Here is a 57,671-nt window from a genome sequence, read left to right on the forward strand (position 1 = left end):
CCCCGCCCAGGCGCTTTACGATCTGGTCAACGATGTGGCCAGCTACCCTGAGTTTCTGCCGTGGTGCTCGGCCTCGACGGTAATGGAAGCCAGCGAAACGCATATGCGCGCCAAGCTCGAAGTGGCCAAGGGGGGCATGAGCCAGCACTTCGTCACGCGTAACGTGCTGGTACCGGGGCAGTCGATCGAGATGAACCTCGAAGAAGGGCCGTTCACCCAGCTGCATGGTGTGTGGGTGTTCAAGCCGCTCGGTGAAAAGGCCTGCAAGATCAGCCTCGACCTGTCCTTCGACTATGCCGGGCCGATTGTGCGCGCCACGTTGGGCCCACTGTTCAACCAGGCGGCCAACACGTTGGTTGATGCTTTCTGCCAGCGCGCCAAGCAACTGAATGCCTGATTGAAACGGGCGAAAACAAAAAGCCCGGAACACGTCCGGGCTTTTTTGTGCCTGCTGTCCCTAATTAGCGGGTTTCCAGCGGTGCAGGGGTCGGTACCGGGGTGGTCTCGATGGTGTCGATTTCGCGCTGGATGGATTCTTCGGTCGAGCCAGGCTTGGCTGGTTTTTCCACAGGTTGCGCGGCTGGCTGTTCGGCCTGGCCTGGCTCGGTGGCCGGGCTGACCGTGGTGTCGCTGCTGCCGCCGAGAATTTCCTGGTCGCGGCTGACGCCTGGCATGAAGTCGCCAGACAGGCTGACCAGCTGGTCGCTTTCGTTGAAGAACACACTCATGCGTTCTTGCTGACGCTTACCGCCACCTGGCTGCAGGCTGTACAGGTAGTCCCAACGGTTGGTGTTGAAGGTGTCCTGAATCAGCGGGTTGCCCATGATAAACCTTACTTGCCGTCGGGTCATTCCGGGGCGTAATTGGTCTATCATGTCTTGCGTGACGACATTGCCCTGCTGGATGTCGATTTTGTAAACCCCGGGAAACGAGCAACCGGCGAGTGCGAGCAGTCCCGCGAGGGCGAGGCTGTTTAGCAAGAGCTTGGTGTTTTGCATCGGTGGGCGACTTCCACTATCTTGGCTGGACAACGTAAACCCCGATCATACCCGTATTAAGAGAAGCTGCGAAGCAGCATCGGCGAGAAAGCTGACCATGGTTGAAAATAGCGAATTGCGCAAAGCCGGTCTCAAGGTGACCCTGCCTCGAGTCAAGATCCTTCAGATGCTCGATTCCACCGAGCAGCGTCACATGAGCGCCGAAGATGTCTACAAGGCGCTGATGGAGGCAGGCGAGGACGTAGGCCTGGCCACCGTCTATCGCGTACTGACCCAGTTCGAAGCGGCTGGCCTGGTGGTTCGCCACAACTTCGACGGCGGCCACGCCGTGTTCGAGTTGGCCGATGGCGGTCACCACGACCACATGGTGAACGTGGATACCAGTGAAGTCATCGAGTTCATGGACGCCGAAATCGAGAAGCGCCAGCGCGAAATCGTGGCCGAGCATGGCTACGAGCTGGTGGACCACAATCTGGTCCTGTATGTGCGTAAGAAGAAGTAACGATTTTTTATCGTTATGAATGGCAAAGGCGACCCTAGGGTCGCCTTTGTGCTTTCTGGCTTGGGCAGAACCATGTTTTGCCTGCCGGCGATAGGGCCAGCGCGGGTAGCATTAAGCCTTGCCGGAAACGACCATCTTGCGCGCATGCGCCAGGGATTCCTTGGTCAGGTCGATGCCGCCTAGCATTCGCGCCACTTCCTCGACCCGCTCACGCTTGCCCAGGCTGGCCACGGCCGTGTGGGTGGTATCGTTGTTGCGCACCTTGTGCACGAACAGGTGGTGATGCCCTTGCGCGGCCACCTGAGGCAGGTGGGTCACGGTCAGTACTTGCCCGCGCTCGCCCAGGCGGCGCAGCAGTTGCCCGACGATTTCTGCAGTGGGGCCGCCGATGCCCACGTCGACTTCGTCGAACACCAAGGTGGGGATCCGCGAGGTCTGCGCGGTAATCACCTGGATCGCCAGGCTGATACGCGACAGTTCGCCGCCTGAGGCTACCTTTGCCAGCCCTTTGAGCGGTTGACCGGGGTTGGCGCTGACCAGCAGCTCGATCTGCTCCAAACCGTGGGGCGACAAATCTGCGCCTTCGTTGGGCGTCAGTTCGATGCAGAAGCGCCCACCAGGCATGCCCAGGCGTTGGATTTCCTGCTCCACCGCGCCTGCCAGCTGCTGCGCCGCTTGCTGGCGCAGGCTGCTGAGTTCACGAGCCTTCTCTTTATAGTGCTGGGCGAAGGCGGCAAGCTCTTCGCCCAATCGCTCGATTGACTCGTCGCTGGCGTTCAGGCCTTCGATCTCTTCCATCAACTGCTGCTGCAGGTGAGGCAGCTCGGTGGGGTGCACGCGATGTTTGCGCGCCAGCGTATAGATGGTGTCGAGGCGCTCTTCCAAGGCTTGCAGGCGCATAGGGTCGGCGTCGAAGTTGTCGAGGAAGCGGTTGAGCTCGCCCACGGCTTCTTCTACCTGGATCTGCGCGCTGGCAATCAGGTTGGCCGCTTCAACCAGGGCTTTGGGTGAGTGGGTGGCTGCACCCAGCCGGTTGAGGCTGGAGGTGAGGGCGCTCAGCACGTTGCCCGAATCGCTTTCGCTGCACTGATCGATAACCTGGCGGCAGATGCCGAACAGCGCTTCGGCGCTGGTCAGGTTCTTGTGCTCCTGCTCCAGATGTTCCAGTTCGTGTTCACCCAGGCCAAGGTTGTCCAGCTCTTCCAGTTGATAGCTCAGCAACTGGTGGCGGGCGCGCTGCTCATCGCCGGAGTTGGACAGCCGTTCCAGCTCCAGGCGCGTCTGGTTCCAGCGCTTGGCCGCCAGTTGCACCTGGCGGGCCAGGTCGACGGCACCAGCGTACTCGTCGAGCAGACGGCGGTGAGTATCGGTCTTGAGCAGCGACTGGTGTTCGTGCTGGCTGTGGATATCGATCAGCAGTTCGCCCAGCGCCTTGAGGTCGCCGAGCGGGCAGGGTGTGCCGTTGATGTAACCGCGGCTGCGGCCTTCGGCGGTGATGACCCGACGCAGGATGCACAGGCCGTCGTTGTCCAGGTCGCGTTCGGCCAGCCAGGCATGGGCCTCGGGAATGTCCACCAGGTCGAAGGTGGCGAGGATATCTGCCTTGTCGGTGCCGGGGCGCACCACGCCGCTGTCGGCCCGGTCGCCCAAGGCAAGGCCGAGGGCGTCGAGCATGATCGATTTGCCCGCACCGGTCTCGCCGGTGATGACGGACATGCCGCGGGCAATTTCGAGGTCGAGGTGCTCGACGATGGCGTAGTTGTGAATGGACAGGTGCACCAGCATGGGGGCGGCTCCCGAAAGTCAGGTCTGGTTATTTATACAGTACTTTTTTCAGGCCTGCCAATGCTCCTTGGCAGATTCTGTTGCTGCCCGGAAAACCACCTTGCCCCTTGAAGCTGGTTTTTCCGACCCCATATAGCCGACATCCAAGGCGAGCCTGGCTCGCAGTCCACAAAATTGCGCAGGAGAGACCCCATGGCTGACGAACAGCTGAACGAAAAAGACCTTAACGTTGAAGAAACCGGTGCAGAAACCACTGCGGACGCCCGTGTTCTGGAACTCGAGGAGCAGCTGGCCGCCGCCAAGGATCAGTCGCTGCGCGCTGTAGCCGACTTGCAGAACGTGCGCCGTCGCGCCGAGCAGGATGTGGAAAAAGCCCACAAGTTTGCCCTGGAGAAGTTCTCCAACGACCTGCTGCCGGTAATTGACAGCCTGGAGCTGGCCCTGGCGCACTCCAATGACGAAGACGAGCAAGTCAAAGCCATTCGCGAAGGCGTCAAGCTGACCCTCAAGATGTTCCAGGACACCCTCAAGCGCTACAACCTCGAAGTTGTGGACCCGCACGGTGAGCCGTTCAACCCGGAGCACCACCAGGCCATGGCTATGCAGGAAAGCGCTGAGGTCGAGCCGAACAGTGTGCTGAACGTGTTCCAGAAGGGTTACCTGCTGAACGGCCGCCTGCTGCGCCCCGCCATGGTGGTGGTCAGCAAGGCGCCGAGCGCGGCGCAACCCTCGATCAATGAAAAGGCTTGAAATCCATCGGGGCATCCCCATTTAGGTGTCAAGCCTTCAAGTATTACCGCAGTTGGCAAAAGTAGTCGCTGCTACCAAATTCAAGTTTCGGGAGAGTTAACATGGGCAAAATCATCGGTATCGACCTGGGGACCACCAACTCGTGCGTCTCCGTTCTGGAAAACGGTAACGTCAAGGTCATCGAAAACGCCGAGGGTGCGCGTACCACCCCTTCGATCGTGGCCTACGCCAACGACGGCGAAATCCTGGTTGGCCAGTCGGCCAAGCGCCAGGCCGTCACCAACCCGCACAACACCCTGTTCGCAGTGAAGCGCCTGATCGGCCGCCGCTTCGAAGAAGACGTCGTGCAGAAAGACATCAAGCTGGTGCCGTACAAGATCGTCAAGGCCAACAACGGCGACGCTTGGGTGCAGGCCAGCGGCAAGGACATGGCACCGCCGCAGATCAGCGCCGAAGTCCTGAAAAAAATGAAGAAAACCGCCGAAGACTACCTCGGCGAGCCAGTCACCGAAGCGGTCATCACCGTTCCGGCCTACTTCAACGACAGCCAGCGTCAGGCCACCAAAGACGCCGGCCGTATCGCTGGTCTGGACGTAAAACGTATCATCAACGAGCCGACCGCCGCTGCGCTGGCCTACGGCATGGACAAGGCCAAGGGCGACCACACCGTTATCGTTTATGACCTGGGTGGCGGTACCTTCGACGTGTCGGTCATCGAGATCGCCGAAGTCGACGGTGAGCACCAGTTCGAAGTACTGGCCACCAACGGTGACACCTTCCTGGGTGGTGAAGACTTCGACATGCGCCTGATCGACTACCTCGTCGACGAGTTCAAGAAAGAGTCCGGCATGGACCTGAAGAACGATCCGCTGGCCCTGCAGCGCCTGAAAGAAGCTGCTGAAAAGGCCAAGATCGAGTTGTCGTCCGCCCAGTCGACCGACGTCAACCTGCCGTACATCACTGCAGACGCCACCGGTCCGAAGCACCTGAACGTGAAGATCTCCCGCGCCAAGCTGGAGTCGCTGGTCGAAGACCTGGTCAACCGTACCATCGAGCCTTGCCGCATCGCCCTGAAAGACGCTGGCATCGATGCCAGCAAGATCGACGACGTGATCCTGGTCGGTGGCCAGACCCGTATGCCGCTGGTGCAGAAAGCCGTTGCTGACTTCTTCGGTAAAGAAGCGCGCAAGGACGTCAACCCGGACGAAGCCGTTGCCATGGGTGCTGCCATCCAGGGCGCCGTTCTGGCCGGTGACGTGAAAGACGTACTGCTGCTGGACGTCAGCCCGCTGACCCTGGGCATCGAGACCATGGGTGGCGTGATGACTTCGCTGATCGAGAAGAACACCACCATCCCGACCAAGAAGTCGCAGGTGTTCTCGACTGCCGACGACAACCAGGGCGCCGTGACCATTCACGTGCTGCAAGGCGAGCGTAAGCAGGCTGCGCAGAACAAGTCGCTGGGCAAGTTCGACCTGGCTGACATTCCGCCAGCTCCGCGTGGCGTGCCGCAAATCGAAGTTACCTTCGACATCGACGCCAACGGCATCCTGCATGTCAGCGCCAAAGACAAGGCCACCGGCAAGTCGCAGTCGATCGTGATCAAGGCCAACTCCGGCCTGTCGGACGAAGAAATCGAGCGCATGGTGCGTGACGCCGAGGCTAACGCCGAGGAAGACCGCAAGTTCGAAGAGCTGGCCGCTGCCCGTAACCAGGGTGATGCGCTGGTTCACTCGACCCGCAAGATGGTCGCTGACGCAGGTGACAAGGTTACCGCTGAAGAGAAAACCGCCATCGAGGCCGCCGTTGTTGCCCTGGAAGCCGCTGTCAAAGGCGACGACAAGGCCGCAATCGATGCCAAGGTTGAAGAGCTGTCCAAGGTCTCTGCCCCGGTTGCCCAGAAGATGTATGCCGAGCAGTCGGCTGAACAGCCTCAGGGTGGCGCGCAGCAGGCCGAGCCGGAAGCCAAGCACGATGACGTGGTTGACGCCGAGTTCGAGGAAGTGAAAGACAACAACAAGCAGTAATCCCTGCATGTTGTCGGCCAGTTCACCGCCGTTTGGCGGTGAGCTGGTAGGATGTCGCCGCGCGGGGGCTTGCTCCCGCGTTGGCGTATCTGGAATTCGAGAATTTTTACAGTATCTGTCAGCGCTCCTGGTGGGGCGGCAGGTGCTGATGGCGCGGCGCAGATGCCAGACGCCCAACAAGGTGCAAATGACCTATGTCCAAGCGTGATTACTATGAGGTTCTGGGTGTCGAGCGCGGCGCCAGTGAAGCTGACCTCAAAAAGGCTTACCGCCGACTGGCGATGAAGTACCATCCGGACCGCAACCCGGGCGATAAAGAGTCGGAAGACAAGTTCAAAGAGGCCAACGAGGCCTACGAAGTACTGTCTGATGCCAGCAAGCGTGCGGCATTCGACCAGTACGGCCATGCAGGCGTGGACCCAAGCATGGGCGGCGGCGGTGCTGGCTTCGGTGGCGCCAACTTCTCCGACATCTTCGGCGATGTATTCAGCGACTTCTTCGGTGGCGGCCGTGGTGGTGGTGGTCGTGGCGGTGCCCAGCGTGGCAGCGACCTGCGTTACACCCTGGAGCTGAACCTGGAAGAAGCGGTGCGTGGCACCACGGTCAGCATCCGCGTACCTACCCTGGTCAACTGTCAGCCTTGCGATGGCTCTGGCGCCAAAAAGGGCTCGACTCCATCGACTTGCCCGACTTGCGGTGGCATCGGTCAGGTGCGCATGCAGCAAGGTTTCTTCTCGGTACAGCAGACCTGCCCGCGCTGTCATGGCCAGGGCAAGATCATCACCGACCCATGCACCTCGTGCCACGGCGAAGGCCGGGTTGAGGAATACAAGACGCTGTCGGTCAAGGTGCCGGCGGGCGTCGATACTGGCGACCGCATCCGCCTGTCTGGCGAGGGCGAGGCGGGTACCCATGGTGGCCCGACCGGCGACCTGTATGTGGTGATCAGCGTGCGTGAGCACGAGATCTTCCAGCGTGATGGCAAGCACCTGTATTGCGAAGTGCCGATCAGCTACACCGATGCTGCCTTGGGTGGTGAGCTGGAAGTGCCGACCCTGGATGGCCGCGTGAAGCTGAAAATTCCGGAAGGTACACAGACCGGCAAGCAGTTCCGCCTGCGTGGCAAGGGTGTGGCGCCGGTGCGTGGCGGTGGTGCGGGCGACCTGCTGTGCCGTGTGGCGGTGGAAACCCCGGTCAACCTCAGCCGTCGCCAGCGCGAGCTGCTGGAAGAACTGCGTGACTCGCTGGAAGGCGACAGCTCCCACTCGCCCAAGGCCAGTGGCTGGTTCGATGGCGTGAAGCGCTTCTTCGGCGATCTCTGACAAGGAAAAGGCTATGCGACGTATTGCAGTGATGGGCGCGGCGGGGCGGATGGGCAAGACCCTTATCGAGGCCGTGCAACAAACGCCGGGTGCAGGGCTGACGGCGGCGATCGATCGCCCTGACAGCTCGCTCGTCGGGGCTGACGCCGGCGAGTTGGCGGCTCTTGGCCGGATTGGTGTGTTGTTGTCTGACGATCTGGCCAAGGTCGCCGACGAATTCGACGTGCTGATCGACTTCACCCACCCATCGGTGACCCTGAAAAACCTCGCATTCTGTCGCAAGCACGGTAAGGCGATGATCATCGGCACCACCGGTTTTACGGTTGAAGAAAAGCAGCTGCTGGCTGAAGCTGGCAAGGATATTCCAATTGTGTTCGCTGCCAACTTCAGCGTGGGTGTGAACCTTAGTCTGAAGCTGCTTGATCTGGCTGCCCGGGTGTTGGGCGATGATGTCGATATCGAGATCATCGAGGCGCATCACCGGCACAAGGTCGATGCACCGTCGGGTACTGCGCTGCGCATGGGTGAAGTGGTTGCCAATGCGCTGGGCCGCGATCTGCAGGAAGTGGCCGTGTATGGCCGTGAAGGGCAGACTGGCGCGCGTGATCGCAAGACGATCGGCTTCGCCACCGTACGCGCCGGCGATGTGGTGGGTGATCACACCGTTCTGTTCGCAGCTGAAGGCGAGCGCCTGGAAATTACCCACAAGGCCTCCAGCCGCATGACGTTTGCCAAGGGGGCCGTGCGTGCGGCGCTGTGGCTGGATGGGCGTGAGCCTGGCCTGTACGATATGCAGGATGTGCTCGAACTGCACTGAGCCTTGCAAGGGGCTGGCCCGCGATTGGGGTGCGATGCACCCCTTTGTCGCAATCTTGTGTTTTAGAGGCACATCCGCGGTAGACCAAAAACGCACTTTTCTGTAAGCTACAGCTTTAGTGTGTCCACTAAAAGCGCGCAGCGAATTGAATTCAGCACATGAAAGCGGGGTGACGTGTCCATACGTCACTCCGCTTTTTTGCAACCTGCGATCGCCCTTTCATGCTTGATTTACGGGAGGTCTTCTTGACAAAGCCAGCCATACTCGCCCTTGCCGACGGCAGTATTTTCCGCGGTGAAGCTATCGGTGCCGACGGTCAGACCGTTGGTGAGGTGGTATTCAACACCGCTATGACCGGCTACCAGGAAATCCTTACAGACCCTTCCTACGCGCAGCAAATCGTTACCCTGACCTACCCGCACATCGGCAACACCGGCACCACGCCGGAAGATGCCGAGTCGAACCGCGTCTGGTCCGCAGGCCTGGTCATCCGTGATCTGCCGCTGCTGGCCAGCAACTGGCGTAACACCCAGTCGCTGCCTGAGTACCTCAAGGCCAACAACGTCGTTGCCATCGCTGGCATCGACACCCGTCGCCTGACCCGAATCCTGCGTGAAAAGGGTGCCCAGAACGGTTGCATCCTCGCCGGTGACAACATCAGCGAAGAAGCCGCCATCGCCGCCGCCCGCGGCTTCCCGGGCCTGAAGGGCATGGACCTGGCCAAGGTCGTTTCCACCAAGGAACGCTACGAGTGGCGCTCCAGCGTGTGGGAGCTGAAGACCGACAGCCACCCGACCATCGACGCGGCCGACCTGCCGTACCACGTGGTTGCCTTCGACTACGGCGTCAAGCTGAACATCCTGCGCATGCTGGTGGCCCGTGGCTGCCGCGTGACCGTGGTGCCGGCCCAGACTCCGGCCAGCGAAGTGCTGGCACTCAACCCGGACGGCGTGTTCCTGTCCAACGGCCCTGGTGACCCTGAGCCTTGCGACTACGCGATCCAGGCGATCAAGGAAATCCTCGAAACCGAGATCCCGGTATTCGGCATCTGCCTCGGCCACCAGTTGCTGGCCCTGGCTTCCGGCGCCAAGACCGTGAAAATGGGCCACGGCCACCACGGTGCCAACCACCCGGTCCAGGACCTGGACACCGGAGTGGTCATGATCACAAGCCAGAACCACGGTTTTGCCGTTGACGAGGCCACCCTGCCGGGCAACGTCCGCGCCATTCACAAGTCGCTGTTCGACGGCACCCTGCAGGGTATCGAGCGCACCGACAAGAGCGCGTTCAGCTTCCAGGGCCACCCTGAAGCGAGCCCAGGCCCGACCGATGTCGCGCCACTGTTCGATCGTTTCACCGATGCCATGGCCAAGCGCCGCTGAGCATCCTGCTTCAAGGCCCCGGGCCGGCTCGCGCCGCGCCCGGAAGCGCCTGACCCAGATTGTTCAAAGCGGCTTGCCGACTGACCCCGGATTTGAGTGACAACCATGCCAAAACGTACAGACATCAAAAGCATCCTGATTCTCGGCGCTGGCCCGATCGTGATCGGCCAGGCCTGCGAATTCGACTACTCCGGCGCCCAGGCTTGCAAAGCCCTGCGTGAAGAAGGTTTCCGCGTCATCCTGGTGAACTCCAACCCAGCCACCATCATGACCGACCCGGCCATGGCCGACGCCACCTACATCGAGCCGATCAAATGGCAGTCGGTGGCCAAGATCATCGAGAAAGAGCGCCCGGACGCCGTCCTGCCGACCATGGGTGGCCAGACCGCACTGAACTGCGCCCTGGACCTGGAGCGCCACGGCGTTCTGGAGAAGTTCGGCGTAGAGATGATTGGTGCCAACGCCGACACCATCGACAAGGCCGAAGACCGTTCGCGCTTCGACAAGGCCATGAAGGACATCGGCCTGGAGTGCCCGCGCTCCGGTATCGCCCACAGCATGGAAGAGGCCAATGCGGTCCTCGAGAAGCTGGGCTTCCCATGCATCATCCGCCCATCGTTCACCATGGGCGGTACGGGTGGTGGTATCGCCTACAACCGTGAAGAGTTCGAAGAAATCTGCACCCGTGGTCTGGACCTGTCGCCGACCAAAGAGCTGCTGATCGACGAATCGCTGATCGGCTGGAAAGAGTACGAGATGGAAGTGGTCCGTGACAAAAAGGACAACTGCATCATCGTCTGCTCGATCGAGAACTTCGACCCGATGGGCGTGCACACCGGTGACTCGATCACCGTTGCTCCGGCACAGACCCTGACCGACAAGGAATACCAGATCATGCGCAACGCCTCGCTGGCGGTGCTGCGTGAAATCGGTGTTGAGACCGGCGGTTCCAACGTGCAGTTCGGTATCTGCCCGAACACCGGCCGCATGGTCGTGATCGAGATGAACCCGCGTGTGTCGCGTTCCTCGGCACTGGCCTCCAAGGCTACCGGCTTCCCGATCGCCAAGATCGCTGCCAAGCTGGCCATTGGTTACACCCTCGACGAACTGCAGAACGACATCACCGGCGGCCGCACCCCGGCGTCCTTCGAGCCGTCGATCGACTACGTCGTCACCAAGCTGCCACGCTTCGCCTTCGAGAAATTCCCGAAAGCCGACGCCCGCCTGACCACCCAGATGAAGTCTGTGGGTGAAGTCATGGCCATCGGCCGTACCTTCCAGGAATCCCTGCAGAAAGCCCTGCGCGGCCTGGAAGTCGGTGCCTGCGGCCTCGACCCGAAAGTCGACCTGGCCAGCCCGGAAGCTGCCAGCATCCTCAAACGCGAGCTGACTGTGCCGGGTGCCGAGCGTATCTGGTACGTGGCTGACGCCATGCGTTCCGGCATGACCATCGAGGAAATCTTCGAGCTGACCGGCATCGACCTGTGGTTCCTGGTGCAGATGGAAGACCTCATCAAGGAAGAAGAGAAGGTCAAGACCCTGGCGCTGTCGGCGATCGACAAGGACTACATGCTGCGCCTCAAGCGCAAGGGCTTCTCGGACCAGCGTCTGGCCAAGCTGCTGGGCATCACCGACAAGAACCTGCGCCGTCACCGCCACAAGCTGGAAGTGTTCCCGGTGTACAAGCGCGTCGACACCTGCGCCGCCGAGTTCGCCACCGACACCGCCTACCTGTACTCCACCTACGAGGAAGAGTGCGAGGCCAACCCGTCGACCCGCGACAAGATCATGATCCTGGGTGGTGGCCCGAACCGTATCGGTCAAGGTATCGAGTTCGACTACTGCTGCGTACACGCTGCACTGGCGCTGCGTGAAGACGGTTACGAGACCATCATGGTCAACTGCAACCCGGAAACCGTCTCCACCGACTACGATACCTCCGACCGCCTGTACTTCGAGCCGCTGACCCTGGAAGACGTGCTGGAAGTTTGCCGCGTCGAGAAGCCGAAAGGCGTGATCGTGCACTACGGCGGCCAGACGCCGCTGAAACTGGCTCGTGCCCTGGAAGAAGCCGGCGTACCGATCATCGGTACCAGCCCGGACGCCATCGACCGCGCCGAAGACCGTGAGCGCTTCCAGCAGATGGTTCAGCGCCTGAACCTGCTGCAGCCGCCAAACGCCACCGTGCGCAGCGAAGAAGAAGCCATCAGCGCTGCTGGCAGCATCGGTTACCCGCTGGTGGTGCGCCCGTCGTACGTACTGGGTGGCCGCGCCATGGAAATCGTCTACGAACTGGACGAGCTCAAGCGCTACCTGCGTGAAGCCGTACAGGTGTCCAACGACAGCCCGGTACTGCTCGACCACTTCCTCAACTGCGCCATCGAGATGGACGTGGACGCCGTGTGCGACGGTACCGATGTGGTGATCGGCGCAATCATGCAGCACATCGAGCAGGCCGGCGTTCACTCCGGTGACTCGGCGTGCTCGCTGCCACCTTACTCGCTGAGCAAGGAAGTGCAGGACGAAGTTCGCGTACAGGTCAAGAAAATGGCCCTGGAGCTGGGCGTCGTCGGCCTGATGAACGTGCAGCTGGCCCTGCAAGGCGACAAGATCTACGTGATCGAAGTCAACCCGCGCGCCTCGCGTACCGTGCCGTTCGTGTCCAAGTGCATCGGCACTTCCCTGGCCATGATCGCCGCCCGCGTGATGGCTGGCAAAACCCTGAAAGAGCTGGGCTTCACCCAGGAAATCATCCCGAACTTCTACAGCGTCAAGGAAGCCGTCTTCCCGTTCGCCAAGTTCCCAGGGGTTGACCCGATCCTCGGCCCTGAGATGAAATCGACCGGTGAAGTCATGGGCGTGGGTGACAGCTTCGGTGAAGCCTTCGCCAAGGCCCAGATGGGTGCCAGCGAAGTGCTGCCGACCGGCGGTACCGCGTTCATCAGCGTGCGTGACGACGACAAGCCACAAGTGGCTGGCGTTGCCCGCGACCTGATCGCCTTGGGCTTCGAAGTGGTTGCAACTGCTGGCACCGCCAAGGTTATCGAAGCGGCTGGCCTGAAAGTGCGCCGTGTGAACAAGGTGACCGAAGGTCGCCCGCACGTGGTCGACATGATCAAGAACGACGAAGTGTCGCTGATCATCAACACCACCGAAGGCCGCCAGTCGATCGCCGATTCCTACTCGATTCGTCGCAATGCGCTGCAGCACAAGATTTACTGCACCACTACCATTGCGGCCGGTGAAGCCATCTGCGAAGCGCTGAAGTTTGGTCCGGAAAAGACCGTTCGTCGCTTGCAAGATCTGCATGCAGGACTGAAAGCATGAGCATTACCAAGTACCCGATGACCGTCCAGGGCGCTCGCGCCCTGGAAGAGGAGCACCTGTTCCTGAGCAAGACCGAGCGCCCGCGCCTGAGCCAGGCAATCGGCGAAGCGCGCGAACTGGGTGACCTCAAGGAAAACGCCGAATACCATGCAGCCCGCGAAGAGCAGGGCATGGTCGAAGCGCGTATCCGCGATATCGAAGGCCGCCTGCAGAACTCGGTGGTGATCGACGTGACCACCATCCCCCACACCGGCAAGGTCATCTTCGGCACCACCGTAGATCTGGAAAACACCGAGACCGGTGACCAGGTGACCTACCAGATCGTTGGCGAGGACGAAGCCGACATCAAGAAGGGCAAGCTCTCGGCCGGCGCGCCGATTGCCCGTGCCATCATCGGCAAGGAAGAAGGTGATATTGTCGTCGTCAAGACGCCTAGTGGCACGGTCGAGTACGAGATTGTCGAAGTCAAGCACATCTGACCGGCGCCTGCGGGCGCCATCCCTCGAGGGGATCCTCTGGCAGCTGGCCCAGGTTTTCTGGGTCGGCGGCCTTTGGGTGTTTCACGTGGGGCTGGTGCCTGCGCTGAAGGTCAGTGGCCTGGCGCCGCTGCTGGTGCAGGATATCGCCGGGCAGATCGACCGCTGGTTGATCGGCGTGGCGTTGCTTGGCTTGTTGACCCAGCTGGCAGTGCTGGCAAGGGTGGACGGCCTGGCGGCCTGGTGGCGGCAGTTCCGTGGCCAGATGCTGTTGCTCGGCTTCGGCGCCTGCGTGGGGTACTACACCTTGCGCTACGGTATTTCCGTGGGCGAGCGCTGGCAGATGTTCTGCTTCCTGGTACTGGGCTTTTCCGGCATCGTGCTGGTGGCCCAGCCGGTGCCGGTCAGGGCGCGTTCGCCGCGCCACTGACCGGAGCCACCGCTACTTGTAGCGGTGGATGTTGGACAGCTGCTTGTTCGGCTGTGGATTCTTGCGGTAGATCAGGGCCTTCTTGCCAATGGTCTGCACCAGCTCGGCACGGCCAGCCTTGCACAGCTCGGCAATGGTTTCGGCGCGTTCTTCGCGGTCTTCCGAGCGAATCTCGACCTTGATCAGTTCATGGTCGACCAGCGCGCGTTCCAGTTCGGCGATGACGCCTTCATTCAAACCGTTGCCAGCAACGATCAGGACCGGCTTCAGGTCATGACCAATGGACTTGTATTGCTTCTTCTGCTCGTTATTGAGCGGCATAATCTGACCCTTTCCGTCTGATTCTGTAAAATTGACGGGCATTTTACCCGAGGGCCACCGGCTCCGCCCAGTCAATCACGACGCATATCATCGAGGTGCCCCGTGGTACAACGTTCCAAAAGCAGCGCAAACTGGCTGCGAGAGCATTTCAACGATCCTTTTGTGAAGCAGGCGCAGAAGGATGGCTACCGCTCGCGTGCGAGCTACAAACTGCTTGAGATCCAGGAAAAGGACCGCCTGATCCGCCCAGGCATGAGCGTAATCGACCTCGGTGCGGCCCCGGGGGGCTGGTCGCAGGTGACCAGTCGTCTGATTGGTGGTCAGGGCCGGCTGATCGCGTCCGACATCCTGGAAATGGACTCGATCGCCGACGTGACCTTCATCCAGGGCGATTTCACCCACGACGAAGTCCTGCAGCGCATTCTCGAAGCGGTCGGTGATTCGCACGTAGACCTTGTGATTTCCGACATGGCCCCCAATATGAGTGGTACGCCTGCGGTGGACATACCGCGCGCCATGTTCCTCTGCGAGCTGGCCCTCGATCTGGCGACCCGCGTGCTCAAGCCCGGCGGCGACTTCCTGATCAAGATTTTCCAGGGCGAAGGTTTTGACGTGTACCTGAAGGACGTGCGCAGCAAGTTCGACAAGGTGCAGATGCGCAAGCCGTCGTCGTCGCGGGACCGTTCCCGTGAGCAGTACCTGTTGGGCAGGGGCTTCAAAGGGGCGTGAAAGGTGTGAAGCGGGGTGGCCGATAGTTAATTCCAATCGGCCACTGCGTCAGGATTGTCCGAACTTCGTGTAGTCTAGCTTTCACAAAGGGTTACAGACGGTGCCTGCGGCTGCGTGGGTAATGTAGTAAGTTAGGGCGATGAATATCATGCGAGGCACGGCTGCGTCGTGCGCCGGCCTCAGAGGGTAGCGAATTGAACGACATGGCAAAGAATCTGATCCTGTGGTTGATCATCGCAGCTGTCCTGGTGACAGTGATGAACAACTTCTCCAGCCCTAACGAGCCGCAGACCCTCAACTACTCCGACTTCATCCAGCAGGTCAAGGATGGCAAGGTCGAGCGTGTGACCGTCGACGGCTACATCATTACCGGCAAGCGCGCCGACGGCGACAACTTCAAGACCGTGCGCCCGGCCATTACCGACAATGGTCTGATCGGTGACCTGGTCGATAACCACGTCATCATCGAAGGCAAGCAGCCTGAGCAGCAGAGCATCTGGACGCAATTGCTGGTGGCGAGCTTCCCGATCCTGGTCATCATTGCCGTGTTCATGTTCTTCATGCGCCAGATGCAAGGCGGTGCGGGCGGCAAGGGTGGGCCGATGAGCTTTGGCAAGAGCAAGGCGCGCCTGCTGTCCGAAGACCAGGTCAAGACTACGCTGGCCGATGTTGCCGGCTGCGACGAGGCCAAGGAAGAGGTTGGCGAGCTGGTCGAGTTCCTGCGTGATCCGGGCAAATTCCAGCGTCTGGGTGGCCGCATCCCGCGCGGTGTGCTGATGGTTGGTCCGCCAGGTACCGGTAAGACCCTGCTGGCCAAGGCAATTGCCGGCGAAGCGAAAGTACCGTTCTTCACAATTTCCGGTTCGGACTTCGTGGAAATGTTCGTAGGTGTCGGTGCCAGCCGTGTGCGCGACATGTTCGAGCAAGCCAAGAAGCATGCTCCGTGCATTATCTTCATCGACGAGATCGACGCTGTGGGTCGCCACCGTGGCGCCGGCATGGGCGGTGGTCACGACGAGCGTGAACAAACCCTCAACCAGCTGCTGGTAGAGATGGACGGCTTCGAGATGAACGATGGCATCATCGTCATCGCTGCTACCAACCGACCGGACGTACTCGACCCGGCGCTGCTTCGTCCTGGCCGTTTCGACCGCCAGGTGGTGGTAGGTCTGCCAGACATCCGCGGTCGCGAACAGATCCTCAAGGTGCACATGCGCAAGGTGCCGGTCGGCGAAAACGTCAACCCGGCGGTCATTGCCCGTGGTACCCCCGGTTTCTCCGGTGCCGACCTGGCCAACCTGGTCAACGAAGCCTCGCTGTTTGCCGCACGCTCCAACAAGCGCCTGGTCGAAATGAAAGAGTTCGAGCTGGCCAAGGACAAGATCATGATGGGCGCCGAGCGCAAGACCATGGTCATGTCCGAGAAAGAAAAGCGCAACACGGCCTACCATGAGGCTGGCCACGCCATTGTTGGTCGCCTGGTGCCTGAGCACGACCCGGTCTACAAGGTTTCCATCATTCCGCGCGGTCGCGCCCTGGGTGTGACCATGTTCCTGCCGGAAGAGGACCGCTACAGCCTGTCCAAGCGTGCGCTGATCAGCCAGATCTGCTCGCTGTACGGTGGCCGTATCGCCGAAGAGATGACCCTGGGCTTCGATGGCGTCACGACCGGCGCGTCCAACGACATCATGCGTGCCAGCCAGATCGCGCGTAACATGGTCACCAAATGGGGCCTGTCCGAGAAGCTCGGGCCGCTGATGTACGCGGAAGAAGAGGGTGAGGTGTTCCTCGGTCGTAGCGCCGGCAGCCAGCACGCCAGTGTTTCTGGCGAGACTGCCAAGCTGATCGACTCCGAGGTGCGCAGCATCATCGATCAGTGCTATGCCACAGCCAAGCAGCTGCTGGTCGACAACCGCGACAAGCTCGAAGCGATGACCGAAGCGCTGATGAAGTATGAGACCATCGATGCCGATCAGATCGACGACATCATGGCTGGGCGTACGCCGCGCGAACCGCGTGACTGGGACGATGACAAGGATTCGGGTACGCCTGCGGCCCAGAATGACCGTCCGGAATCGCCAATCGGCGGCCCAGCAGCTCAACACTAAGGGCATCTATGAGCTCAGTGCAGTACCCGACCCGGTTGCCTTGCGGCAACCGGGTTCTTGATTTGTCGCGTACCCATGTCATGGGTATTCTCAATATCACCCCCGATTCCTTTTCCGATGGCGGACGCTTCAGTCAGCGTGACGAGGCTCTGCGCCATGCGGAGGCAATGGTCGCCGCCGGCGCCACGCTGATCGACATCGGTGGCGAGTCCACGCGCCCTGGTGCGCGGGCGGTATCGGTCACTGAGGAGTTGGAGCGTGTCGCGCCGATGGTCGAGGCAATCAACAGCCGCCTCGATGTGGTCATCTCGGTCGACACCTCTACGCCTGCCGTCATCCGTGAATCGGCCCGTCTCGGTGCCGGGCTCATCAATGACGTGCGCGCCCTGGAGCGCGATGGGGCTCTGGACGCTGCGGCGGATACCGGCCTGCCGGTGTGCCTCATGCACATGCGTGGCGAGCCGGGTAACATGCAGGACGACCCGCATTACGATGATGTGACCGCTGACGTTACGCGCTATCTTGAGCAGCGGATGGCCGCCTGTGCGGCGGTGGGCATCGACGCAAACAGAATCATCCTTGACCCGGGCTTTGGTTTCGCCAAGACACTGGCGCACAACCTGAGCCTGTTCAAGCACATGGAAGCGCTCTATCGCCTTGGGCGCCCGCTGCTGGTGGGCGTTTCACGAAAGAGCATGATCGGCCTGACGCTGGAACGTCCGGTCGGCGAGCGGTTGTACGGCAGCCTTGCGCTGGCGGCGTTGGCCATGACCAAGGGGGCGAGCATCCTTCGTGTCCATGACGTGGCTGAAACTGTCGATGTGGTGCGCATGATTGCTGCGGTACAAAACGCCGAATAAGAACATTGGAGTCCCTATGAGCAGAAAATACTTTGGTACCGACGGCATTCGTGGCCGCGTCGGCGAATACCCGATCACGCCTGACTTCATGCTGAAGCTGGGTTGGGCGGCCGGCATGGCCTTCCGCAAGCAAGGCCATTGCCGGGTGCTGGTGGGCAAGGACACGCGTATCTCCGGCTACATGTTCGAGTCTGCACTCGAAGCCGGTCTGGCCGCGGCAGGTGCCGACGTCATGCTGCTGGGGCCAATGCCTACGCCGGCCATCGCCTATCTGACGCGCACGTTCCATGCCCAGGCTGGCATTGTCATCAGTGCCTCGCACAACCCGCACGAAGACAACGGCATCAAGTTCTTCTCGGGCCAGGGCACCAAGCTGCCAGACGAAGTCGAGCTGATGATCGAAGAGCTGCTCGACCAGCCGATGACCGTGGTCGACTCGGGCAAGTTGGGCAAGGTTTCGCGCATCAACGACGCTGCCGGCCGTTATATCGAGTTCTGCAAGAGCAGCGTACCCACGGGTACTGGCTTTGAAGGCCTCAAGCTGGTGGTCGATTGCGCCCACGGTGCCACCTACAAGGTTGCGCCGAGCGTGTTCCGTGAGTTGGGTGCCGACGTGACCGTGCTGCATGCGCAGCCGGATGGCCTTAACATCAACGAAGGTTGCGGCTCGACGCACATCGAATCGCTGCAGGCCGCCGTGCTGGTGGGGCATGCCGACCTCGGTATCGCCTTCGACGGAGACGGCGATCGCGTGTTGATGGTCGACCACACCGGCGCCATCGTCGATGGTGACGAGTTGCTGTTCATCATCGCCCGGGATCTGCGCGACCGCGGCAAGCTGCAGGGCGGGGTAGTGGGCACGCTGATGAGCAACCTGGGCCTGGAGCTGGCGCTGAAGGACCTGGATATCCCGTTCGTGCGGGCCAAGGTCGGTGACCGTTACGTCATGGCCGAGCTGCTTGAGCGTGAGTGGCTGGTCGGTGGTGAAAACTCCGGCCACGTCGTGTGCTGCAACCACACCACTACCGGTGATGCGATCATCGCCGCGCTGCAGGTGCTGATGGCGCTCAAGCGCCGTGGCGAAACCCTTGCCCAGGCCCGCCAGGCCCTGCGCAAGTGCCCACAGGTGCTGATCAACGTGCGCTTCGGCGCCAGCAAGGTCGACCCGCTGGAGCACCCGGCTGTCAAGGAAGCCAGTGCCAAGGTGACCGAGGCGTTGGCTGGCCGTGGTCGTGTGCTGTTGCGCAAATCCGGTACCGAGCCGCTGGTTCGGGTCATGGTCGAGGGCGAGGACGAAAACCAGGTGCGGATGCACGCTGAAGCGCTGGCCAAACTGGTCGGCGAAGTTTGTGTCTGAAGGCGCTTGCCAGCGCAGATCTGGTTGGGTAAGATCTGCGCCCACTTTGACCGACGAGGTAAAGCATGCGTCGCCCTATGGTAGCTGGTAACTGGAAGATGCACGGTACCCGCGCTAGCGTCGCTGAGCTGACCAAAGGCTTGAGTAATCTCGCCTTGCCGAGCGGAGTGGAAGTCGCGGTATTTCCGCCGGCCTTGTTCATCAATCAAGTGATTGATGGCCTGGCAGGTAAAGAAATTACTGTTGGCGCACAGAATTCTGCTGTACAACCCGAACAGGGTGCGCTGACCGGGGAAGTTGCTCCCGAGCAGCTGGTTGAAGCGGGTTGCAAGTTGGTGTTGATTGGTCATTCGGAGCGTCGCCAGATCATTGGTGAAACCGACGAAGTGCTCAATCGCAAGTTTGCAGCAGCGCAGGCCAAAGGTTTGAAACCAGTGCTTTGCATCGGGGAAACCCTTGAAGAGCGCGAGGCTGGCAAGACGCTTGAAGTTGTCGGGCGTCAACTAAGCAGCATCATCGAAGCATTCGGTGTTAAGGCTTTTGCCAATGCAGTAATTGCCTATGAGCCTGTATGGGCCATCGGCACTGGCCTGACGGCCACGCCTCAGCAGGCCCAGGATGTGCATGCCGCCATCCGCGGCCAGCTGGCGGCAGAAGATGCTGAAGTGGCTGCGAAGGTGCAGTTGCTCTACGGCGGCAGCGTGAAGGCGGCCAATGCGGCCGAACTGTTCGGCATGCCGGATATCGATGGGGGTCTCATTGGTGGGGCTTCCCTGAACGCAGACGAATTCGGTGCAATTTGTCGCGCCGCAGGAAACTGAACAAATGCTGGAAACAGTCATCGTTGTTTTTCATCTGTTGGCAGCGCTGTCGCTAGTAGTGCTGGTTCTGTTGCAACAGGGTAAGGGTGCTGAAGCAGGTGCATCTTTCGGCGCGGGTGCCTCAAACACCGTGTTCGGAAGCCAGGGCTCTGCAACGTTCCTAAGTAAATTAACTGCTATACTCGCTGCCACTTTCTTTTTGACAGCACTTGGGTTAGGATACTTCGCGAAGCAACAAGCTCACCAGCTTAGCCAAGCAGGTCTTCCAGATCCAGCAGTGCTAGAAGTGAAAGAGCCGCAAAAACCGGCAGTTAATGATGATGTACCGGTGCTCCAGCAGCAGAAGAGTGAAACCACCAGCAACTCGGGTGATGTACCTCCTCCGGCACAAGAGCAGAAGTAACGGGTTTCAAGTAGTAGTATTGCCGAGGTGGTGGAATTGGTAGACACGCAACCTTGAGGTGGTTGTGCCCATAGGGTGTAGGGGTTCGAGTCCCCTTCTCGGTACCAATTAAAGCTTGAGAGCCCGCTTTAGCGGGCTTTCTTGCAGGTGAAGGTTCTGATTTGACCCTCAACAGGGTTCGGTCTTATACTTTTGCCCCAGCTTTGTCGCGGGGTGGAGCAGCTTGGTAGCTCGTCGGGCTCATAACCCGAAGGTCGTTGGTTCAAATCCAGCCCCCGCAACCAGCTTCAGCGGAGCCCCTTTTCAGGGGCTTTTTGCTAACCGAACAGTTTTCGGCGTCGTTGTCCAACGGCGCTTTCAGGGATGGGCGCTTTGCCCATTTTTTATTTGCACAGCATGCACGAGGGGGTTCAGGTGTCGAGCAAGCTAGAACAGTTGCAGGCCTTGTTGGCCCCGGTTGTCGAGGGTCTGGGCTATCAGTGCTGGGGGATCGAGTTCGTTTCCCAGGGTAAGCATTCGGTACTGCGCATCTACATCGACAAGGAAGGTGGCATCCTGGTGGACGACTGCGAAGCGGTCAGCCGTCAGGCCAGCGCAATCCTCGATGTGGAAGATCCAATCAGCAGTGAGTACACCCTCGAGGTGTCTTCTCCAGGCATGGATCGCCCACTGTTCACTCTGGAACAGTTTGCCTCGCATGCCGGCGAACAAGTGAAGATCAAGCTGCGCTCACCCTTCGAGGGTCGTCGTAACTTCCAGGGCCTTCTCCGCGGTGTGGAGGAGCAGGATGTGGTGGTCCAGGTGGACAACCAGGAGTTCCTGTTGCCGATCGACTCGATCGACAAGGCCAATATTATTCCCAGTTTTGACTGAGACGTGCCGGGCCCGGTGAACTGTCCGGTCCCAATGGCTTGCGCAAGGCGAGGCGTACGATGAGCAAAGAAGTACTGCTGGTTGTTGAATCGGTATCCAACGAAAAAGGTGTACCGCCCGGCGTCATTTTCGAAGCGCTGGAAGTGGCCCTGGCCACTGCAACCAAAAAACGTTTTGAAGACGAAGTCGACCTGCGTGTGGAAATCAACCGCCACACCGGTAGCTACGAGACTTTCCGTCGCTGGACCGTGGTCGACGAAGCTGATCTTGATGATCCGGCAATCGAGACCTGGCTGGACAAGATCAAGGACACCCACCCTGAAGCCAAGGTCGGTGACGTGATCGAGGAGAAGATCGAGTCCATCGAGTTCGGTCGTATCGCCGCCCAGACCGCCAAGCAGGTCATCGTGCAGAAGGTACGTGAGGCCGAGCGTGCGCAGGTGGTCGATGCTTACCGTGAGCGCGTGGGCGAGATCATCTCCGGCACCGTCAAAAAGGTTACCCGCGACAACGTGATCGTTGACCTGGGCAACAACGCCGAGGCCCTGCTGGCCCGCGAAGACATCATTCCGCGCGAAACCTTCCGTGTTGGTGTGCGCCTGCGTGCGCTGCTCAAGGAAATTCGCACCGAAAACCGTGGCCCACAGCTGATCCTGTCGCGCACCGCGCCGCAGATGCTGATCGAGCTTTTCCGCATTGAAGTGCCGGAAATTGCCGAGGGCCTGATCGAAGTCATGGCTGCTTCCCGTGATCCGGGTTCGCGAGCCAAGATCGCCGTCCGCTCCAAGGACAAGCGCATCGACCCGCAAGGCGCCTGCATCGGCATGCGTGGTTCGCGCGTCCAGGCCGTATCCGGGGAGCTGGGTGGTGAGCGTGTGGATATCGTCCTGTGGGACGATAACCCGGCGCAGTTCGTCATCAACGCCATGTCGCCGGCTGAAGTCGCGGCGATCATCGTTGATGAAGATGCCCATGCCATGGACATCGCCGTCGCCGAGGACAACCTGGCTCAGGCCATTGGCCGTGGTGGTCAGAACGTTCGCCTGGCCAGTCAGCTGACCGGCTGGACCCTGAACGTGATGACCGAGAAGGACATCCAGGCCAAGCAGCAGGCCGAAACCGGTGACATCCTGCGCAATTTCATCGATGAGCTGGAAGTCGACGAGGAGCTGGCCCAAGTGCTGGTCGACGAAGGCTTCACCAGCCTCGAAGAAATTGCCTACGTACCGTTGGAAGAAATGCTCAACATCGATGGCTTTGACGAAGATATCGTCAATGAGCTCCGCGCTCGAGCCAAGGACCGTTTGTTGACCAAGGCCATCGCTACCGAAGAAAAACTGGCAGACGCCCACCCGGCCGAAGACCTGCTCTCCCTTGAGGGCATGGACAAGGACCTGGCGGCTGAACTGGCGGTGCGCGGCGTGGTTAACCGCGAAGACCTGGCCGAGCAGTCGATCGACGATCTGCTCGACATCGACGGCATCGACGAAGAGCGTGCCGGCAAGTTGATCATGGCCGCCCGAGCCCATTGGTTCGAGTAATTAGGCGCGGCCTGAGGAGAGAAGTGCATGACGCAAGTCACGGTGAAAGAACTGGCCCAAGAGGTCGAGGCACCGGTAGAGCGCCTGCTGCAGCAGATGCGTGAGGCAGGTCTGCCGCACACCGACGCCGGTCAGGTAGTGACCGACAATGAGAAGCAGACCCTGCTGACTCATTTGAAGAGCAGCCACAAAAGCAAGGCGGAAGAACCGCGCAAGATTACCTTGCAGCGCAAAACCACCAGTACGCTGCGTGTCGCCGGTAGCAAGAGCATCAGCGTAGAAGTACGCAAGAAGAAAGTATTCGTGCAGCGCAGCCCTGAAGAAATTCAGGCTGAGCAGAAGCGTGAGCTGGATGAGCGCCGCGCGGCTGAAAATGCCGCTCGCGACAAGGTCGAGGCCGAAGTTCGCCAGCGCAACGAAGAGCAGGCTCGCCGTCAGGCCGCCGAAGGTGCTGTATCCGCACCTGCGCCAGCCGCCAAGCCTGAGCCGGCGCCTGCCGCTGCTCCGGCCCCGGTAGTCGCCGACGCCCCGGCGTCCGAAGACGCCGCAGCCCGTGCTGCCGAGCGCAAGAAGGACGAAGCCCGTCGCAACGAAGGCCGTACCCGTGACGAAGACCGTCGTGGCGGCGAGCGTCGTGGCGAAGCCCCGCGCGTGTCGATCAAGGTCAAGGTCAAGGAGAAGGAAAAGGCTCCGACTCCACGTGCCGCACCGCGCACCACCGATGAAGAAAGCGATGGCGTACGCCGTGGCCGCGGTGGCAAGAGCAAACTGAAGAAGCGCAATCAGCATGGCTTCCAGAACCCGACTGGCCCCATCATCCGTGATGTGACCATCGGCGAGACCATCACGGTCTCTGAACTGGCCAACCAGATGTCCGTCAAGGGCGCTGAAGTCGTCAAGTTCATGTTCAAGCTGGGCACCCCGGTTACCATCAACCAGGTGCTCGACCAGGAAACTGCTCAGCTGATCGCAGAAGAGCTGGGCCACAAGGTCACCCTGGTCAGCGATACCGCACTGGAAGACTCCCTGGCCGAATCGCTCAAGTTCGAAGGCCAGACCGAGTCGCGTGCACCGGTCGTTACTGTGATGGGTCACGTTGACCACGGTAAGACCTCGCTGCTCGACTACATCCGTCGTGCCAAGGTGGCTGCTGGCGAAGCCGGTGGTATTACCCAGCACATCGGTGCGTACCACGTGGAAACCGACCGTGGCATGGTCACCTTCCTCGACACCCCTGGCCACGCCGCGTTTACCGCCATGCGTGCCCGTGGTGCCAAGGCCACCGACATCGTCATCCTGGTGGTGGCGGCGGACGACGGCGTGATGCCGCAAACCCGCGAAGCGGTTCAGCATGCCAAGGCAGCTGGCGTTCCGCTGGTGGTTGCAGTGAACAAGATCGACAAGCCGGGTGCCGACCTCGATCGCATCCGCAACGAGCTGGCCGTCGAAGGCGTTACCTCCGAGGACTGGGGTGGTGACACGCCGTTCGTCAAGGTCTCGGCGAAGATGGGTACCGGTGTCGACGAACTGCTCGAAGCCGTCCTGCTGCAGGCCGAGATTCTCGAACTGACCGCTACCCCGACCGCTCCAGGTCGTGGCGTGGTCGTTGAATCGCGCCTGGACAAGGGTCGCGGCCCGGTGGCGACCATCCTGGTTCAGGACGGTACCCTGCGTCAGGGCGACATGGTCCTGTGTGGTTCCAACTATGGCCGCGTGCGCGCCATGCTCGACGAGAACGGCAAGCCTGTGAAGGAAGCCGGCCCGTCGATCCCGGTCGAAATCCTCGGCCTGGACGGTACTCCGGAAGCCGGTGACGAGCTGTCCGTGGTTGCCGACGAGAAGAAAGCCCGCGAAGTTGCCCTGTTCCGTCAAGGCAAGTACCGCGAGGTCAAGCTGGCCCGTGCTCACGCCGGCAAGTTGGAAAACATCTTCGAGACCATGGGTCAGGAAGAGAAGAAGACCCTCAACATCGTCCTCAAGACCGACGTGCGTGGTTCCCTGGAAGCACTGCAGGGCTCGCTCGGCAGCCTGGGCAACGACGAAGTTCAGGTGCGCGTGATTGGTGGCGGCGTCGGTGGTATCACCGAAAGCGATGCCAACCTGGCGCTGGCTTCGAATGCAGTACTGTTCGGCTTCAACGTGCGTGCCGATGCCGGCGCGCGCAAGATCGTCGAGCAGGAAGGTCTGGATATGCGTTACTACAACGTGATCTACGACATCATCGAAGACGTCAAGAAGGCCCTGACCGGTATGCTGGGCAGCGATGTTCGCGAGAACATCCTGGGCGTTGCCGAAGTACGTGACGTGTTCCGTTCGCCGAAGTTCGGCGCCATCGCTGGCTGTATGGTCATCGAGGGTACCGTGTACCGCAACCGTCCGATCCGCGTACTGCGCGAAGACGTTGTGATCTTCGAAGGCGAGCTGGAATCGCTGCGTCGCTTCAAGGACGATGCCGCCGAAGTGCGTAACGGCATGGAGTGCGGTATTGGCGTCAAGAGCTACAACGACGTCAAGGTCGGCGACAAGATCGAAGTCTTCGAGAAAGTCCAGGTTGCTCGTACCCTCTAAGGGTGAGCTGGCTGCAAACCGCTTCTCTACGCGGCGGTTTTCAGCACCTCTACAGGTAGCGCCCGGTCAGGCATTGGTCTGACCGGGCGTTTGCCGCTTTAAGTTACAGGTAACAAGAATGGCCAAAGAATATAGCCGTACCCAACGTATTGGCGATCAGATGCAGCGTGAGCTGGCCGAGCTGATCCGTCGCGAAGTCAAAGACCCGCGTGTTGGCCTGGTGACCATCACCGCCGTGGACGTCAGCCGTGACCTGGGCCATGCCAAGGTGTTCATCACCGTCATGGGCGAGGAAACGCCAGATGCCGTGCAGCAGTCGCTGAAGGCGTTGAACAGTGCTGCCAGCTTCCTGCGTTTGCACCTGGGCCGCTCGATGCAGCTGCGCAGCGTGCCGCAACTGCACTTCCACTTCGATGAAAGCGTCAGCCGCGGTGTCCACCTGTCGGCGCTGATCGAACGTGCAGTGGCCGAAGACCGCATGCACAAGGAAGCCGACGAGCCGGACACCAAGGAGTAAGCGGTGGCCCAGGTCAAACGTATCCGCCGCAACGTCAGCGGCATCATCCTGCTCGACAAGCCGCTGGGTTTCACCTCCAATGCCGCCCTGCAAAAGGTGCGCTGGCTGCTCAATGCGGAAAAGGCCGGCCACACCGGTAGCCTCGACCCGCTGGCAACCGGCGTGCTGCCGCTGTGCTTCGGTGAAGCGACCAAGTTTTCGCAGTACCTGCTCGATTCCGACAAGGGCTACGAAACCGTCATGCAGATGGGGCAGACTACCAACACCGGCGATGCCGAAGGTGAGGTACTGCAGACCCGCGACGTGACCGTTGGTCGCGCCGACATCGAGGCGCTGTTGCCGCGTTTTCGTGGCCAGATCAGCCAGATACCGCCGATGTACTCGGCGCTCAAGCGTGACGGCCAGCCACTGTATAAGCTGGCTCGTGCAGGAGAGGTAGTGGAGCGCGAGGCGCGTTCTGTTACTATTAACCGCTTGGAGTTGCTCGAGTGCGAAGGCACCCGTGCACGGTTGAGCGTAGGATGCAGCAAAGGCACCTATATCCGCACCCTGGTGGAGGATATTGGCGAGGCCCTTGGCTGTGGCGCCTATGTTGCCGAGCTGCGCAGGACCCAGGCCGGGCCTTTCGCGCTGGCACAGACGGTCACCCTCGAGGCGCTCGAACAGGCCCACGCCGAAGGTGGCAACGAAGCGCTCGATCGCTTCCTGATGCCATCGGACAGCGGCCTGCAGGACTGGCCTTTGGTGTGCCTGTCCGAACACAGTGCGTTCTACTGGCTGCATGGGCAGGCGGTACGCGCACCGGACGCGCCACAATTTGGCATGGTCCGGGTACAGGATCACAATGCGCGCTTCATCGGTATCGGTGAAGTGAGCGAAGACGGGCGCATTGCGCCGCGTCGGCTGATTCGGTCGGAATGACCGAAACCGGGGGGCCAGGCAGTAGCCGAACCCCACGGCATCAAGGGTGGCTGTCAGTAGGCACGGTCACACCTTTTTTATTAATACAGGGATTTGTCCCTGGCCTATTGGACCCCGCTTGCGGGATCCGTTATCAGGAGAAGCCAAATGGCCCTCAGCGTTGAAGAAAAAGCTCAGATCGTTGCCGAATACCAGCAAGCCGCCGGCGATACCGGTAGCCCGGAAGTGCAGGTTGCTCTGCTGACCGCCAACATCAACAAGCTGCAAGGCCACTTCAAGGCCAACGATAAAGACCACCACTCCCGTCGTGGTCTGATCCGTATGGTTAACCAGCGTCGTAAGCTGCTGGACTACCTGAAGGGCAAAGACACCACTCGTTACAGCGCCCTGATCGGTCGCCTGGGCCTGCGTCGCTAATAGCGGCCTGGTCAGTGGTGTGCATGGCGTGTCGCAGGCTTCGGCAGGGCTGTTTTGCAGCGCTGACGTTGGACACGCCACGCGTATCTCCGAGGTTGGCAGCCTGGCAATGCTGAGCGGTTTTTCCGCTTGGTGCCAGGCTCCCAGCCTCGTGTTGTATCTGGACGGTCAATGGGGCCGATTCCCCGTTCTGCCCAAGAATTCGCAAGAAACCAGTTCCCCCAAGAGCCACTGAAAAAGGTAGGAAACCGTGAACCCGGTAATCAAGACTTTCCAGTTCGGTCAATCGACCGTTACTCTCGAAACGGGCCGTATTGCCCGTCAGGCAACCGGCGCCGTGCTGGTTACCGTCGACAACGACGTCACCGTGCTGGTGACTGTGGTAGGCGCCAAACAGGCTGATCCAGGCAAGGGCTTCTTCCCGCTGTCGGTTCACTACCAGGAAAAGACCTACGCCGCCGGCAAGATCCCGGGTGGCTTCTTCAAGCGTGAAGGCCGTCCTTCCGAGAAAGAGACCCTGACCTCGCGCCTGATCGACCGTCCGATCCGTCCGCTGTTCCCGGAAGGCTTCATGAACGAAGTGCAGGTCGTCTGCACCGTGGTTTCCACCAGCAAGAAGACCGACCCGGACATCGCCGCGATGATCGGTACCTCGGCTGCCCTGGCCATCTCCGGCATTCCGTTCGAAGGCCCGATCGGCGCCGCTCGCGTTGCCTTCCACGAAAGCACCGGCTACCTGCTGAACCCGACTTACGAGCAACTGGCTGCTTCGAGCCTGGACATGGTCGTAGCCGGTACTTCCGACGCCGTACTGATGGTTGAATCGGAAGCTCAAGAGCTGACCGAAGACCAGATGCTGGGTGCCGTACTGTTCGCCCACGACGAATTCCAGGCCGTTATCCAGGCTGTCAAGGAACTGGCTGCCGAAGCTGGCAAGCCGACCTGGGACTGGAAACCAGCCGTTGCCAACACCGAGCTGTTCAACGCCATCCGCGCCGAGTTCGGCGAAGCGGTTTCGCAGGGCTACACCATCACCGTCAAGGCTGACCGCTACGCGCGCCTGGGTGAGCTGCGTGACCAGGCCGTTGCCAAGTTCTCGGGTGAAGAAGGCCAGCCTACGGCCTCCGAAGTAAAAGAAATCTTCGGCGAAATCGAATACCGCACCGTTCGCGAAAACATCGTAAACGGCAAGCCACGTATCGACGGCCGCGACACCAAGACTGTTCGCCCGCTGAACATCGAAGTAGGCGTGCTGCCGAAAACTCACGGTTCGGCACTGTTCACCCGTGGCGAAACTCAGGCTCTGGTCGTTGCGACCCTGGGTACTGCCCGCGACGCCCAGCTGCTGGACACCCTCGAAGGCGAGAAGAAAGACCCCTTCATGCTGCACTACAACTTCCCACCGTTCTCGGTAGGTGAGTGTGGGCGCATGGGCGGTGCTGGCCGTCGCGAAATCGGCCACGGCCGTCTGGCCCGTCGTTCGGTCCAGGCCATGCTGCCGGCCGCCGACGTGTTCCCGTACACCATCCGCGTGGTGTCGGAAATCACCGAATCCAACGGTTCCAGCTCCATGGCTTCGGTCTGCGGTGCTTCCCTGGCCCTGATGGACGCTGGTGTGCCGATGAAGGCGCCAGTTGCCGGTATCGCCATGGGCCTGGTCAAGGAAGGCGACAAGTTCGCGGTCCTGACCGACATCCTCGGTGACGAAGACCACCTGGGCGACATGGACTTCAAGGTAGCCGGTACCGCCAAAGGCGTTACTGCGCTGCAGATGGACATCAAGATCAACGGCATCACCGAAGAGATCATGGAAATCGCCCTGGGCCAGGCCCTGGAAGCGCGCCTGAACATCCTCGGCCAGATGAACCAGATCATTGGCCAGTCGCGTACCGAGCTGTCGGCCAACGCCCCGACCATGATCGCGATGAAGATCGACACCGACAAGATCCGTGACGTCATCGGTAAAGGCGGCGCCACCATTCGCGCCATCTGCGAAGAGACCAAGGCTTCGATCGATATCGAAGACGATGGCTCGATCAAGATCTTCGGCGAAACCAAGGAAGCTGCAGATGCTGCCAAGCAGCGCATCCTGGGCATCACCGCCGAGGCCGAAATCGGCAAGATCTACGTCGGCAAGGTTGAGCGCATCGTCGACTTCGGCGCCTTCGTCAACATCCTGCCTGGCAAGGACGGCCTGGTGCACATCTCCATGCTGAGCGATGCTCGCGTCGAGAAAGTCACCGACATCCTGAAAGAAGGCCAGGAAGTTGAAGTACTGGTACTGGACGTGGACAACCGCGGCCGTATCAAGCTGTCGATCAAGGACGTAGCCGCGGCTAAGGCCTCGGGCGTCTAAGCGACAGCCATGCAACAGGAAAAGGGCCCTTCGGGGCCCTTTTTTCATGGGCTGCGGGAACCTTTTGCGGACTTGCATCTTGCATGCAGGTTTACCGTGCAGGTTGCAAAATGCACGACACTGGAAATGATGTCTTTTTGCTAACCAATTGATTTAAAAGGGTTAAGTGGTGGCGATAAAGCTGGCACAGCACATGCACCTACCTTCATACCTGCCGCCAGGACATACGGCGCAGACCTTTCGATAAACAGGAGTGACCCACATGAAGAAGTTCGCCATTGCTGCCGCTACTGCTACCGCTCTGACCCTGACCATGGCTAACGCGGCATTCGCCCAACAGTCCACCCAGGCCCCCATGACGCTGGCGGCCGGTGAGGTGACCAAAGCCAAGGAAGCTACCTCCGATACCTGGATCACCACCAAGGTCAAAGCTGACCTGATGACCGAGAAAGGCGTGCCAGGCAGTGACATCAAAGTCGAGACCAATAAAGGTGTCGTGTCGCTGTCGTCCGACGTGGCCATTACCGATGCACAGAAAGAGATGGCAGTCGCCATCGCCAAGAAGATCAAAGGCGTCCAGGCCGTTTCGGCTGATGGCCTGAAGTCCGAATAAGGGATGTCCCGTCGGCCAAACGGATTTGGCCACCTTCTACCGAAGCCCTGGCCTGTGCCGGGGCTTTGCTTTTGCGCTCAGTAGCCCGGGTTGAGGGCGATTACATCGCTTTCGAAGCATTCCTGCTCGACGATCAGCGGCTCCACCACTGGCCGGCTGTCGCGAAAGTGCGCGGTCTGGGTATGCGCTTCATAGGCTGCATCATCGCGGTAGATTTCGTACAGGTAGATTACCTCCGGATCGAGTCGGTCCTGCGACACATCGAATACCAGGCAGCCTGGCTCGTGGGCGACAGAAGCCGCGGCATTGATCTTGATCGCTGTCAGGAAATCCTGGGCGCAACCGGGCTTCACACGGGTCTTGATAAACAGGCTATACACAAGTCGCTCCTTTTGTTTTAAATTCATAAATGAATTGTATACAAAAATGGAGTCTCGCCGATGTCCGAATTGCCTGCACGCCCCGGCCGCCTGAATGGCTTGCGCCATATCGCCTTGCTGGTACCCAACCTGGAAGAGTGCGAACGCTTTTATGTCGATGTGCTGGGTATGGAGGTGTTGAACCGTGCCAACGAAGATCTGGTGTACCTCACCTGTGGCAACGACAACCTTTCGCTGGGGCGTGGGGCAGGGGCGGCCAACGGGCTGCAGACGCTGGACCATTACGGGTTCATTGTGGACAGCGTGGAGGAGCTGGAGGCGTGGTACCAGTACTTCAAGGCCCACGGTGTGACGCTGCTGGACCGGCCATTCAACCACGGTGACGGGGCGCGTAGCTTCCATCTGCTGGACCCGGCGGGGAACAAGGTGCAGCCGCTGTATCACCCGGCGGTGTCGGGGCAGCGATTGGTCTGATGCCTGTGCCGGCCCATTCGCGGGCACGCCCGCGAAGAGGCCAGACCTGCTGTCAGAGGTTATTCAGCATCCAGATGCATTGGCGTCACCACCCGCCCATCGCTCTCAGGCTGCCCAAGGCTGGTATCGATGAAATACACCCGGTCATCTTCCAGCTTGCCCTTGTCCACCAGGTAATCCTTGATACTGCTGGCCCGCTCCTGGCCCAGCGTGCGCAGCAAGGCGGTACTCTCGGCCCACGACTTGATCACTGCCTCGCGCAGCTTGGTGGTGCGTTCGTCGCGGCCCAGTTGCTCCCATTCGGCAGGTGGCTGCTGCTTCAGACGAGTGCGGTAAATGCCTTCGAGCATTGCCGGTTTATCGCTGTCGTCCACCACCAGCATCGAGGCATTGGCCGGCACCTTGTCGCCCCGGCGCTGCAGGATCTTGTACCAGGTGGCCTGGTACTCACGCTCCAGGCGCTGCTGGGCGATCAGCGGGCCATCGCTGGCCTGGGCGCTGGTGCCTTCGATTTCCAGGCGCAGTTCCGGGCGTTCTTTCAGCGCGGATGCCAGCTTGTCCAGGGACGACTGGGCATCGCCACTGAGCTCGCTGGACCCTGGGGCGAAAGCCACGTTGCCCAGGTCTTCCGAGCCACCGCCGGTAATCAGCCCGCCAATGAACTTGAACGGCGCCTGTGCCGCACGCAGTACCAGGTTGCGCAGGGTTTGCCAGACGATCGGCATCACACTGAATTGCGGGTTGTTGAGGTCGCCAGACACGGGCAGCTCGATCGAAATCTTGCCCTCGGTATCTTTCAGCAACGCCACCGCAAGGCGGATCGGCAGGTCGACTGCGTCTGGGCTGTCGACTTTTTCACCCAGTTGCAGTTGCTCCACCACCACCTTGTTCTCGGCCTTGAGCTGGCCGTTGGTAATCAGGTAGTGCAGGTCGAGGTTGAGCCGGCCTTTGCGAATGCGGAAGCCCGCGAACTTGCCGGAGTAGGGCGTGAGGGTGGTCAGTTCGACGCGCTTGAAGCTGGTGGCGATATCCAGGCTGGCCAGCGGGTTGAACGGGTTGAGTGCGCCCTTGATGGTGACCGGTGCGTAGCGGTCGACCTTGCCCTTCACGTCGACCTTGGCCGGCACCGGCTTGCGGTTGTCGATGGTGCCGATCTGGCCATTGAGCTGCTGAATGGCCGTGGCGAAGTTGGGGGTGAGGGAGAGGTCGGCGAAGTTGGCCGAGCCGTCGTTGATGTCGATCTGGCCGATGTGGATACCCAGCGGCTTGTCGCTGCTGGCTGCGGCCGGCTTGGCCTGGCTTTTCGCCGGGGTTCCAGCCGGTTGCGGGATCAGCAGGTCGTTGACGTTGGTGGTGCGGTCTTCGTTGATGATGAAGCGTGCATAGGGTTGCAGCAGGGTTACCTTGTCAATCGACAACGCATCGCCGTGTACATAAGACAAGCCATCGACGTTCACCTGCTGCCATTTGACGAAGTCGCGGCTCTTGATGGTGTCGAGGGTGTGCAGTTGGTTCACCTGGGCCTTGCCTGTGATATTGAAGGCCAGTGGTGCGGTGTTCTTCAGGTCGACCTTGAGGTCGCTGGAGAGCATGCCACTGCGCAGTTCCAGCAGGATGAACGGGTTGATATAGGCCTGTGCTACGCGCAGGTCGATATCGCGGGTGCTTACGTCCAGCTTGGCCCATACCGGCGCCAGGTTGACCTGGCCGGCCGCCTGCAGCTTGCCTTGCTTGCCTACGCCCGTATCGAGCTTGAGCGTGAAGGGCGACTGGTTGAGGCTGTCGAAGCCTTGCAGGTCGGCGTTGAGCGGGCCGATGTCCAAGGCTACCGGTTCTTTCTGGCTGCGGTCTGCCAGGTGCACCAGGTAGTTGCGCAATTGCACGTCCTTGAGCAGCACTTGCCAAGGCTTGCTCGGCTCTTTGGCGGCTTGCTGCTCAGGTGTCGGCTCGGCGGCTGCCGGCTCTGCCTTTTCCTTCGGCGTGGCTTTGGCAGGCTGGCTGGCAAACAGCTTTTGCCAATCGAGCTGGCCGTCTTTTTCCAGCGCAGCCCAGGTTTCGAGTTTCTCGCTGCGGATTTTGCCTACGGTGACCTGTTGCTTGACCAGGTCAACGGAGGTTTCGCTCACCTCCAGGCTGGCCAGGCGTGCCAAGGGGCGGCCATCCGGCGCCTTGATGGCGAACGGTGCAATGCGCACGGAGGCGTTTTCCAGCAACAGCTCCGTCTGTTTGGCGAGGTTGAGCTTGTAGTGCGTGTCGAGGCTGACCACGCCGTCTTCCAGCACCAGTGGCACCGCATCACGCACGTACGGCCAGAATGCCTTCATCTTGCCTTCAGTGATCTTCAGCGTGCCTTCAGAGGCGATCGGTGACAGGCTCAGTGTCCCGTTCCAATCAATGCGCCCGCCATTGGGGCCGTTGGCCACCAAGGTCATGTCGGCACTGTCGTCGGGCAAGGTGCTGAGGTTTTTCAGCTCCAGGTTCATGTTGTCGTAGAGGAACTCGATCGGCTCGCTGGGGCGCAAATCCTCGAAATGCAGGTAGCCGTCGATGAGCTTGATACTACCGATGCGCAGCGGAAACGGATCGCTGGGGGGCTCGTCTGGTTTGGCTTCGTTGGCGGGCAGCTTGAACAGGCCGGTCAGGTTAAGGCTACCGTCCTTGGCAAACAGCACCTCGTTACGCGGTTTGTCGAGCTCGACGGCTTCCAGGTGCAGCGCTTTGGTCCACAGGCTGTCGAGCGAAAGGTTGGCGTACAGCCGCTCGAACCCGACCTGTTCCTTGCCGGTCTCGCCGATCTGCAGGCCCCACAATGTCAGCTCCAGGCTGAAGGGGTTGAGTTCGATCCGTTCGAGGTGGGCCGGCACCGTCGCGTACTGGGCCAACTGCTGGTTGGCGATGCGCAGTGCCACACCGGGAAGAATGAGAAAGCCGAGCAGGCTGTAGAGGGCCACCAGGGCCAAGATTGCGCCAGCGGCGCGAGTCAATCCTTTGTACATGTGTCGCTTCGTCTGTCTAAGCAGGAGTGCTTGGAGTATGGCACGTTAAATCAGTTCCGCAGGGGCGACCATTTGACCTTATTCGATGCCCATGCGCCGTTTGGCCCGGTGCGCCGAACCGTCTCGCATGGCCCAGCGCAATACCGGTGCGGTGCGTCGCAGGCCCAGGCGTATCATGCGCTGCTGCAAGGGCCCGTGCTCCAGGCCGAGCAGGGTCTGGGCCCAATCCGGCAACAGGTCGATACCGGCGTGCAGCATCAGTTTGCCCACCGGCTGTGCCAGGCGGCTGGGGGCCGGGGCATCGAGCAGAATCCCGACTACCTCGTGGCTGCGGCTGTCGCAGCGCAACTGCGCACGCATGCGCAGCAGGTAGTCTTCGATCTGCTGGCACGAACGTGGCACGTCACGGGCGCCAAGGCGCTCGGCAATCAGGGCGATTTCGGCGTAGTAGGCATCTTGCTCGGCGCGCGACAGCTGCGGGTTGCGGTAGCGCAAGTGGGCAGCGAGGAAGCTGCTGACCTCTGCCACATGAACCCAGGTCAGCAGGTCGGGGTCGCTGGCCGCATAAGGGCGGCCATCCGGCGCAGTGCCGGTGACCTGTAGGTGAATGGTGCGCACTTTGTCGATCAGCCATTCGGCATCGCGCGTGGAACCGAAGGTGGTGCCGGAAATAAACTGGCTGGTACGGCGCAAGCGGCCGATCAGGTCCTCACGGAAATTGGAGTGGTCCCACACACCGGCCAGGGCCAGCGGGTGCAGTAACTGCAGCATGAGTGCACTGATGCCGCCGACAAGCATGCTCGGGAAGTCGCCATGCACTTGCCAACTGATGCTGTGAGGGCCGAACAGGCCGGGGTCGCCCTTGGGCGTTTCCAGGTCGAGCTGGCCTAGGGCCAGCCCGGTGAGGCTCATGACCTGGGTTTCGATACGGCGACGAAGGGCTTCCATGGCGACCTGCGGTGCAGGGCGGCCATGAGCAGCGGCCGCCGGTTACTGGTTGAGGCGTTTGTCGATCAGGCCTTGGACTACGCTGGGGTCGGCCAGGGTAGAGGTGTCACCCAGGTTGTCCAGCTCGTTGCAGGCGATTTTGCGCAGTATACGCCGCATGATCTTGCCTGAGCGTGTCTTGGGCAGAGCCGGGGCCCACTGGATCAGCTCGGGCTTGGCAAAACTGCCGATTTCCTTGCTGACGAGGGCCAGCAGTTCGACCTTCAGCGTGTCGTCTGGCGTCACGCCATTCATAGGCGTGACGAAGGCGTAGACGCCTTGGCCTTTGAGGTCGTGGGGGTATCCGACCACTGCCGCTTCGGCGACGCTGTCATGCAGCACCAGTGCGCTTTCCACTTCGGCGGTGCCGATGCGGTGGCCCGAGACATTGATCACATCGTCGATGCGGCCGGTAATCCAGTAGTCGCCGTCGGCATCGCGGCGGGCACCGTCGCCGGTGAAGTAATAGCCGGGCATGGGCTTGAAGTAGGTATCCACCATGCGCTGGTGGTCGCCATACACGCTGCGAATCTGCCCAGGCCAGCTGGCCTTGATCACCAGCAGGCCGGCGCCGGGGCCTTCGATCAGCTTGCCCTTTTCGTCCAGCAGTACCGGTTGCACGCCGAACATGGGCTGGGTCGCGCAGCCGGGCTTGAGTGACTGGGAGCCGGGAAGCGGGGTAAGCATGATGCCGCCGGTTTCGGTCTGCCACCAGGTGTCGACGATGGGGCAGCGCTTTTGCCCGACTTCCTCGAAATACCATTCCCAGGCTTCGGGGTTGATCGGCTCGCCGACGCTGCCCAGCAGGCGCAAGCTTTTGCGCGAAGTGCTCTGCAGTGGCGCCGAGCCCTCGCGCATCAGTGCGCGCAGGGCGGTCGGGGCGGTGTAGAAGATGTTCACCTGATGCTTGTCCACCACCTGCCAGAAGCGTGAGGTGTCCGGGTAGTTGGGCACGCCTTCGAACATCAGCGAAATCGCGCCATTGGCCAGTGGGCCGTAGACGATGTAGCTGTGGCCGGTGACCCAGCCGACGTCGGCGGTGCACCAGAACACCTCGCCGTCACGGTAGTCGAACACCACCTTGAAGGTCATCGTCGCCTGTAGCAGGTAACCAGCGGTGGTGTGCAGCACGCCCTTGGGTTTGCCGGTGCTGCCAGAGGTGTAGAGGATGAACAGCGGGTCTTCGGCATCCATCGGCTCGGGAGCGCAGTCGTTGCCGGCATTTTCTGTTGCCTCGTGGTACCAAAGGTCACGGCCCTCGACCCAGGCAATATCGCCACCGGTGCGGCGCACCACGAATACGCTGCTGACGGCAGGGCAACTGGCGAGGGCCTTGTCGACGTTCTGTTTCAGCGGGATGCGCTTGCCGCCACGCACACCTTCATCGGCGGTGATCACGGTGCGGCAGTCGGCATCGAGAATACGGTCACGCAGGGCATCGGGGGAGAAACCGCCGAACACCACCGAGTGGATGGCGCCTATGCGGGTGCAGGCCAGCATGGCGAAGGCGGCCTCGGGAATCATCGGCATGTAGATGCATACCCGGTCGCCTTTCTTTACCCCGTGTGCCTTCAGGGCATTGGCCAGGCGGCAGACCTGGCGGTGCAGTTCGCGGTAGGTGATCGCTTTGGCGTCTTTCGGGTCGTCACCTTCCCACAGCAGTGCGGTCTGCTCGCCACGCTGGGACAGGTGGCGATCAATACAGTTGTAGCTGACATTGAGTTGGGCACCGTCGAACCAACGGGCCTTGCCGGTTTGCAGGTCGCATTGCTGCACGCTGGACCAAGGTTTGATCCAGTCCAGGCGCTTGGCCTGTTCGGCCCAGAAGGTATCGGGGTCATCGACCGACTGGCGGTAGAGGCGGCGGTATTCGTCGGGAGTGAGGGCGGCAGACTGGCTGACGGCCAGGGCCTGGGGATACTGCTTGATATCGAACATGGCGGGTGGTCCTGCTCTTGTAAGGGGCGATGGACAGCAACGGCTATTCGATAGGACAGTGTAGCTGGGAGAGGTGTTCAACCTGTGCCGGCCTCTTCGCGGGCTTGCCCGCTCCCACAGGTACTGCACAGTCGTTGAAGGCTGTGTTGTCCCTGTGGGAGCGGGCGAGCCCGCGAAGAGGCCAGCGAAGGAATCAGATCAACCGCGGTGACGGCCGCGGAAGTAGTTGATCAGGCCTTGGGTAGAGCCATCTTCGGCGCTGTCTTCCAGGCTGCCGACCAGGCGCTGGTAAACGCCTTTGCCCAGCTCTTTGCCCAGCTCTACGCCCCACTGGTCGAACGCGTTGATACCCCAAATCATGCTCTGCACGAACACCTTGTGCTCGTACATCGCCACCAGCGCACCCAGGCGGCGAGGGCTGATGCGCTCCACGACCAAGGTGTTGCTCGGGCGGTTGCCCGGGATCACCTTGTGCGGGGCCAGCTTTTCGATGTCCGCTTCGTTCAGGCCTTTGCTGCGCAACTCGGCTTCGGCTTCTTCGCGGGTTTTGCCCAGCATCAGCGCCTGGCTCTGCGACAGGCAGTTGGCGTACAGCCACTGGTGATGGTCGGCCACCGGGTTGAAGCTCACCACCGGCACGATGAAGTCTGCCGGAATCAGCTGGGTGCCCTGGTGCAGCAACTGGTGGTAGGCGTGCTGGCCGTTACAGCCGACGCCGCCCCAGATCACCGGGCCGGTATCAACTTTCACCGGGGTGCCGTCCTGCAGCACGCTCTTGCCGTTGGACTCCATGTCCAGCTGCTGCAGGTGTTTGGTGATGTTACGCAGGTAGTGGTCGTACGGCAGGATCGCATGGCTGTTGGCGCCCCAGAAGTTGCCGTACCACACGCCTAGCAGGGCCAGCAGCACTGGCATGTTCTTGTCGAACGGCGCGGTCTGGAAGTGCTGGTCCATGGTGTAGGCACCCGACAGCAACTCCTTGAAGTTGGCCATGCCGATAGCCAGAGCGATTGGCAGGCCGATGGCCGACCACAGCGAGTAACGCCCGCCTACCCAGTCCCACATCGGGAAGATGTTCTCTTCGCGGATACCAAAGGCCACGGCGGCAGCCTTGTTGCTGGAAACGGCGATGAAGTGGCGGTACAGCTCGGCTTCCGAGCCGCCCTGGGCCAGGTACCAGGTACGCGCGGCCATGGCGTTTTTCAGGGTCTCGAGGGTATTGAACGACTTCGACGAGACAATGAACAGGGTGGTTTCGGCACGCAGGTTGGCCGACAGCTCGTGGAACTCACTGCCGTCGATGTTCGCCAGGTAGTGGCAGCGCACGCCGCGTTGGGCGTACGGCAGCAGTGCTTCGGACACCAGTTCGGGGCCGAGGAACGAGCCGCCGATGCCGATGTTGACCACGTCGGTGATCGGCTTTTCGCTGTAGCCGCGCCACAGGCCGTCGTGGATGCGCCCCACCAGCTCGGTGATCTGGTTGAGCACCTTGTGTACTTCCGGCATGACGTTCACGCCGTTGACGCTGAGCTTGTCGCCCACTGGCCGGCGCAGTGCAGTGTGCAGCACGGGGCGGCCTTCGGAGGCGTTGACGATTTCGCCGCCGAACATCGACTTGATGGCGTCTTGCAGGCCCACTTCGTTGGCCAGGTTGACCAGCAGGTCGCGGCTTTGTTCGGTGATCAGGTTTTTCGAGTAGTCCAGGAACAGGCCGCAGCAGCTCAGGGAGAACTGGTCGAAGCGTTTGGCATCGGCGGCAAAGGCTTCGCGCATGCTGAAACCTTGCATGGCGTCGCGGTGTTGCTGAAGCGCCTGCCAGGCGGGCAGGGCCGTCACATCGTGGGGTGTACGGTAATACGCCATTGCGCGGGGTTCCCTTGGTGCGTGGTGATGCCTTGGACACGGCAGTCATTGCCGGGTTCAGGCTGGCATCATTATAGGCAAAGGCCACGCGCTGGGAATGGGTATGGCAGGGTGATTTTGGGGCTGCAAAGCAGCCCCAGGCTATTACGCGGTCTTGTCTTCGACGTGCAGGTAAAGGTTGTCGATCAACCGGGTGTTACCGAGGTAAGCCGCCGCGATCACAACCAGGTCGCGATCATCGATCATTGCCGGGCGCAGGCTCACGGCATGACGCACTTCCAGGTAGTCCGGGCGGAAACCGGCAGTGCTCAGTTGCGCCTGGCCTTCAGCGACCAGCGCGGCAAAATCCCGTTGGCCACGGCTGATGCCCGCTGCAATGTGCTGCAGTGTGCGGTACAGCGCGGGCGCTGCAATACGCTGCTCGGGCGTGAGGTAACCATTGCGCGACGACAGCGCCAGGCCATCTTCAGCACGCACGGTGGGCTCGCCGATGATCTGGACCGGCATGTTCAGGTCGCGCACCATGGCACGGATCACTGCCAGTTGCTGAAAGTCCTTTTCACCGAATACGGCAAGGTCCGGCTGGACCATGTTGAACAGCTTGTTGACCACGGTGGCCACGCCTTCGAAATGCCCAGGCCGGCTGGCGCCGCAGAGGCCTTCGGAAAGCTGCGGTACGCTGACTCGGGTTTGCACGCTCATGCCGTCGGGGTACATCTCTTCCACGGTGGGCGCGAACAGCAGGTTGCAGCCGGCTTGCAGCAGGCGTTCCTGGTCGGCGGCCAGGGTGCGCGGGTATTTGTCCAGGTCTTCGTTGGCGCCGAACTGCAGCGGGTTGACGAAGATGCTGGCCACCACAAAGTCGGCGCGCTGTGCAGCTTTGGTCACCAAGGCTGCGTGGCCGCTGTGCAGGTTGCCCATGGTCGGCACGAAGCCGATGCGTTTGCCTTCACCGCGGGCGCGGGCAACGGCTGCACGCAGTTCACGGACGGTTTTGACTGTATTCATGCACTGAACCCGTGTTCGCTACCTGGGAAGCTGACTTGCTTGACGGCCTCGACATAGGCGACAAGGGCACCTTGAATGTCTGGCTGGCCTTCCATGAAGTTCTTCACGAACTTCGGTACCCGGCCGCTCAGTGACAGGCCGAGCATGTCGTGCAGCACCAGCACCTGGCCATCGGTGGCGCTGCCGGCGCCGATGCCGATTACCGGGATGCCCACGGCATTGGTGATTTCTGCCGCCAGTTCGCTGGGTACACATTCAAGCAGCAGCATGGCGGCACCGGCCTGCTCCAGGGCGATGGCGTCGGCACGCATCTGCCGGGCCTGGGCCTCCTGGCGGCCCTGGACCTTGTAGCCGCCCAGCACATTGACGGTCTGCGGGGTCAGGCCCATGTGTGCGCACACCGGCACGCCACGCTCGGCCAGCAGGCGGATGGTTTCTGCCAGCCAGGCAGCGCCTTCGATCTTGATCATGTGGGCGCCGGCTTGCATCAGCGTGGCGCTGTTGGCGAAGGCCAGCTCCGGGGTGGCATGTGCCATGAACGGCAGGTCGGCAAGGATCAGGGCGCCGTCATTACCGCGTTTGACGCAGGCGGTGTGGTAGGCCATGTCTGCTGTGGTGACCGGCAAGGTGCTGTCGTGGCCCTGCAGGACCATCCCCAGCGAGTCGCCCACCAGCAACACTTCGACACCGGCCTGGCTGGCGGCCTTGGCGAAGGTCGCGTCGTAGCAGGTCAGCATGGTGATTTTTTCACCCTTGGCCTTGAGGCCATTGAGGGTGGTGAGGGTTACTTCAGGCATGTAGGAAATTCCTCGTTCAGGCGCTGTAAAAAACGACTGCATTCAACGCGTGTAGTCATCTTCCGGAGCGGCACATCATCGCGCGTGATGTTCGGGCACAGGTCCGTCCGGGCCTAAATACGGGTATGCGGCACTTTGGTGTCACACGGGACGCCTATAGTCGTGAGCGAGGTGGGGGAAGTCAATCACCCTGTTACCGCATTGTTACGATCAGGGTGTTACTGGCGTTACCGCGGTGGCGTGCCAGGCTGGAACGCCCGGTTTACAAGCGTTCCAGGCCGACGAACGGACAGTCGTCGAGTAACTGTGCGAGGGCGCGGCCATCGGCCAGGCGGAAATCGCCCGGTACCAGTTCGGCCAGCGGGTACAGCACGAAGGGGCGGGCGTGCATGTGGTAGTGCGGCACTTTCAGGCGTGGTTCGTCGAGTACCTGATCACCGAACAGCAGGATGTCCAGGTCCAGCGTGCGCGGGCCCCAGCGTTCCTTGCGTACGCGGCCCTGGTCGTTCTCGATGGCCTGCAGCGCATCGAGCAGGGCCAGGGGCGGCAGAGCGGTGTCCAGGGCAGCAACTGCGTTGGTGTAGCGCGGTTGGCCGGGCAGCAACGAGTCGCTGGTGTACAGGGCCGAGGCCGCTACCAGGCGCGTTCCGTCCACCTGGTCAAGCGCCTGCAAGGCGCTGCGCAGTTGCTCGGCAGGTGCGTCCAGGTTGCTGCCCAGACCGACGTAGGCGCGGGTCTTCACTCGAACGCCTCGTCGCCACCGCGTTTGCGCTTGCTGCCGCTGCGCTTGCGTTTGCGCGGGCCGGTACCGGTGCCTTCGTCACGGCTGCCCAGCTCGCGGATCATCTCGCGGCGCTCGCTGTCGTTGGCATCCTGGTAATCGGTCCACCACTGGCCGAGGTCGTCGGTTTCTTCGCCTGCGCTTTCACGCAGCAGCAGGAAGTCGTAACCGGCGCGGAAGCGCGGGTTGTCCAGCAGCATGTCGGCACGCTTGCCACTGCGACGTGGCAGGCGCTCCTGCATGTCCCAGATCTCGCGGATCGGCAGGGTGAAGCGCTTGGGGATGGCGATGCGTGCGCATTGCTCGGCGATCAGGTCGTGAGCGGCACCGTTCATGGCCGGGATCGGCGGTACACCCTGGTTCTGCAGGTGCAGCACGCGGGACGGCAAGGCTGGCCACAGCAGTGCAGCGAACAGGAACGCCGGCGTGACCGGCTTGCCTTGCTTCACGCGCAGGTCGGTGTTGTTCAGTGCCTGGCTGATCAGCGTGTGGGTGTAGGTCGGGCGCTCGTCCAGGGCGTGGGCACTGGCCGGGAACAGCGGCTCGAACAGCTGCAGGTCGACCAGCATTTCGAAAGCGATGGCGCCTTGGCCGGAAAGGAACAGCTTGAGGCTTTCCTCGAACAGGCGCGCTGGCGGGATCTCGCGCAGCAACGGGGCCAGTTCGCGAATCGGCTGGACCGTGTGCTTTTCGATGCCAAAGTCGAGCTTGGCGGCAAAACGCACCGCGCGCAGCATGCGCACCGGGTCTTCCTGGTAGCGGTGGGTCGGGTCACCGATCAGCCGCAGCAGGCGGTTGCGCACGTCGTGCACACCGTTGGCGTAATCGAGAATGCGCTCGCTGACCGGGTCGTAGTACAGGGCGTTGATGGTGAAGTCGCGGCGTTGCGCGTCTTCTTCCAGGGAGCCGTACACGTTGTCACGCAGGATGCGGCCACTGGCATTGTGCGACGAACGGTGGCTGTCGCCCTGATCGTCTTCCGAGTGAGGGGCGCGGAAGGTGGCGACTTCGATGATCTCACGGCCGAAATGCACGTGGACCAGCTTGAAGCGGCGACCAATGATGCGCGCGTTGCGGAACTCGGCACGGACCTGTTCGGGAGTGGCACTGGTGGCGACGTCGAAGTCTTTCGGCGTGATGCCCAGCATCAGGTCGCGGACACAACCACCGACCAGGTAAGCCTGGTAGCCGGCGCTTTGCAGGCGTTCCACGATGTTCACCGCATGGCGGCTGAACTGGTGGCGCTGCAGCGAGTGCTGGCTTTTGTTGATCACCTCAGGCGTGGTGCGCCTGTGGTGCTGGCCCGGTACGGGCGGGCGGAACGACTGGAACAGCTTCTTCAGCATGGGATGCACTGTTTGAAGGAATGTTCGGCCAAGAATAGGAGAATGGCCGCATGATGGGCGGGGATTCTAGCATTTACTCAGGGAATGGTGTAGGCGGGTAGCAGGATGCCTGCCAGAAGGGTAGAAACGACAAGGGGAGCCTAAGCTCCCCAAGAAGTCGTTGCGTGCTCTTATTGTTTTTTTGCTGGGCTTCTTGTTTTTGTTGAGTGCCCTGTCCACAAATCTCGAAGCTTGTGGACGACCCCCAATCCAGGGGTTAAGAGCAAACGGATTGCTTTGGCCGCTGATGTCACGTTGATCTGTCGATCCAACCAGTTCAGGCGCTGCTTTTTAGTGCAGTTTTTGTTGTTCTCTGCCTGGTTGTGGGGCAAGCCCCAAACACGCATCCTCTCCAAAAGAATCAGTTAGCTGCGCCTCCGCCGTCTTGTTTTTATTGTGCGTGAGCCGTTTCGTCTTGTTCTTATTCTGAGTTGCAGTGCTTGTTATTGTTTTTGTACTAAGCATATAGCAGGTGCCGTGCCAACTTTTGCAAACCCAATAAAATCAAGGGTTTGGGGCGTTCAAGCGATTTTCGAGGGGCTGAAAATGTCGGGATTTCGTTACCGTACGCCTCGGGAACTGTTACGACGGAAAGGTTGGGTAACAGATTTTTGCGGGGACTGATGTGTTACCTGGGGTGTGGTGGCTAGCTATGCTGGCCCTTTCGCGGGCTTGCCCGCTCCCACAGGATCACCACGGGCTGCCAGGTTGTGCGGTCCCTGTGGGAGCGGGCGAGCCCGCGAATAGGCCGGTGAGGCTGGTAGAGAAGGGGCAGGAGGAACCTCCCGCCCAGGCAGGTCAGTTATCGCTGGTAACGTTGCTCTTGCGCCGCGGGATGCCCAGGCGCTGACGGCGTTCCCAAAGGCACTTGCGGCTGACGCCAAGCTTGCGTGCCAGCTCGGTCTCGGTCATGTGGTCCTGGTGTTCGAGCACGAAGTGCTGGAAGTAGTCTTCCAGCGACAGGTCTTCGGTCGGCTCGTGGCTGGCATTGGCAGCACTGGCTGCAACCAAAGCGTTGTTGAGGATTTCGTCCTCCTCCAGGTCGCCCAGTTCAATGTCGATGCCCAGCAGGTCGGCCGAAATTTCTGCGCTCTCGCTAAGAATCACCGCACGCTCCACGGCGTTTTCCAACTCACGCACGTTACCCGGCCAGCTGTAATGACGAATGGCTTGCTCGGCTTCAGCCGAGAAGTGCAGGTCGTCGCGACCGATACGCGCGCGTTGGCGGGCGAGGAAGGCGCTGGCGATCTCGTTCACGTCACTGCCGCGCTCGCGCAGGGCAGGCAGTTTCAGGGCGATGACGTGCAGGCGATAGTAAAGGTCTTCGCGGAACTGGCCGGCCTTGGCCAGGTTCTTCAGGTCGCGGTGGGTCGCGGCTATCAGGCGCACATCGACCTTTTGCGACTGCACCGAACCCACCCGGCGAATCTCGCCTTCCTGCAGTACACGCAGCAGACGGGCCTGGGCTTCCAGTGGCAGTTCACCGATTTCGTCAAGGAACAGCGTGCCACCGTCGGCGGCCTCTACCAGGCCCGCACGCCCGGCGCTGGCACCGGTGAATGCGCCTTTCTCGTGGCCGAACAGTTCGGACTCGATCAAGGTCTCGGGGATGGCTGCGCAGTTCACCGAGATCATCGGTGCCTTGGCCCGGCGTGACAGGTTGTGCAGGGCGCGGGCCACCAGCTCTTTACCGGTACCCGACTCACCCTGGATCAGCACATTGGAGTCGGTGGGTGCAACCTTGCGGATCTTGCTGTACATGTCCTGCATGGGCGGGCATGAACCGATGATGCCGATTTCGCCATTGGCCGCAGCCGTGCTGCCTTTGTCGGCCGGGGCGGCCTTGCCATTGGTGGCGCGTGGCTCGGCAGCCGGTGCGGCGGCCGGAGCGTTCTGCCGGTCGCGCAGGATGCGTGCCACGGCCTGCAGCATCTCGTCGTGGTCAAAGGGCTTGGCGATGTAGTCCACCGCGCCCATTTTCATCGAGTCCACCGCCGAGCGCAGGCTGGCGTAGCTGGTCATGATCAGCACCGGGGTACCTTGGCCGAGCTTGATCAGCTCGGTGCCGGGCGCACCTGGCAGGCGCAGGTCGCTGACGATGAGGTCGAAGGTGGCAATGCTGAAGCGTTCCTGGGCTTCCTGCACCGAGCCGGCTTCGCTGACCTGGTACTGGTTCCGCTCGAGCAGGCGACGCAAGGCCGAGCGGATGATGGTTTCGTCTTCGACGATCAGAATGTGCGGCATTGATTCAATTCTCTCGACGGTCTCGAATTTCAGGGGACGTCGCTACGACATGCCGGGGCAGGGTCACGCGGATCCGGGTGCCACGTTGCCGTTCGATATCGGCCGGGCTGTCGATGGTGATTTGCCCATAATGCTCTTCCACGATGGAATAGACCAGAGCGAGCCCCAGTCCGGTTCCTTCGCCCGGGTCCTTGGTGGTGAAGAAGGGTTCGAACAGGCGGTCCATGATGCTCTTCGGTATCCCGCTGCCCTCATCCTCGACGATCAGGTCGACGGTGTGCTCGCTCACTTCGCTGCGCACGCGCACGGCGCTGCCGGGCTTTGATGCGTCGCGGGCGTTGGAGAGCAGGTTGATCAGCACCTGAGCCAGGCGCTGCGGGTCCCCTTCGGCCCAGTGGTCCGGGTCGCAGAGGTTGAAGAACTGTACTTCGAAATTGCGCCGGTTCAACGCCAGCAGACCGATGGCGTCCTGCGCCACTTCGGCCAGGCACACCGGCTCTTCGCTGTTCTGGTGGCTGCCGCCGGCATGGGCGAAGCTCATCAGCGACTGGACGATGCGTGAGACGCGCTTGGTCTGGTCGAGGATCTGGCTGGACAGCTCGATGATTTCGCCATCACCTTCACGTTCCTCACGAAGGTTTTGCGCCAGGCAGGCGATGCCGGTAATCGGGTTGCCGATTTCGTGGGCTACGCCAGCGGCCAGGCGGCCGATGCTGGCCAGGCGCTCGGAATGCACCAGCTTGTCTTCCAGTGCCTGGGTTTCGGTCAAGTCTTCCACCAGCAGCACCAGGCCGCTGTTTCCGGGTGCCAGCGGCTCGTCGATGGCGGCCTTGTGCAGGTTCAGCCAGCGCGGCTGGCCGTCCAGCGCCAGGCGCTGCTTGTGCAGGTGCTCGTCGGGCACGTTGATGAAGCCTTGCAGCAGGCCGCGCCAAGGCTCGTCGATGGTGACCAGACGCGAGCCGACCACATGCTTGGCCGCGATGCCGGTGAGCTCCTCCATGGCCTTGTTCCACATCAGGATTTCCTGGTCCTTGGCCAGCGAGCAGACGCCCATGGGCAGCTCCTGCAGGGTCTGGCGGTGGTAACGGCGCAGGGCATCGAGCTCTGCGGCAAGGCCGGTCAGGCGCGAGTGGTAGTCTTCCAGGCGGCTTTCGATGAAATGGATGTCTTCGGTCACGTAGTTTTCGTTACCGGACTTGTACGGCAGGAAGGTCTCGACCATGTCCTGGGCCACGCTCGGTCCCATCAACCCGGACAGGTTGGCTTCGATGCGGTCTCGCAGGCGACGCAGGGCATAGGGGCGGCGCTCGTCGAACGGCAGGTAGAGGTCGCGCAGGGCCTGCTCCACTTCCTTTTGTGCGGCCTTGGCGCCCAGCGGTTTGGCCAGCTGGGTGGCGAACTCCTGGGGCGAGGCAGCGTGCAGCTCGCGGCGCTGCGGACGGCGCACGTTGTCCACCGCGCAGGCTTCGGCCGCGCTGACTTCTTCGTTGCTGGCGTTGGTGAACAGCGAGATCAGGGTAAACAGCAGCACGTTGGCCGCCAGCGAGGCAATGGCCGCCATGTGCCAGCTGGTGTCGTCCAGCACATAGATCATGTCCAGCAGCGGGATGTAGAAGCCCTGCAGGTTGCCCAGCAGCGGCAGCAGCATGGTCACCATCCACACCAGGGTGCCGGCCAGGAGCCCGGCGATGAAGCCGCGGCGGTTGGCGGTGGGCCAGTACAGCACCGACAGCACCCCGGGCAGGAACTGCAGGGTGGCGACGAAGGCGACGATGCCCAGATTGGCCAGGCTCTGGTGGTTGTTCTGGGTCAGGTAGAACATGAAGCCGGCAGTGATGATGGCAACGATCAGCGCGCGGCGGGTCCACTTCAGCCAGCGGTAGATGTTGCCCTCGGCCGGGGGTTGATACAGCGGCAACACCAGGTGGTTGAGGGCCATGCCCGACAGCGCCAGGGTGGTAACGATGATCAGGCCGCTGGCGGCCGACAAGCCGCCGACGTAGGCCAACAGTGCCAGTGCCTCGTTGTTGGCGGCAATACCCAGGCCCAGGGTGAAGTACTCTGGGTTGGTACTGGCGCCCAGGCGCAGGCCGGCCCACAGCACCAGCGGCACGGCCAGGCTCATCAGCAGCAGGAACAGCGGCAGGCCCCAGCTGGCGCTGACCAGCGAGCGGGGGTTGAGGTTTTCGGTGAAGGCCATGTGGTACATGTGCGGCATGACGATGGCCGAGGCGAAGAACACCAGCAGCAGGGTGCGCCATGGCCCTTCCTGCAGCGGGGTGTGCAGGGCGGCCAGGGCGGTCTGGTTCTGCAGCAGCCAGACTTCCAGTTCGTGCGGGCCGCCAAATACGCCATAAAGGGCGTAGAGGCCGATGCCGCCCAGGGCCAGCAGCTTGATCACCGATTCGAAGGCGATGGCGAACACCAGCCCTTCGTGTTTCTCGCGCGTGGCGATGTGCCGCGAACCGAAGAAGATGGTGAACAGGATGATCAGCGTACAGAAGGCGAATGCCACCCTTGCCTTGACCGGCTCACCGGTGAGGATGCTGATCGAGTCGGCCACCGCCTGGATTTGCAGCGCCAGCAAAGGCAACACGCCAATCAGCATGATGATGGTGGTCAGCGCCCCCGCCCAGGTACTGCGGAAGCGGAATGCCAGCAGGTCGGCCAGTGATGACAGCTGGTAGGTGCGGGTGATCTTGAGGATCGGGTATAGCAGCACCGGTGCCAGCAGGAACGCGCCGGACACGCCCAGGTAACAGGCGAGGAAGCCGTAGCCGTACTGGTAGGCCAGGCCGACTGAGCCATAGAAGGCCCAGGCACTGGCGTATACGCCCAGCGACAGGGTGTAGGTAAGCGGGTGGCGAATGATCGAGCGCGGGATGACCCCCCGCTCGCTGATCCAGGCCACGCCAAACAGCACCATGAGGTACCCGGCGCTGATCAGGATCATCTGGGTCAGGCTAAAGCTCATCGGCATCTCGTTGGCTCTGCAGGATGAAGGTGACGACGATCAGGATCAGCCAGAGCAGGTAAGGGCGGTACCAGGCACCGGTCGGTTCGATCCACCAGTCCATGATGGCCGGGGAGAACAGGTAGATCCCCACGACCAGAAGCAGGACCAAACGATAGATGTACATGCTGGCCTCGATGGTTGGGCGCTGCGGGCTTGGACTTATTATTGGCGCAAATGGCGGGGGGGATGCTAGCGGGAATCCACGGTGTTCGCCAAGGGTTTGAATTTGTTGGGCTTTTGATGCTCGGTGTGATGCCCCTTTTTCAGCTTTTTGCGATCCCTGTAGGAGCGCATTGCCAGTCAGGTATGGGGCTCAGCGCAAATCAGCCTCTGGCACCGTTGTCCGCTGCGCAATCGCCTCTGGCCGCCACTGCTTGCGCGCCACCGCCAGCACTTCAGCCGGTGTTGCCAGCAGTAACTCAAGGTCTGCTTCTTGCCCCAGCGCCCGCAAGGCCCGGAGCAACAACGGCGTAGCATGCTCCGCCTGCAACGGCGGCGAGCGGTACGACTTGCCCAGCTTGTGCCCGTCCGGCTGTACGATCAGTGGAATATGCAGGTAGCGCGGCTGCGAAAAGCCCAGCAGCTCTTGCAGGTACAGCTGGCGCGGGGTGTTGTCGAGCAGGTCGGCGCCACGCACGATATCGGTAACACCCTGCCAGGCATCGTCCAGCACCACTGCCAGCTGGTAAGCATACAGCCCGTCACGGCGCTGGATGACAAAGTCGCCCACCTCACGCCCCAGGTGTTGCTGGTACTCACCCTGCACCCGGTCGGTAAAGCGGTAGATCAGCTCGGGCACGCGCAAGCGGATTGCTGCGCCTTCACGGGCATGCCCGGCGTTGCGGCACAGGCCCGGGTAAATCCCGTTGTAACCCTCCAGTTGCTTGCGCGAACACGTGCAGGCATAAGCCAGGCCCATGTTGAACAGGCGGTCGACCACCGCCGCGTAGGCGTCGTGGCGCTGGCTCTGGAACACAACCTCGTCATCCCATTCCAGGCCGTAACGTTCGAGGGTTTGCAGGATGGCATCGCGGGCGCCGGGCATTTCGCGGGGTGGGTCGGTGTCTTCCATGCGCAGCAGCCAGCGGCCGTTGACGGCGCGGGCATCGAGCCAGGAGGCGAGGGCGGCGACCAGCGAGCCGAAGTGCAGGAAGCCGCTGGGGGTAGGGGCAAAGCGCCCGATGTAGCTGGAGTCGGTCATGGTCTGGCTGGGCATATAAATGAAACGGGGCGCATCGAGCGCCCCGTTCAGGTGGAAGAAAGATCAGCCTTTGCCGACCGTTTTTTCCTTTTTCTCGGCGATTTCCTTGCAGTCGAAGCACAGGTCCGCGGTCGGACGGGCTTCCAGGCGGCGCAGGCCGATTTCGATACCGCACGACTCACACCAGCCGTATTCATCGGCCTTGATCTTGTCGAGGGTCTTGTCGATTTTCTTGATCAGCTTGCGCTCGCGGTCGCGGTTGCGCAGCTCCAGGGCGAATTCTTCTTCCTGGCTGGCGCGGTCGGCCGGGTCGGGGAAGTTGGCTGCTTCGTCCTTCATGTGGTCCACAGTACGGTCCACACTGGTCATCAGCTCTTGCTTCCAGGCGCCGAGAAGCTTGGTGAAGTGCTTTTTCATGGGCTCGCCCATGTACTCTTCACCCTTGGTTTCTACGTATGGCTCGACACCGTACATGGTCTGGGCTTTTTGCTTTTCTACGGTGGACATGAATAGACCGCCTCTCACTCATCTGATCCAATGCGCAGGCTGCTCCATCTCCGGCACCCGCCGGCCCTGCGACTGCGAGCCGCCGAACTTACCAGATAGATCGGGGGTGCGCTACCCCGCCTGTTACTGGCAATTGACAGCGGCCTGAGCCGTACGTTCGGTAGCGTGCAGAGGTAGAATCTCCAGTTTAGACCCAATTGAGAGAAGGTCATGGCCCACCCCTACAGTGCGCGCAGTCGCGCCATCGAACCCTTCCATGTCATGGCACTGCTGGCCCGGGCCAACGAGCTGCAGGCGGCCGGGCACGACGTGATCCACCTGGAAATCGGCGAACCGGACTTCACCACTGCCACACCGATCGTCGCCGCCGGGCAGGCAGCGTTGGCCGCCGGGCACACCCGCTACACCGCTGCACGTGGGCTGCCACAACTGCGCGAAGCCATTGCCGGCTTTTATGGCCAGCGGTATGGGCTGAGTATCGACCCGGAGCGCATCCTCATCACCCCGGGGGGCTCTGGTGCATTGCTGTTGGCCACCAGCCTGTTGGTTGACCCAGGCAAGCACTGGCTGCTGGCGGACCCGGGCTACCCGTGCAACCGCCACTTCCTGCGCCTGGTCGAGGGTGGCGCGCAGTTGGTGCCGGTAGGGCCGGACGTGAATTACCAACTGACGGCCGACCTGGTCGAGCGTTACTGGGACAAGGACACGGTGGGCGCTCTGGTCGCTTCGCCGGCCAACCCGACCGGCACCGTGCTGGGGCGTGACGAGCTGGCCAGCCTTGCCAGGGCCACCCATGAGCGTCACGGCCACCTGGTGGTGGACGAGATCTACCATGGCCTTACCTATGGCATGGACGCGCCAAGCGTGCTGGAAGTCGACAACTCGGCGTTCGTCCTGAATAGTTTTTCCAAGTATTTCGGCATGACCGGTTGGCGCCTCGGCTGGCTGGTGGCGCCGCCCGGCGCAGTGGCCGATCTGGAAAAACTGGCGCAGAACCTGTACATCAGCGCACCTAGCATGGCGCAGCATGCCGCTCTGGCATGCTTCCAGCCGGAAACCCTGGCCATTTTCGAAGAACGCCGCGCCGAATTCGCCCGCCGTCGCGACTACCTGTTGCCAGCCCTGCGCGAACTGGGCTTCCGCATTGCCGTCGAGCCACAGGGCGCGTTCTACCTGTATGCCGACATCAGTGCCTTTGGCGGTGATGCGTTCGCCTTCTGTCGGCACTTCCTCGAAACCGAGCACCTGGCCTTCACGCCGGGCCTGGACTTCGGCCGCCACCTGGCCGGCCACCATGTGCGCTTTGCCTACACCCAGAGCCTGCCACGCCTGGAGGAGGCGGTGCAGCGCATTGCCCGTGGCCTGCGGAGCTGGCAAGGCTGATGCGTTTCTCTCCTTCACTTGAGCAGGGCCGCCTGCTGCGCCGCTACAAGCGCTTTCTGGCCGATATCGAACTGGCCAACGGTGAACAGCTGACCATTCACTGCCCGAACACCGGCTCCATGCTCAACTGCATGCGTGAAGGCGGGCAGGTGTGGTTCAGCCGCTCCAACGACCCCAAGCGCAAGCTGCCGGGCACCTGGGAAATCAGCGAAACGCCGCAGGGTCGGCTGGCCTGTGTGAATACCGGGCGGGCCAATGCGCTGGTCGAGGAGGCACTGCGGGCAGACGTGATTACCGAGCTGGCCGGCTTCACGGCGCTCAAGCGCGAAGTGGCTTACGGCGAGGAAGGCAGCCGGATCGACTTTCGCCTGGAGTTTGACGGTGCCCCCGTGTATGTCGAGGTCAAGAGCGTGACCTTGGGCTACCCCGACAGCACGGTCGCAGCGTTCCCGGATGCGGTGACGCAGCGCGGTGCCAAGCACCTGCGCGAGTTGGCCACGCTGGCCCGGCAGGGCGTGCGGGCGGTACAACTGTATTGTGTGAACCTGACCGGTATCGATGCCGTGCGCCCGGCCGAGGAAATCGACGGTGCCTACGCTCAGGCGCTGCGTGCCGCAGTGGCCGACGGAGTGGAGGTACTGGCTTACGGGACCCGCCTGGACGCTGAAGGCATCGTCATCGACCGCCGCTTGTCAGTGCTGCTCAACCCTTGAACCAGATGCCCTGGCTGTCTTCGTGGCAGCCCATGGGCTGAAGTTGCTCTCCTTCACAGGGGCCGGCCACACATTCGCCGCTTTCTATCAGGAACAGCGCGCCATGGTGGGCACAGTGGATGAGGCTGGCGCTGTCATCCAGAAACGCGTCTTCTGCCCAGTTCAGCGGGATCCCCCGATGCGGGCAGCGGTTGCGGTACAGGTACACCTGGCCCTGGCGGCGCACGCCGAACAGTTCGACGCCGTCTACGCTGAAGGCGCGGCTTTGGCCTTCGGCCAGGCCGTGGGAGGTACAAAGGAAGTGCATGGCAAGGACGACTCGTGAAACAGATGATGGCTTGACGCACCAATGCGAATAATTATCAAATTGCCCGCATTCGCTGCGCCTGGCTACCTATGGTGCGCAGTTCTGCCGCTCGCCACAAGGCGCGCGGCCCGCCTTCAGAAGGAACCCGATGATGCGCCGTCCCGTCGCCTTGCTCGCGCTGTGCGCAAACCTTGTGCTCTCTACCCAGGCCTTGGCGGCCGAGCTGCCGCAACGCTGGGTCAGCGCGGGTGGTGCACTGAGTGAGTGGATAACTGCGCTGGGCGGTGAAGCGCGGCTGGTGGGGGTTGATACCACCAGCCAGCACCCGGCATCGTTGAAATCACTGCCTAGCGTGGGTTACCAGCGGCAACTGTCGGCAGAAGGCATCCTCAGTCTGCGACCGGATGTGTTGGTGGGCACCGAAGAAATGGGCCCGCCACCGGTGCTCGCGCAAATCCGCAAGGCGGGTGTGCAGGTGGAGTTGTTTTCCAGCAAGGCCGAGCTGTCGGCGGTGGATGAAAACCTCGAGCACCTGGGCCAGTTGCTTGGCGCCGAGCAGCAAGCGTCGGCGTTGGCGGCCAGTTACCACCAGCAAGTTGAGGGTTTGCAGGTCAAGGTCAAGCAGGCCCAGGCAGGGCACAAGGCGCCGGGCGTGCTGCTACTCGTCGGGCATGCCGGTGCCAAGCCGCTGATTGCCGGGCAGGGCACTGCGGGTGACTGGCTGTTGGGCCAGGCGGGTGGGCGTAACCTGGCAGCGCATCAGGGTTACAAGAATTTCTCCAACGAAGCACTGGCTGCACTGGACCCGGATGTGATCGTGTTCTCCGACCGGGCGCTGGCCGATGAGCAGGCCTTGCAGGCGCTGCTGAAAGAGAACCCTGCGCTGGCGGCGTCCCGTGCGGTGCGTGAGAAGCGCCTTGTATCGCTTGACCCAACATTGCTGGTCGGCGGTCTTGGGCCACGACTGCCGGCTACCTTGCAGTCGCTGGCTGCCAACTTCTACCCGGCGGCCAAGGCCAGCTTTGCACAATGAAGCAGCGGGTGCAGCCACGTACGTTGTTCATTTGCCTGAGCCTGTTGTGCCTGTTGGCGGTCTGGCTGTCGTTGGCCTTGGGGCCGGTCAGCCTGCCGCTGTTCGACACCCTGCGTGCCGGCCTGCGCCTGCTGGGGCTGCCGATTGCGGCTGACGGCCTGCAACAGGCCGAGATGATCCTGGGCCAGATCCGCCTGCCGCGTACCCTGTTGGGGTTCGCGGTGGGCGCGGTGCTGGCGCTGTCCGGTGTGGCCATGCAGGGGCTGTTCCGTAACCCGCTGGCCGACCCAGGGCTGGTGGGGGTGGCCGCCGGGGCTGCGATGGGGGCTGCGGTCGCGATTGTCGGTGGTGCCTGGTTTGGTGGCATGCCGGAGGCCTTCGCGCCCTATTTGCTGTCCTTTTGCGCGTTTGTCGGGGGGCTTGGGGTAACCGCGCTGGTTTACCGCCTGGGGCGGCGCGATGGGCAGACAAACGTAGCCACGATGCTGCTGGCCGGTGTGGCCATGACCGCGCTGGGCGGTGCGGCCGTGGGGCTGTTCTCCTACCTGGCCGACGACGCTACCCTGCGCACCCTGACGTTCTGGAACCTCGGTAGCCTGAATGGCGCCAGCTACGAGCGGCTGTGGCCGTTGCTGCTGGTGGCCGCGGGTGTGGCGGTGTGGTTGCCACGCCGCGCCAAGGCGCTGAATGCGCTGTTGCTGGGTGAGTCGGAGGCACGCCACCTGGGCGTTGATGTGGAGCGGCTCAAGCGTGAGCTGGTGTTCTGCACGGCGCTGGGGGTGGGGGCAGCAGTGGCTGCCGCCGGGCTGATCGGTTTCATCGGCCTGGTGGTGCCACACCTGGTGCGCTTGCTGGCCGGGCCTGATCACCGGGTGGTGCTGCCGGCTTCGTTGCTGGCGGGCGGCGTGCTGATGCTGTTCGCCGACCTGGCCGCGCGGCTGCTGCTGGCGCCTGCCGAGTTGCCGATCGGTATCGTCACGGCCTTTATCGGTGCGCCGTTCTTCCTGTTCCTGCTGATACGAGGGCGCAGCTGATGTTGCAAGTGGAAGGGCTGCACCTGCGGCGGGGCAGCAATGAGGTGCTGCACGACATTCACCTGCAACTGAGCCCGGGGCAGGTTGTGGGTGTGCTAGGCCCCAACGGTGCCGGCAAAAGCAGCCTGTTGGGGGTGTTGTGTGGCGAACTGGCACCGGACCGTGGGCAGGTAACGCTACAGGGACGGCCATTGGCTGACTGGGGTGGGCAGGAGCGTGCCAGGCGCCTGGCCGTGCTGCCGCAGGTGTCCAGCCTGGGCTTCTCGTTCCGGGTGGAAGAGGTTGTGAGCATGGGGCGCATGCCGCATGGCACCGGGCAGCGGCGCGATGCAGAAATTGTTGCAGCGGCCTTGCAGGCGGCAGATGCCTGGCATCTGGTGGACCGCAGTTACCTGGCGTTATCGGGAGGAGAGCGGCAGCGAGTACACCTGGCCCGCGTGCTGGCGCAGTTGTGGCCGGGCGAAGAGGGCACCACGCTGCTGCTCGACGAGCCCACCTCGATGCTCGACCCGCTGCACCAGCACACGACGCTGGAGTCTGTACGCCGTTTCGCCGACCGTGGCGCCGCAGTGCTGGTGATCCTGCACGACTTGAACCTAGCGGCGCGTTACTGTGACCGTATCCTGTTGCTGGAACAGGGGCGCTGCCATGCCTTTGCCACGCCCGAGGCGGTGTTGACACCTGCTGCGTTGAAAGCGGTATACGGAATTGACGTGCTGGTGCAGGCGCACCCGGAGCGTGGGCATCCACTGATCATCACCCGCTAGGAGGCATTGCCGATGCGTCATCTGCTGCTGTCTGGTCTCATGCTATGCCTGATGCTGTCACTGGGTGGCTGCCAGGCCAGCTTGCCGCCATTACCCGCCTGGCAGAGCAGTGAAGGGCGCGCGTATGCCGAGTTGGGGCACATCATCGACCTTGCCAGTGGTCAGGTGATCAGCCCTGCGCAGCTGGTGCAGCGCTTGGCAGACGCTCCCCAAGTCATGGTGGGCGAGAAGCACGACAACCCCGATCATCATGCGCTGCAGCTTTGGCTGCTACGCGCTTTGCACGCTCGGCGCGCGCAAGGCAGCCTCTTGCTGGAAATGCTGCAGCCCGAGCAGCAACCGCTGGTCGACAAGGTGCAGGCGCATGCTTTGCCGGCAGACTTGCCCAAGGCCCTGGCGTGGCAAGAGGGTTGGGACTGGAAGTTGTACGGGCCGATCGTGCGTGAGGCCTTGCAGCTGCGTGTGCCGCTGCTGGCGGCCAACCTGTCGCCTGGCGAGATGCGCCAGGCTTATCGGCAGCCCGCTTCGTTAAAGGGTGATAAGTCCAATGCTCCAACGGTAAAGGCTGCGTTGCTGGAGCAAGTGCGCGCTGGGCACTGCGGGATGCTGCCTGAAAGCCAGTTGCCAGCGATGCTTGCCGTGCAGCAACAGCGCGACCGGCGCATGGCCGAGCGCTTGCTGGCGGCACCGCAGCCGGCGTTGCTGTTCGCAGGGGCCTTCCACGCGCGCAAGGACCTGGGCGTGCCACTGCATCTGGCTGATCTGGGCGCATCGGGGCAGAGCAAGGTACTGCTGCTTACCGAGGTGGGCGAGCAGGTTGAGCCGGGCGAGGCGGACTACGTGTGGTACACGGCGGCGATGCCGGAGCAGGACTATTGCGCGCAGTTTCGTCAGTAATGTGAGCGGTGACAGGGTCAGGCCAGGCGACACAAAACCTGCAGGCAAAAAAAGACCCGGCAAATTGCCGGGTCAATAACCGTGATTAGCCTGATGAGGAGATAATCTGAGAGTCGGAACCAGGGGCTCTTAGCTTATCCAACCAGTCTCGCGACCAGTTGTGATAATCATAACAATTCTCATTTAGCAGTCAATCCCCTTTTCACGATTATTTTGGATTTTTTTGCGGAGGGTTCTTCGCGTCGAGTTGTTGGTTGAGTGCTTCTTTGCGTTCGAGCGGCAAATCGTTCCAGTGCATGTCCAGCAGGGCGCCTTCAATGGCATACAACAGCACCTTTGATGCGCGAAACCCTCGTGTCTTCACGGCCTGGTACGCACCCACCGCGCCCAGGCGGCGCAAATCCGATGCACTGTGAATGCCGGCTGCGTGCAGCCACTGCGCAGAGGTCTTGCCAAGGTTCTTCAGATGCTGCAATTCATCGTTCATCGAGCCTCCTTGCGATGGCTGAACGGGTCTGGGGGATAAATCGCGAGCAGGTCAGAGAGGAGTGTAGCGGGGGTTGGGAAATGCGCGGCCTTTTGCCATCGGGGGTGACGAGATGCCTTGAGGAGCATGTGCCGGCCTCTTCGCGGGTAAACCCGCGAGAGGCCGGCACATGAAAGCGGCAAACTTACAGCCCAGGCAAGCGCTGGCGAATCTGCTCGATCACCTGGTCCATGCTGCCGGCGGTCTGGGTATCGACCTGGGTGCTTTGCACAAGCTCCTGTCCATCCAGCGGCTCACGGCTGGCCTGTTGCGCCTTGACCACTTCCAGCGTGGCATCCGACGGGTCGCTGTTCTGCGCCTGGCGCTGCTCCAGCCAGCTGGCGATGACCGCATCCGGGGCGTGGCAGTCGAGGATCAGGAATGGCACACCGGTCTGGCTGGCAACGTCGGCCGCAGCCTGGCGCTGCTCACGCTTGAGGTACGTGGCATCCAGTACCACCGGGAAACCGGCACGCAGCACGGTTGCCGCCACTTCGTGCAGGCGCTGGTAGGTCGCTACATTGGCGTCCTGGCCATAGATACCGGTGCTCAGCGGGCCAGCGTCGGCCTGCTGTTGTTCACCGAACAGGCGCTTGCGCTCGACATCAGAGCGCACGCGAATGGCGCCCAAGGCCTCCACCAGGCGCATTGCTACATGGCTCTTGCCCACTGCCGAAACGCCATGGGTGATGGCCAGGAGACGCGAAGGAATGGCGCTGTAGCTTTCTGCCAGGTTGGCGTAGTTGCGGTAGGTGCGCAGGGTGGTGGCCCGTTGTACGCCATCGGCATTGGCCGGCATGCTGAACAGCGCGACCTTGGCCCGTACCAGGGCGCGATAGGCTTTGTAGAAGTTGAGCACTTCCAGGCCTTCATAATCCCCCGTCAGCTCCAGGTACTGGCTGATGAAGCGTCGTGCCAGGCACTTGAGGCCGCGGTCTTCCAGGTCCATGGCGAGGAAGCCGGTGTCGGCCCAGACATCGGTCTTGCGGAACGGTTCGTTGAACTCGATGCAGTCGAAGATCACCACCTGGCCGTTGATCAGGGTGGCGTTGCCCAGATGGATGTCGCCATGGCACTCGCGGGTGAAACCATTGGCCTTGCGTGAGGCAAACAGGCCTTGCAGCCGCTCGAAACTGCTCCGCGCCCAGGCTTGCAGGTTGTCCAGTTGCAGCAGGTCCGCCTTGTCGGTGAGGAATGGGCGGATCTGCTCGAA

At 61.7% G+C, this 57,671-nt stretch carries 51 protein-coding genes and 2 tRNA genes (2 of these 53 only partly in view); 33 read left to right on the forward strand and 20 right to left on the reverse strand.

From position 1 onward, the window contains the following. Window positions 1-397, forward strand: partial view of a type II toxin-antitoxin system RatA family toxin gene (locus FHW75_RS04170; protein ID WP_016712097.1) — the 3' portion only. 38 nt of this gene lie to the left of the window's left edge; only the last 397 of its 435 coding nucleotides appear in the window; the start codon falls outside the window, past its left edge; its stop codon occupies window positions 395-397. A gap of 64 nt (window positions 398-461) precedes the next feature. Here FHW75_RS04170 and FHW75_RS04175 read toward each other — a convergent pair whose 3' ends face one another. Then, window positions 462-998: an outer membrane protein assembly factor BamE gene (locus FHW75_RS04175; protein WP_025754268.1), complete on the reverse strand. Its 537-nt coding sequence runs from the start codon at window positions 996-998 to the stop codon at window positions 462-464. Between the two features lie 97 nt (window positions 999-1,095). Here FHW75_RS04175 and fur point away from each other — a divergent pair, with 97 nt between their 5' ends. Continuing rightward, entirely contained in the window at window positions 1,096-1,500 is a 405-nt protein-coding gene (gene fur, locus FHW75_RS04180) for a ferric iron uptake transcriptional regulator (RefSeq protein ID WP_012274258.1), read from the forward strand. A 111-nt stretch (window positions 1,501-1,611) separates the two neighbouring features. On the opposite strand, the gene recN is transcribed toward fur, so the two are convergent. Continuing rightward, window positions 1,612-3,285 carry a DNA repair protein RecN gene (recN, locus tag FHW75_RS04185; RefSeq protein WP_183673187.1) on the reverse strand — a complete coding sequence of 558 codons (1,674 nt, stop codon included), beginning with the start codon at window positions 3,283-3,285 and terminating at the stop codon, window positions 1,612-1,614. A gap of 192 nt (window positions 3,286-3,477) precedes the next feature. On the opposite strand from recN, the gene grpE reads away from it, so the two are divergent. The 8 genes from grpE (at window position 3,478) to FHW75_RS04225 (ending at window position 13,816) form a co-directional block, all read left to right on the forward strand. Beyond that, window positions 3,478-4,035, forward strand: a complete 558-nt coding sequence (grpE, locus tag FHW75_RS04190) for a nucleotide exchange factor GrpE (RefSeq protein ID WP_019098161.1) — start codon at window positions 3,478-3,480, stop codon at window positions 4,033-4,035. Window positions 4,036-4,136: 101 nt separating this feature from the next. Next, window positions 4,137-6,062: a molecular chaperone DnaK gene (gene dnaK / locus FHW75_RS04195; RefSeq protein WP_016712093.1), complete on the forward strand. Its 1,926-nt coding sequence runs from the start codon at window positions 4,137-4,139 to the stop codon at window positions 6,060-6,062. Window positions 6,063-6,256: 194 nt separating this feature from the next. Next, window positions 6,257-7,384 (forward strand): molecular chaperone DnaJ, encoded by a 1,128-nt coding sequence (gene dnaJ / locus FHW75_RS04200; RefSeq protein WP_019098160.1) that lies wholly within the window; start codon window positions 6,257-6,259, stop codon window positions 7,382-7,384. A gap of 13 nt (window positions 7,385-7,397) precedes the next feature. After that, the gene (gene dapB / locus FHW75_RS04205) at window positions 7,398-8,201 is read left to right on the forward strand and encodes a 4-hydroxy-tetrahydrodipicolinate reductase (RefSeq protein ID WP_016712092.1); all 804 of its coding nucleotides are present in this window, start codon (window positions 7,398-7,400) and stop codon (window positions 8,199-8,201) included. Window positions 8,202-8,446: 245 nt separating this feature from the next. Beyond that, window positions 8,447-9,583, forward strand: coding sequence for a glutamine-hydrolyzing carbamoyl-phosphate synthase small subunit (gene carA, locus FHW75_RS04210; protein WP_003249935.1), 1,137 nt, complete (start codon window positions 8,447-8,449; stop codon window positions 9,581-9,583). Window positions 9,584-9,688: 105 nt separating this feature from the next. Further along, complete coding sequence (gene carB / locus FHW75_RS04215) at window positions 9,689-12,910, forward strand: carbamoyl-phosphate synthase large subunit (protein WP_019098158.1); 3,222 nt, start codon at window positions 9,689-9,691, stop codon at window positions 12,908-12,910. After that, window positions 12,907-13,389, forward strand: coding sequence for a transcription elongation factor GreA (greA, locus tag FHW75_RS04220; RefSeq protein ID WP_016712090.1), 483 nt, complete (start codon window positions 12,907-12,909; stop codon window positions 13,387-13,389). The genes carB and greA overlap by 4 nt, the downstream gene beginning before the upstream one ends. Beyond that, window positions 13,367-13,816: a hypothetical protein gene (locus FHW75_RS04225; protein ID WP_012053750.1), complete on the forward strand. Its 450-nt coding sequence runs from the start codon at window positions 13,367-13,369 to the stop codon at window positions 13,814-13,816. Before greA ends, FHW75_RS04225 begins: the two co-directional genes overlap by 23 nt. A gap of 12 nt (window positions 13,817-13,828) precedes the next feature. Here FHW75_RS04225 and yhbY read toward each other — a convergent pair whose 3' ends face one another. Next, entirely contained in the window at window positions 13,829-14,137 is a 309-nt protein-coding gene (gene yhbY, locus FHW75_RS04230) for a ribosome assembly RNA-binding protein YhbY (RefSeq protein ID WP_003249945.1), read from the reverse strand. A 102-nt stretch (window positions 14,138-14,239) separates the two neighbouring features. Between yhbY and rlmE the strand changes: the two genes are divergently transcribed. The 16 genes from rlmE (at window position 14,240) to FHW75_RS04310 (ending at window position 30,221) form a co-directional block, all read left to right on the forward strand. Continuing rightward, window positions 14,240-14,866: a 23S rRNA (uridine(2552)-2'-O)-methyltransferase RlmE gene (gene rlmE, locus FHW75_RS04235; protein ID WP_012274251.1), complete on the forward strand. Its 627-nt coding sequence runs from the start codon at window positions 14,240-14,242 to the stop codon at window positions 14,864-14,866. 203 nt (window positions 14,867-15,069) lie between these two features. Then, window positions 15,070-16,974 (forward strand): ATP-dependent zinc metalloprotease FtsH, encoded by a 1,905-nt coding sequence (gene ftsH / locus FHW75_RS04240; RefSeq protein WP_016712088.1) that lies wholly within the window; start codon window positions 15,070-15,072, stop codon window positions 16,972-16,974. An 8-nt stretch (window positions 16,975-16,982) separates the two neighbouring features. Beyond that, window positions 16,983-17,834, forward strand: coding sequence for a dihydropteroate synthase (gene folP, locus FHW75_RS04245; RefSeq protein WP_019098157.1), 852 nt, complete (start codon window positions 16,983-16,985; stop codon window positions 17,832-17,834). Window positions 17,835-17,850: 16 nt separating this feature from the next. After that, the gene (gene glmM, locus FHW75_RS04250) at window positions 17,851-19,191 is read left to right on the forward strand and encodes a phosphoglucosamine mutase (protein ID WP_016712086.1); all 1,341 of its coding nucleotides are present in this window, start codon (window positions 17,851-17,853) and stop codon (window positions 19,189-19,191) included. 65 nt (window positions 19,192-19,256) lie between these two features. Next, window positions 19,257-20,012 carry a triose-phosphate isomerase gene (gene tpiA, locus FHW75_RS04255; protein WP_016712085.1) on the forward strand — a complete coding sequence of 252 codons (756 nt, stop codon included), beginning with the start codon at window positions 19,257-19,259 and terminating at the stop codon, window positions 20,010-20,012. A 4-nt stretch (window positions 20,013-20,016) separates the two neighbouring features. Then, window positions 20,017-20,415, forward strand: a complete 399-nt coding sequence (gene secG, locus FHW75_RS04260) for a preprotein translocase subunit SecG (RefSeq protein ID WP_016712084.1) — start codon at window positions 20,017-20,019, stop codon at window positions 20,413-20,415. Between the two features lie 21 nt (window positions 20,416-20,436). Beyond that, window positions 20,437-20,522 (forward strand) — tRNA-Leu (locus FHW75_RS04265). Window positions 20,523-20,622: 100 nt separating this feature from the next. Next, a tRNA-Met gene (locus tag FHW75_RS04270) sits at window positions 20,623-20,699 on the forward strand. A gap of 130 nt (window positions 20,700-20,829) precedes the next feature. Further along, window positions 20,830-21,288 carry a ribosome maturation factor RimP gene (gene rimP / locus FHW75_RS04275; protein WP_009685348.1) on the forward strand — a complete coding sequence of 153 codons (459 nt, stop codon included), beginning with the start codon at window positions 20,830-20,832 and terminating at the stop codon, window positions 21,286-21,288. Between the two features lie 59 nt (window positions 21,289-21,347). Next, entirely contained in the window at window positions 21,348-22,829 is a 1,482-nt protein-coding gene (gene nusA / locus FHW75_RS04280; protein WP_009685349.1) for a transcription termination factor NusA, read from the forward strand. A gap of 27 nt (window positions 22,830-22,856) precedes the next feature. After that, entirely contained in the window at window positions 22,857-25,397 is a 2,541-nt protein-coding gene (infB, locus tag FHW75_RS04285) for a translation initiation factor IF-2 (RefSeq protein WP_159266611.1), read from the forward strand. 118 nt (window positions 25,398-25,515) lie between these two features. After that, a complete protein-coding gene (rbfA, locus tag FHW75_RS04290; RefSeq protein WP_009685351.1) occupies window positions 25,516-25,914 on the forward strand; it encodes a 30S ribosome-binding factor RbfA in 399 nt (132 codons plus the stop codon). Window positions 25,915-25,917: 3 nt separating this feature from the next. Continuing rightward, on the forward strand, window positions 25,918-26,835 hold the full coding sequence (gene truB, locus FHW75_RS04295; RefSeq protein ID WP_019098154.1) for a tRNA pseudouridine(55) synthase TruB: 918 nt from the start codon (window positions 25,918-25,920) through the stop codon (window positions 26,833-26,835). A gap of 147 nt (window positions 26,836-26,982) precedes the next feature. Then, window positions 26,983-27,252, forward strand: coding sequence for a 30S ribosomal protein S15 (gene rpsO / locus FHW75_RS04300; protein ID WP_003249971.1), 270 nt, complete (start codon window positions 26,983-26,985; stop codon window positions 27,250-27,252). A gap of 250 nt (window positions 27,253-27,502) precedes the next feature. Next, the gene (pnp, locus tag FHW75_RS04305) at window positions 27,503-29,608 is read left to right on the forward strand and encodes a polyribonucleotide nucleotidyltransferase (protein WP_019098153.1); all 2,106 of its coding nucleotides are present in this window, start codon (window positions 27,503-27,505) and stop codon (window positions 29,606-29,608) included. Between the two features lie 262 nt (window positions 29,609-29,870). After that, window positions 29,871-30,221: a BON domain-containing protein gene (locus FHW75_RS04310; protein WP_016712080.1), complete on the forward strand. Its 351-nt coding sequence runs from the start codon at window positions 29,871-29,873 to the stop codon at window positions 30,219-30,221. A gap of 77 nt (window positions 30,222-30,298) precedes the next feature. Here the strand turns inward: FHW75_RS04310 and FHW75_RS04315 are convergent, their stop codons facing one another. Further along, on the reverse strand, window positions 30,299-30,601 hold the full coding sequence (locus FHW75_RS04315) for a putative quinol monooxygenase (RefSeq protein ID WP_183673189.1): 303 nt from the start codon (window positions 30,599-30,601) through the stop codon (window positions 30,299-30,301). A 60-nt stretch (window positions 30,602-30,661) separates the two neighbouring features. On the opposite strand from FHW75_RS04315, the gene FHW75_RS04320 reads away from it, so the two are divergent. Further along, a complete protein-coding gene (locus tag FHW75_RS04320; protein ID WP_010955354.1) occupies window positions 30,662-31,075 on the forward strand; it encodes a VOC family protein in 414 nt (137 codons plus the stop codon). Between the two features lie 59 nt (window positions 31,076-31,134). Here FHW75_RS04320 and FHW75_RS04325 read toward each other — a convergent pair whose 3' ends face one another. The 13 genes from FHW75_RS04325 to dksA form a co-directional block, all read right to left on the reverse strand. After that, window positions 31,135-34,071: a DUF748 domain-containing protein gene (locus FHW75_RS04325; RefSeq protein WP_025754262.1), complete on the reverse strand. Its 2,937-nt coding sequence runs from the start codon at window positions 34,069-34,071 to the stop codon at window positions 31,135-31,137. Between the two features lie 78 nt (window positions 34,072-34,149). Continuing rightward, the gene (locus tag FHW75_RS04330) at window positions 34,150-35,019 is read right to left on the reverse strand and encodes an oxygenase MpaB family protein (protein WP_025754261.1); all 870 of its coding nucleotides are present in this window, start codon (window positions 35,017-35,019) and stop codon (window positions 34,150-34,152) included. A gap of 42 nt (window positions 35,020-35,061) precedes the next feature. Continuing rightward, window positions 35,062-36,996, reverse strand: a complete 1,935-nt coding sequence (gene acs, locus FHW75_RS04335; protein ID WP_025754260.1) for an acetate--CoA ligase — start codon at window positions 36,994-36,996, stop codon at window positions 35,062-35,064. A 198-nt stretch (window positions 36,997-37,194) separates the two neighbouring features. Next, a complete protein-coding gene (gene pgi, locus FHW75_RS04340) occupies window positions 37,195-38,859 on the reverse strand; it encodes a glucose-6-phosphate isomerase (protein WP_183673191.1) in 1,665 nt (554 codons plus the stop codon). Window positions 38,860-39,003: 144 nt separating this feature from the next. Next, window positions 39,004-39,867, reverse strand: a complete 864-nt coding sequence (gene panC / locus FHW75_RS04345; protein WP_016712074.1) for a pantoate--beta-alanine ligase — start codon at window positions 39,865-39,867, stop codon at window positions 39,004-39,006. Beyond that, window positions 39,864-40,664: a 3-methyl-2-oxobutanoate hydroxymethyltransferase gene (gene panB, locus FHW75_RS04350; protein ID WP_019098148.1), complete on the reverse strand. Its 801-nt coding sequence runs from the start codon at window positions 40,662-40,664 to the stop codon at window positions 39,864-39,866. Before panB ends, panC begins: the two co-directional genes overlap by 4 nt. Window positions 40,665-40,926: 262 nt before the next feature. Next, window positions 40,927-41,406, reverse strand: a complete 480-nt coding sequence (gene folK / locus FHW75_RS04355) for a 2-amino-4-hydroxy-6-hydroxymethyldihydropteridine diphosphokinase (RefSeq protein ID WP_016712072.1) — start codon at window positions 41,404-41,406, stop codon at window positions 40,927-40,929. Continuing rightward, complete coding sequence (locus FHW75_RS04360) at window positions 41,403-42,791, reverse strand: polynucleotide adenylyltransferase PcnB (RefSeq protein ID WP_027610104.1); 1,389 nt, start codon at window positions 42,789-42,791, stop codon at window positions 41,403-41,405. The genes folK and FHW75_RS04360 overlap by 4 nt, the downstream gene beginning before the upstream one ends. A gap of 837 nt (window positions 42,792-43,628) precedes the next feature. Further along, complete coding sequence (locus FHW75_RS04365) at window positions 43,629-45,074, reverse strand: sigma-54 dependent transcriptional regulator (protein WP_019098146.1); 1,446 nt, start codon at window positions 45,072-45,074, stop codon at window positions 43,629-43,631. Between the two features lie 4 nt (window positions 45,075-45,078). Beyond that, window positions 45,079-48,054 (reverse strand): sensor histidine kinase, encoded by a 2,976-nt coding sequence (locus FHW75_RS04370; RefSeq protein WP_019098145.1) that lies wholly within the window; start codon window positions 48,052-48,054, stop codon window positions 45,079-45,081. After that, window positions 48,038-48,214, reverse strand: coding sequence for a hypothetical protein (locus FHW75_RS04375; protein WP_003250005.1), 177 nt, complete (start codon window positions 48,212-48,214; stop codon window positions 48,038-48,040). Before FHW75_RS04375 ends, FHW75_RS04370 begins: the two co-directional genes overlap by 17 nt. A 189-nt stretch (window positions 48,215-48,403) precedes the next feature. Next, complete coding sequence (gluQRS, locus tag FHW75_RS04380) at window positions 48,404-49,291, reverse strand: tRNA glutamyl-Q(34) synthetase GluQRS (protein ID WP_183673209.1); 888 nt, start codon at window positions 49,289-49,291, stop codon at window positions 48,404-48,406. A gap of 63 nt (window positions 49,292-49,354) precedes the next feature. Continuing rightward, entirely contained in the window at window positions 49,355-49,798 is a 444-nt protein-coding gene (dksA, locus tag FHW75_RS04385) for an RNA polymerase-binding protein DksA (RefSeq protein ID WP_012274224.1), read from the reverse strand. Window positions 49,799-50,008: 210 nt separating this feature from the next. Here dksA and FHW75_RS04390 point away from each other — a divergent pair, with 210 nt between their 5' ends. Continuing rightward, window positions 50,009-51,181 (forward strand): pyridoxal phosphate-dependent aminotransferase, encoded by a 1,173-nt coding sequence (locus FHW75_RS04390; RefSeq protein WP_025754258.1) that lies wholly within the window; start codon window positions 50,009-50,011, stop codon window positions 51,179-51,181. Next, a complete protein-coding gene (sfsA, locus tag FHW75_RS04395) occupies window positions 51,181-51,894 on the forward strand; it encodes a DNA/RNA nuclease SfsA (RefSeq protein WP_159266608.1) in 714 nt (237 codons plus the stop codon). Before FHW75_RS04390 ends, sfsA begins: the two co-directional genes overlap by 1 nt. Here the strand turns inward: sfsA and FHW75_RS04400 are convergent. Then, entirely contained in the window at window positions 51,884-52,201 is a 318-nt protein-coding gene (locus FHW75_RS04400) for a Rieske (2Fe-2S) protein (RefSeq protein ID WP_016712065.1), read from the reverse strand. The genes sfsA and FHW75_RS04400 overlap by 11 nt on opposite strands. A gap of 148 nt (window positions 52,202-52,349) precedes the next feature. Here FHW75_RS04400 and FHW75_RS04405 point away from each other — a divergent pair, with 148 nt between their 5' ends. Genes FHW75_RS04405 through FHW75_RS04420 form a run of 4 tightly spaced genes read left to right on the forward strand, consistent with a single transcriptional unit; the run spans window position 52,350 to window position 55,932 of the window. Continuing rightward, a complete protein-coding gene (locus tag FHW75_RS04405; protein WP_027610107.1) occupies window positions 52,350-53,234 on the forward strand; it encodes a hemin ABC transporter substrate-binding protein in 885 nt (294 codons plus the stop codon). A gap of 50 nt (window positions 53,235-53,284) precedes the next feature. Next, window positions 53,285-54,268 (forward strand): iron ABC transporter permease, encoded by a 984-nt coding sequence (locus FHW75_RS04410; RefSeq protein WP_183673211.1) that lies wholly within the window; start codon window positions 53,285-53,287, stop codon window positions 54,266-54,268. Further along, window positions 54,268-55,035 carry a heme ABC transporter ATP-binding protein gene (locus FHW75_RS04415; RefSeq protein WP_027610108.1) on the forward strand — a complete coding sequence of 256 codons (768 nt, stop codon included), beginning with the start codon at window positions 54,268-54,270 and terminating at the stop codon, window positions 55,033-55,035. Before FHW75_RS04410 ends, FHW75_RS04415 begins: the two co-directional genes overlap by 1 nt. A 12-nt stretch (window positions 55,036-55,047) precedes the next feature. Then, window positions 55,048-55,932, forward strand: a complete 885-nt coding sequence (locus FHW75_RS04420; protein WP_161990152.1) for a ChaN family lipoprotein — start codon at window positions 55,048-55,050, stop codon at window positions 55,930-55,932. Window positions 55,933-56,140: 208 nt separating this feature from the next. On the opposite strand, the gene FHW75_RS04425 is transcribed toward FHW75_RS04420, so the two are convergent. Continuing rightward, window positions 56,141-56,419, reverse strand: a complete 279-nt coding sequence (locus FHW75_RS04425) for a TfoX/Sxy family protein (RefSeq protein WP_016712060.1) — start codon at window positions 56,417-56,419, stop codon at window positions 56,141-56,143. 184 nt (window positions 56,420-56,603) lie between these two features. Then, window positions 56,604-57,671: the 3' portion of a bifunctional aminoglycoside phosphotransferase/ATP-binding protein gene (locus FHW75_RS04430; protein WP_183673193.1), read on the reverse strand. It continues 495 nt past the right edge of the window; only the last 1,068 of its 1,563 coding nucleotides appear in the window; its start codon lies beyond the right edge, outside the window — the gene reads right to left on this strand; it ends in the stop codon at window positions 56,604-56,606.

This window comes from Pseudomonas sp. OG7 (assembly GCF_014192825.1).
In the GTDB taxonomy this organism is placed as follows: Bacteria; Pseudomonadota; Gammaproteobacteria; order Pseudomonadales; family Pseudomonadaceae; genus Aquipseudomonas; species Aquipseudomonas monteilii.

Coding starts and splice junctions, on each gene's coding strand:
- FHW75_RS04175 (WP_025754268.1), bottom strand. CDS start 998: ATGCAAAACACCAAGCTCTTGCTAAACAGCCTCGCCCTCGCGGGACTG.
- fur (WP_012274258.1), top strand. CDS start 1,096: ATGGTTGAAAATAGCGAATTGCGCAAAGCCGGTCTCAAGGTGACCCTG.
- recN (WP_183673187.1), bottom strand. CDS start 3,285: ATGCTGGTGCACCTGTCCATTCACAACTACGCCATCGTCGAGCACCTC.
- grpE (WP_019098161.1), top strand. CDS start 3,478: ATGGCTGACGAACAGCTGAACGAAAAAGACCTTAACGTTGAAGAAACC.
- dnaK (WP_016712093.1), top strand. CDS start 4,137: ATGGGCAAAATCATCGGTATCGACCTGGGGACCACCAACTCGTGCGTC.
- dnaJ (WP_019098160.1), top strand. CDS start 6,257: ATGTCCAAGCGTGATTACTATGAGGTTCTGGGTGTCGAGCGCGGCGCC.
- dapB (WP_016712092.1), top strand. CDS start 7,398: ATGCGACGTATTGCAGTGATGGGCGCGGCGGGGCGGATGGGCAAGACC.
- carB (WP_019098158.1), top strand. CDS start 9,689: ATGCCAAAACGTACAGACATCAAAAGCATCCTGATTCTCGGCGCTGGC.
- greA (WP_016712090.1), top strand. CDS start 12,907: ATGAGCATTACCAAGTACCCGATGACCGTCCAGGGCGCTCGCGCCCTG.
- yhbY (WP_003249945.1), bottom strand. CDS start 14,137: ATGCCGCTCAATAACGAGCAGAAGAAGCAATACAAGTCCATTGGTCAT.
- ftsH (WP_016712088.1), top strand. CDS start 15,070: ATGGCAAAGAATCTGATCCTGTGGTTGATCATCGCAGCTGTCCTGGTG.
- folP (WP_019098157.1), top strand. CDS start 16,983: ATGAGCTCAGTGCAGTACCCGACCCGGTTGCCTTGCGGCAACCGGGTT.
- glmM (WP_016712086.1), top strand. CDS start 17,851: ATGAGCAGAAAATACTTTGGTACCGACGGCATTCGTGGCCGCGTCGGC.
- tpiA (WP_016712085.1), top strand. CDS start 19,257: ATGCGTCGCCCTATGGTAGCTGGTAACTGGAAGATGCACGGTACCCGC.
- secG (WP_016712084.1), top strand. CDS start 20,017: ATGCTGGAAACAGTCATCGTTGTTTTTCATCTGTTGGCAGCGCTGTCG.
- nusA (WP_009685349.1), top strand. CDS start 21,348: ATGAGCAAAGAAGTACTGCTGGTTGTTGAATCGGTATCCAACGAAAAA.
- infB (WP_159266611.1), top strand. CDS start 22,857: ATGACGCAAGTCACGGTGAAAGAACTGGCCCAAGAGGTCGAGGCACCG.
- rbfA (WP_009685351.1), top strand. CDS start 25,516: ATGGCCAAAGAATATAGCCGTACCCAACGTATTGGCGATCAGATGCAG.
- rpsO (WP_003249971.1), top strand. CDS start 26,983: ATGGCCCTCAGCGTTGAAGAAAAAGCTCAGATCGTTGCCGAATACCAG.
- FHW75_RS04310 (WP_016712080.1), top strand. CDS start 29,871: ATGAAGAAGTTCGCCATTGCTGCCGCTACTGCTACCGCTCTGACCCTG.
- FHW75_RS04320 (WP_010955354.1), top strand. CDS start 30,662: ATGTCCGAATTGCCTGCACGCCCCGGCCGCCTGAATGGCTTGCGCCAT.
- FHW75_RS04325 (WP_025754262.1), bottom strand. CDS start 34,071: ATGTACAAAGGATTGACTCGCGCCGCTGGCGCAATCTTGGCCCTGGTG.
- FHW75_RS04330 (WP_025754261.1), bottom strand. CDS start 35,019: ATGGAAGCCCTTCGTCGCCGTATCGAAACCCAGGTCATGAGCCTCACC.
- acs (WP_025754260.1), bottom strand. CDS start 36,996: ATGTTCGATATCAAGCAGTATCCCCAGGCCCTGGCCGTCAGCCAGTCT.
- pgi (WP_183673191.1), bottom strand. CDS start 38,859: ATGGCGTATTACCGTACACCCCACGATGTGACGGCCCTGCCCGCCTGG.
- panC (WP_016712074.1), bottom strand. CDS start 39,867: ATGAATACAGTCAAAACCGTCCGTGAACTGCGTGCAGCCGTTGCCCGC.
- panB (WP_019098148.1), bottom strand. CDS start 40,664: ATGCCTGAAGTAACCCTCACCACCCTCAATGGCCTCAAGGCCAAGGGT.
- FHW75_RS04360 (WP_027610104.1), bottom strand. CDS start 42,791: ATGCTGAAGAAGCTGTTCCAGTCGTTCCGCCCGCCCGTACCGGGCCAG.
- FHW75_RS04365 (WP_019098146.1), bottom strand. CDS start 45,074: ATGCCGCACATTCTGATCGTCGAAGACGAAACCATCATCCGCTCGGCC.
- FHW75_RS04370 (WP_019098145.1), bottom strand. CDS start 48,054: ATGCCGATGAGCTTTAGCCTGACCCAGATGATCCTGATCAGCGCCGGG.
- FHW75_RS04375 (WP_003250005.1), bottom strand. CDS start 48,214: ATGTACATCTATCGTTTGGTCCTGCTTCTGGTCGTGGGGATCTACCTG.
- gluQRS (WP_183673209.1), bottom strand. CDS start 49,291: ATGACCGACTCCAGCTACATCGGGCGCTTTGCCCCTACCCCCAGCGGC.
- dksA (WP_012274224.1), bottom strand. CDS start 49,798: ATGTCCACCGTAGAAAAGCAAAAAGCCCAGACCATGTACGGTGTCGAG.
- FHW75_RS04390 (WP_025754258.1), top strand. CDS start 50,009: ATGGCCCACCCCTACAGTGCGCGCAGTCGCGCCATCGAACCCTTCCAT.
- sfsA (WP_159266608.1), top strand. CDS start 51,181: ATGCGTTTCTCTCCTTCACTTGAGCAGGGCCGCCTGCTGCGCCGCTAC.
- FHW75_RS04400 (WP_016712065.1), bottom strand. CDS start 52,201: ATGCACTTCCTTTGTACCTCCCACGGCCTGGCCGAAGGCCAAAGCCGC.
- FHW75_RS04405 (WP_027610107.1), top strand. CDS start 52,350: ATGATGCGCCGTCCCGTCGCCTTGCTCGCGCTGTGCGCAAACCTTGTG.
- FHW75_RS04415 (WP_027610108.1), top strand. CDS start 54,268: ATGTTGCAAGTGGAAGGGCTGCACCTGCGGCGGGGCAGCAATGAGGTG.
- FHW75_RS04420 (WP_161990152.1), top strand. CDS start 55,048: ATGCGTCATCTGCTGCTGTCTGGTCTCATGCTATGCCTGATGCTGTCA.
- FHW75_RS04425 (WP_016712060.1), bottom strand. CDS start 56,419: ATGAACGATGAATTGCAGCATCTGAAGAACCTTGGCAAGACCTCTGCG.